Annotated in this window: 61 protein-coding genes and 1 pseudogene (1 of these 62 only partly in view); 49 read left to right on the top strand and 13 right to left on the bottom strand. The window is 49.7% G+C overall.

Annotation, left to right across the window (positions count from 1 at the left end; genetic code table 11):
* From AC0MA3_RS23710 to AC0MA3_RS23685, 6 genes and pseudogenes are all read left to right on the top strand, one after another.
* A protein-coding gene (locus AC0MA3_RS23710; RefSeq protein ID WP_474658052.1) for a hypothetical protein crosses the window boundary here: on the top strand, nt 1-406 show its end. It extends 614 nt beyond the left edge of the window; 406 of the gene's 1,020 nt are visible here — the last part of the coding sequence; its start codon lies off the left edge, out of view; it ends in the stop codon at nt 404-406.
* 265 nt (nt 407-671) lie between these two features.
* Nucleotides 672-1,448 (top strand): sensor histidine kinase, encoded by a 777-nt coding sequence (locus AC0MA3_RS23705; RefSeq protein WP_474658051.1) that lies wholly within the window; start codon nt 672-674, stop codon nt 1,446-1,448.
* Nucleotides 1,445-2,110, top strand: a complete 666-nt coding sequence (locus AC0MA3_RS23700; RefSeq protein WP_474658050.1) for a response regulator — start codon at nt 1,445-1,447, stop codon at nt 2,108-2,110. Before AC0MA3_RS23705 ends, AC0MA3_RS23700 begins: the two co-directional genes overlap by 4 nt.
* Nucleotides 2,111-2,125: 15 nt before the next feature.
* Nucleotides 2,126-2,785: a YcnI family copper-binding membrane protein gene (locus AC0MA3_RS23695; RefSeq protein ID WP_474658049.1), complete on the top strand. Its 660-nt coding sequence runs from the start codon at nt 2,126-2,128 to the stop codon at nt 2,783-2,785.
* A gap of 435 nt (nt 2,786-3,220) precedes the next feature.
* Nucleotides 3,221-6,055 (top strand): annotated as a pseudogene (locus AC0MA3_RS23690) (X2-like carbohydrate binding domain-containing protein); the annotation flags it as partial.
* Between the two features lie 30 nt (nt 6,056-6,085).
* Nucleotides 6,086-6,838 carry a X2-like carbohydrate binding domain-containing protein gene (locus tag AC0MA3_RS23685; RefSeq protein WP_474658067.1) on the top strand — a complete coding sequence of 251 codons (753 nt, stop codon included), beginning with the start codon at nt 6,086-6,088 and terminating at the stop codon, nt 6,836-6,838.
* 160 nt (nt 6,839-6,998) lie between these two features.
* Here the strand turns inward: AC0MA3_RS23685 and AC0MA3_RS23680 are convergent, their stop codons facing one another.
* On the bottom strand, nt 6,999-7,739 hold the full coding sequence (locus AC0MA3_RS23680) for an SDR family NAD(P)-dependent oxidoreductase (RefSeq protein WP_474658048.1): 741 nt from the start codon (nt 7,737-7,739) through the stop codon (nt 6,999-7,001).
* Nucleotides 7,740-7,908: 169 nt separating this feature from the next.
* Between AC0MA3_RS23680 and AC0MA3_RS23675 the strand changes: the two genes are divergently transcribed.
* The 3 genes from AC0MA3_RS23675 to AC0MA3_RS23665 all read left to right on the top strand — a co-directional run bounded on the left by AC0MA3_RS23675 (nt 7,909) and on the right by AC0MA3_RS23665 (nt 12,419).
* Nucleotides 7,909-8,796: a LysR family transcriptional regulator gene (locus AC0MA3_RS23675; protein WP_474658066.1), complete on the top strand. Its 888-nt coding sequence runs from the start codon at nt 7,909-7,911 to the stop codon at nt 8,794-8,796.
* Nucleotides 8,797-9,352: 556 nt separating this feature from the next.
* The gene (locus tag AC0MA3_RS23670; RefSeq protein WP_474658047.1) at nt 9,353-9,976 is read left to right on the top strand and encodes a hypothetical protein; all 624 of its coding nucleotides are present in this window, start codon (nt 9,353-9,355) and stop codon (nt 9,974-9,976) included.
* 253 nt (nt 9,977-10,229) lie between these two features.
* Nucleotides 10,230-12,419, top strand: a complete 2,190-nt coding sequence (locus AC0MA3_RS23665) for an alpha-galactosidase (protein WP_474658046.1) — start codon at nt 10,230-10,232, stop codon at nt 12,417-12,419.
* An 83-nt stretch (nt 12,420-12,502) separates the two neighbouring features.
* On the opposite strand, the gene AC0MA3_RS23660 is transcribed toward AC0MA3_RS23665, so the two are convergent.
* Nucleotides 12,503-13,123 carry a nitroreductase family protein gene (locus AC0MA3_RS23660; RefSeq protein ID WP_474658045.1) on the bottom strand — a complete coding sequence of 207 codons (621 nt, stop codon included), beginning with the start codon at nt 13,121-13,123 and terminating at the stop codon, nt 12,503-12,505.
* 332 nt (nt 13,124-13,455) lie between these two features.
* Here AC0MA3_RS23660 and AC0MA3_RS23655 point away from each other — a divergent pair, with 332 nt between their 5' ends.
* The 17 genes from AC0MA3_RS23655 to AC0MA3_RS23575 all read left to right on the top strand — a co-directional run bounded on the left by AC0MA3_RS23655 (nt 13,456) and on the right by AC0MA3_RS23575 (nt 26,029).
* Nucleotides 13,456-13,863 (top strand): helical membrane plugin domain-containing protein, encoded by a 408-nt coding sequence (locus AC0MA3_RS23655; protein WP_474658044.1) that lies wholly within the window; start codon nt 13,456-13,458, stop codon nt 13,861-13,863.
* Nucleotides 13,864-13,881: 18 nt separating this feature from the next.
* The gene (locus tag AC0MA3_RS23650; RefSeq protein WP_474658043.1) at nt 13,882-15,060 is read left to right on the top strand and encodes an NAD(P)/FAD-dependent oxidoreductase; all 1,179 of its coding nucleotides are present in this window, start codon (nt 13,882-13,884) and stop codon (nt 15,058-15,060) included.
* 260 nt (nt 15,061-15,320) lie between these two features.
* Nucleotides 15,321-15,932, top strand: a complete 612-nt coding sequence (locus tag AC0MA3_RS23645; protein ID WP_474658042.1) for a class I SAM-dependent methyltransferase — start codon at nt 15,321-15,323, stop codon at nt 15,930-15,932.
* 114 nt (nt 15,933-16,046) lie between these two features.
* Nucleotides 16,047-16,676, top strand: coding sequence for an SGNH/GDSL hydrolase family protein (locus AC0MA3_RS23640; protein ID WP_474658041.1), 630 nt, complete (start codon nt 16,047-16,049; stop codon nt 16,674-16,676).
* Nucleotides 16,677-16,983: 307 nt separating this feature from the next.
* On the top strand, nt 16,984-17,700 hold the full coding sequence (bshB2, locus tag AC0MA3_RS23635) for a bacillithiol biosynthesis deacetylase BshB2 (RefSeq protein ID WP_474658040.1): 717 nt from the start codon (nt 16,984-16,986) through the stop codon (nt 17,698-17,700).
* Between the two features lie 80 nt (nt 17,701-17,780).
* Nucleotides 17,781-18,323 (top strand): GNAT family N-acetyltransferase, encoded by a 543-nt coding sequence (locus tag AC0MA3_RS23630; RefSeq protein ID WP_474658039.1) that lies wholly within the window; start codon nt 17,781-17,783, stop codon nt 18,321-18,323.
* A gap of 54 nt (nt 18,324-18,377) precedes the next feature.
* The gene (locus AC0MA3_RS23625; RefSeq protein WP_474658038.1) at nt 18,378-18,893 is read left to right on the top strand and encodes a YhfM domain-containing protein; all 516 of its coding nucleotides are present in this window, start codon (nt 18,378-18,380) and stop codon (nt 18,891-18,893) included.
* Nucleotides 18,894-18,914: 21 nt separating this feature from the next.
* The gene (gene map / locus AC0MA3_RS23620) at nt 18,915-19,661 is read left to right on the top strand and encodes a type I methionyl aminopeptidase (protein ID WP_474658037.1); all 747 of its coding nucleotides are present in this window, start codon (nt 18,915-18,917) and stop codon (nt 19,659-19,661) included.
* 80 nt (nt 19,662-19,741) lie between these two features.
* Entirely contained in the window at nt 19,742-20,557 is an 816-nt protein-coding gene (locus tag AC0MA3_RS23615; RefSeq protein ID WP_474658036.1) for a hypothetical protein, read from the top strand.
* A 52-nt stretch (nt 20,558-20,609) separates the two neighbouring features.
* A complete protein-coding gene (locus AC0MA3_RS23610; RefSeq protein WP_474658035.1) occupies nt 20,610-21,035 on the top strand; it encodes an Rrf2 family transcriptional regulator in 426 nt (141 codons plus the stop codon).
* A gap of 143 nt (nt 21,036-21,178) precedes the next feature.
* A complete protein-coding gene (locus AC0MA3_RS23605) occupies nt 21,179-21,457 on the top strand; it encodes a hypothetical protein (RefSeq protein WP_474658034.1) in 279 nt (92 codons plus the stop codon).
* Nucleotides 21,458-21,884: 427 nt separating this feature from the next.
* Nucleotides 21,885-22,058 (top strand): hypothetical protein, encoded by a 174-nt coding sequence (locus AC0MA3_RS23600; RefSeq protein ID WP_474658033.1) that lies wholly within the window; start codon nt 21,885-21,887, stop codon nt 22,056-22,058.
* Nucleotides 22,059-22,097: 39 nt separating this feature from the next.
* Nucleotides 22,098-22,649 (top strand): O-acetyl-ADP-ribose deacetylase, encoded by a 552-nt coding sequence (locus AC0MA3_RS23595; RefSeq protein ID WP_474658032.1) that lies wholly within the window; start codon nt 22,098-22,100, stop codon nt 22,647-22,649.
* 117 nt (nt 22,650-22,766) lie between these two features.
* Nucleotides 22,767-23,138 (top strand): helix-turn-helix domain-containing protein, encoded by a 372-nt coding sequence (locus tag AC0MA3_RS23590; RefSeq protein ID WP_474658031.1) that lies wholly within the window; start codon nt 22,767-22,769, stop codon nt 23,136-23,138.
* Nucleotides 23,139-23,234: 96 nt separating this feature from the next.
* Nucleotides 23,235-23,966 carry a metallophosphoesterase family protein gene (locus AC0MA3_RS23585; protein WP_474658030.1) on the top strand — a complete coding sequence of 244 codons (732 nt, stop codon included), beginning with the start codon at nt 23,235-23,237 and terminating at the stop codon, nt 23,964-23,966.
* A gap of 245 nt (nt 23,967-24,211) precedes the next feature.
* Nucleotides 24,212-25,078 (top strand): VOC family protein, encoded by an 867-nt coding sequence (locus AC0MA3_RS23580; protein ID WP_474658029.1) that lies wholly within the window; start codon nt 24,212-24,214, stop codon nt 25,076-25,078.
* Nucleotides 25,079-25,153: 75 nt separating this feature from the next.
* Nucleotides 25,154-26,029 (top strand): beta-1,6-N-acetylglucosaminyltransferase, encoded by an 876-nt coding sequence (locus tag AC0MA3_RS23575; RefSeq protein WP_474658028.1) that lies wholly within the window; start codon nt 25,154-25,156, stop codon nt 26,027-26,029.
* A 123-nt stretch (nt 26,030-26,152) separates the two neighbouring features.
* On the opposite strand, the gene AC0MA3_RS23570 is transcribed toward AC0MA3_RS23575, so the two are convergent.
* Entirely contained in the window at nt 26,153-26,914 is a 762-nt protein-coding gene (locus tag AC0MA3_RS23570) for an MBL fold metallo-hydrolase (protein WP_474658027.1), read from the bottom strand.
* A 231-nt stretch (nt 26,915-27,145) separates the two neighbouring features.
* On the opposite strand from AC0MA3_RS23570, the gene AC0MA3_RS23565 reads away from it, so the two are divergent.
* From AC0MA3_RS23565 to AC0MA3_RS23555, 3 genes are read left to right on the top strand one after another with little or no spacing between them, the layout of a single operon-like run.
* Nucleotides 27,146-27,349, top strand: a complete 204-nt coding sequence (locus AC0MA3_RS23565; RefSeq protein WP_379153394.1) for a helix-turn-helix transcriptional regulator — start codon at nt 27,146-27,148, stop codon at nt 27,347-27,349.
* A gap of 57 nt (nt 27,350-27,406) precedes the next feature.
* Entirely contained in the window at nt 27,407-29,428 is a 2,022-nt protein-coding gene (locus tag AC0MA3_RS23560; RefSeq protein ID WP_474658026.1) for a Na+/H+ antiporter, read from the top strand.
* Between the two features lie 2 nt (nt 29,429-29,430).
* Nucleotides 29,431-29,940 carry a GNAT family N-acetyltransferase gene (locus tag AC0MA3_RS23555; protein WP_379153390.1) on the top strand — a complete coding sequence of 170 codons (510 nt, stop codon included), beginning with the start codon at nt 29,431-29,433 and terminating at the stop codon, nt 29,938-29,940.
* 142 nt (nt 29,941-30,082) lie between these two features.
* On the opposite strand, the gene AC0MA3_RS23550 is transcribed toward AC0MA3_RS23555, so the two are convergent.
* Nucleotides 30,083-30,514 carry a threonine/serine exporter family protein gene (locus tag AC0MA3_RS23550; RefSeq protein WP_474658025.1) on the bottom strand — a complete coding sequence of 144 codons (432 nt, stop codon included), beginning with the start codon at nt 30,512-30,514 and terminating at the stop codon, nt 30,083-30,085.
* A 45-nt stretch (nt 30,515-30,559) separates the two neighbouring features.
* Nucleotides 30,560-31,327, bottom strand: coding sequence for a threonine/serine exporter family protein (locus AC0MA3_RS23545; RefSeq protein ID WP_474658024.1), 768 nt, complete (start codon nt 31,325-31,327; stop codon nt 30,560-30,562).
* 216 nt (nt 31,328-31,543) lie between these two features.
* On the opposite strand from AC0MA3_RS23545, the gene AC0MA3_RS23540 reads away from it, so the two are divergent.
* The 5 genes from AC0MA3_RS23540 to AC0MA3_RS23520 all read left to right on the top strand — a co-directional run bounded on the left by AC0MA3_RS23540 (nt 31,544) and on the right by AC0MA3_RS23520 (nt 37,879).
* A complete protein-coding gene (locus tag AC0MA3_RS23540) occupies nt 31,544-33,643 on the top strand; it encodes a chemotaxis protein CheW (protein WP_474658023.1) in 2,100 nt (699 codons plus the stop codon).
* A gap of 95 nt (nt 33,644-33,738) precedes the next feature.
* The gene (locus tag AC0MA3_RS23535; protein WP_474658022.1) at nt 33,739-34,227 is read left to right on the top strand and encodes a chemotaxis protein CheW; all 489 of its coding nucleotides are present in this window, start codon (nt 33,739-33,741) and stop codon (nt 34,225-34,227) included.
* 26 nt (nt 34,228-34,253) lie between these two features.
* Nucleotides 34,254-35,990 carry a methyl-accepting chemotaxis protein gene (locus tag AC0MA3_RS23530; RefSeq protein ID WP_474658021.1) on the top strand — a complete coding sequence of 579 codons (1,737 nt, stop codon included), beginning with the start codon at nt 34,254-34,256 and terminating at the stop codon, nt 35,988-35,990.
* A complete protein-coding gene (locus AC0MA3_RS23525; RefSeq protein ID WP_474658020.1) occupies nt 35,987-36,799 on the top strand; it encodes a CheR family methyltransferase in 813 nt (270 codons plus the stop codon). Before AC0MA3_RS23530 ends, AC0MA3_RS23525 begins: the two co-directional genes overlap by 4 nt.
* 30 nt (nt 36,800-36,829) lie before the next feature.
* Complete coding sequence (locus AC0MA3_RS23520; protein ID WP_379153376.1) at nt 36,830-37,879, top strand: protein-glutamate methylesterase/protein-glutamine glutaminase; 1,050 nt, start codon at nt 36,830-36,832, stop codon at nt 37,877-37,879.
* A gap of 110 nt (nt 37,880-37,989) precedes the next feature.
* On the opposite strand, the gene AC0MA3_RS23515 is transcribed toward AC0MA3_RS23520, so the two are convergent.
* Together AC0MA3_RS23515 and AC0MA3_RS23510 are read right to left on the bottom strand one after the other, a co-directional pair.
* Nucleotides 37,990-38,583, bottom strand: a complete 594-nt coding sequence (locus tag AC0MA3_RS23515; protein ID WP_379153374.1) for a YitT family protein — start codon at nt 38,581-38,583, stop codon at nt 37,990-37,992.
* 118 nt (nt 38,584-38,701) lie between these two features.
* The gene (locus AC0MA3_RS23510) at nt 38,702-39,220 is read right to left on the bottom strand and encodes a DUF3231 family protein (RefSeq protein WP_474658019.1); all 519 of its coding nucleotides are present in this window, start codon (nt 39,218-39,220) and stop codon (nt 38,702-38,704) included.
* Nucleotides 39,221-39,350: 130 nt separating this feature from the next.
* Here AC0MA3_RS23510 and AC0MA3_RS23505 point away from each other — a divergent pair, with 130 nt between their 5' ends.
* A complete protein-coding gene (locus tag AC0MA3_RS23505; RefSeq protein ID WP_379153370.1) occupies nt 39,351-39,563 on the top strand; it encodes a hypothetical protein in 213 nt (70 codons plus the stop codon).
* Nucleotides 39,564-39,593: 30 nt separating this feature from the next.
* Here AC0MA3_RS23505 and AC0MA3_RS23500 read toward each other — a convergent pair whose 3' ends face one another.
* Nucleotides 39,594-40,466 carry a helix-turn-helix transcriptional regulator gene (locus tag AC0MA3_RS23500; RefSeq protein WP_474658018.1) on the bottom strand — a complete coding sequence of 291 codons (873 nt, stop codon included), beginning with the start codon at nt 40,464-40,466 and terminating at the stop codon, nt 39,594-39,596.
* Nucleotides 40,467-40,626: 160 nt separating this feature from the next.
* Here AC0MA3_RS23500 and AC0MA3_RS23495 point away from each other — a divergent pair, with 160 nt between their 5' ends.
* The 6 genes from AC0MA3_RS23495 to AC0MA3_RS23470 all read left to right on the top strand — a co-directional run bounded on the left by AC0MA3_RS23495 (nt 40,627) and on the right by AC0MA3_RS23470 (nt 45,365).
* Nucleotides 40,627-42,594: a glycoside hydrolase family 127 protein gene (locus AC0MA3_RS23495; protein WP_474658017.1), complete on the top strand. Its 1,968-nt coding sequence runs from the start codon at nt 40,627-40,629 to the stop codon at nt 42,592-42,594.
* 250 nt (nt 42,595-42,844) lie between these two features.
* Nucleotides 42,845-43,150 carry a PadR family transcriptional regulator gene (locus AC0MA3_RS23490; RefSeq protein ID WP_474658065.1) on the top strand — a complete coding sequence of 102 codons (306 nt, stop codon included), beginning with the start codon at nt 42,845-42,847 and terminating at the stop codon, nt 43,148-43,150.
* Nucleotides 43,150-43,497 carry a DUF1048 domain-containing protein gene (locus AC0MA3_RS23485; RefSeq protein WP_474658016.1) on the top strand — a complete coding sequence of 116 codons (348 nt, stop codon included), beginning with the start codon at nt 43,150-43,152 and terminating at the stop codon, nt 43,495-43,497. Before AC0MA3_RS23490 ends, AC0MA3_RS23485 begins: the two co-directional genes overlap by 1 nt.
* 12 nt (nt 43,498-43,509) lie before the next feature.
* Complete coding sequence (locus tag AC0MA3_RS23480) at nt 43,510-43,827, top strand: DUF1048 domain-containing protein (RefSeq protein ID WP_474658015.1); 318 nt, start codon at nt 43,510-43,512, stop codon at nt 43,825-43,827.
* Nucleotides 43,828-43,842: 15 nt separating this feature from the next.
* Nucleotides 43,843-44,601 (top strand): ABC transporter ATP-binding protein, encoded by a 759-nt coding sequence (locus tag AC0MA3_RS23475; RefSeq protein ID WP_474658014.1) that lies wholly within the window; start codon nt 43,843-43,845, stop codon nt 44,599-44,601.
* Nucleotides 44,602-44,603: 2 nt separating this feature from the next.
* Entirely contained in the window at nt 44,604-45,365 is a 762-nt protein-coding gene (locus tag AC0MA3_RS23470; RefSeq protein WP_474658013.1) for an ABC transporter permease, read from the top strand.
* Between the two features lie 130 nt (nt 45,366-45,495).
* Here AC0MA3_RS23470 and AC0MA3_RS23465 read toward each other — a convergent pair whose 3' ends face one another.
* The 4 genes from AC0MA3_RS23465 to AC0MA3_RS23450 all read right to left on the bottom strand — a co-directional run bounded on the left by AC0MA3_RS23465 (nt 45,496) and on the right by AC0MA3_RS23450 (nt 49,845).
* On the bottom strand, nt 45,496-47,931 hold the full coding sequence (locus tag AC0MA3_RS23465) for a glycoside hydrolase family 94 protein (RefSeq protein WP_474658012.1): 2,436 nt from the start codon (nt 47,929-47,931) through the stop codon (nt 45,496-45,498).
* A 106-nt stretch (nt 47,932-48,037) separates the two neighbouring features.
* The gene (locus tag AC0MA3_RS23460) at nt 48,038-49,093 is read right to left on the bottom strand and encodes a LacI family DNA-binding transcriptional regulator (protein ID WP_474658011.1); all 1,056 of its coding nucleotides are present in this window, start codon (nt 49,091-49,093) and stop codon (nt 48,038-48,040) included.
* 231 nt (nt 49,094-49,324) lie between these two features.
* Nucleotides 49,325-49,519 carry a hypothetical protein gene (locus AC0MA3_RS23455; protein WP_474658010.1) on the bottom strand — a complete coding sequence of 65 codons (195 nt, stop codon included), beginning with the start codon at nt 49,517-49,519 and terminating at the stop codon, nt 49,325-49,327.
* A 140-nt stretch (nt 49,520-49,659) separates the two neighbouring features.
* Complete coding sequence (locus tag AC0MA3_RS23450; RefSeq protein WP_379153350.1) at nt 49,660-49,845, bottom strand: hypothetical protein; 186 nt, start codon at nt 49,843-49,845, stop codon at nt 49,660-49,662.
* 210 nt (nt 49,846-50,055) lie between these two features.
* Here AC0MA3_RS23450 and AC0MA3_RS23445 point away from each other — a divergent pair, with 210 nt between their 5' ends.
* Both AC0MA3_RS23445 and AC0MA3_RS23440 read left to right on the top strand, forming a co-directional pair.
* Nucleotides 50,056-50,169: a YjcZ family sporulation protein gene (locus AC0MA3_RS23445; RefSeq protein WP_379153348.1), complete on the top strand. Its 114-nt coding sequence runs from the start codon at nt 50,056-50,058 to the stop codon at nt 50,167-50,169.
* A gap of 359 nt (nt 50,170-50,528) precedes the next feature.
* Nucleotides 50,529-51,200 carry a stalk domain-containing protein gene (locus AC0MA3_RS23440; protein WP_379153346.1) on the top strand — a complete coding sequence of 224 codons (672 nt, stop codon included), beginning with the start codon at nt 50,529-50,531 and terminating at the stop codon, nt 51,198-51,200.
* On the opposite strand, the gene AC0MA3_RS23435 is transcribed toward AC0MA3_RS23440, so the two are convergent.
* A complete protein-coding gene (locus tag AC0MA3_RS23435; protein WP_474658009.1) occupies nt 51,181-52,548 on the bottom strand; it encodes an MATE family efflux transporter in 1,368 nt (455 codons plus the stop codon). The two genes, AC0MA3_RS23440 and AC0MA3_RS23435, sit on opposite strands and share 20 nt — an antisense overlap.
* A gap of 251 nt (nt 52,549-52,799) precedes the next feature.
* Between AC0MA3_RS23435 and AC0MA3_RS23430 the strand changes: the two genes are divergently transcribed.
* From AC0MA3_RS23430 to AC0MA3_RS23405, 6 genes are all read left to right on the top strand, one after another.
* On the top strand, nt 52,800-52,997 hold the full coding sequence (locus AC0MA3_RS23430) for a hypothetical protein (protein WP_474658008.1): 198 nt from the start codon (nt 52,800-52,802) through the stop codon (nt 52,995-52,997).
* Nucleotides 52,990-54,252, top strand: coding sequence for a DNA polymerase IV (locus tag AC0MA3_RS23425; protein ID WP_474658007.1), 1,263 nt, complete (start codon nt 52,990-52,992; stop codon nt 54,250-54,252). Before AC0MA3_RS23430 ends, AC0MA3_RS23425 begins: the two co-directional genes overlap by 8 nt.
* A complete protein-coding gene (locus tag AC0MA3_RS23420) occupies nt 54,249-54,722 on the top strand; it encodes a YhjD family protein (RefSeq protein WP_474658006.1) in 474 nt (157 codons plus the stop codon). Before AC0MA3_RS23425 ends, AC0MA3_RS23420 begins: the two co-directional genes overlap by 4 nt.
* A gap of 90 nt (nt 54,723-54,812) precedes the next feature.
* Nucleotides 54,813-55,367, top strand: a complete 555-nt coding sequence (locus AC0MA3_RS23415; protein WP_474658005.1) for a hypothetical protein — start codon at nt 54,813-54,815, stop codon at nt 55,365-55,367.
* 75 nt (nt 55,368-55,442) lie between these two features.
* On the top strand, nt 55,443-55,817 hold the full coding sequence (locus AC0MA3_RS23410; RefSeq protein ID WP_474658004.1) for a hypothetical protein: 375 nt from the start codon (nt 55,443-55,445) through the stop codon (nt 55,815-55,817).
* Between the two features lie 158 nt (nt 55,818-55,975).
* Nucleotides 55,976-56,152: a hypothetical protein gene (locus AC0MA3_RS23405; protein ID WP_474658003.1), complete on the top strand. Its 177-nt coding sequence runs from the start codon at nt 55,976-55,978 to the stop codon at nt 56,150-56,152.
* The last annotated feature ends 299 nt before the right edge of the window (nt 56,153-56,451 follow it).

The raw sequence follows: 56,451 nt of genomic DNA, 5'->3' as shown, positions 1-56,451 counted from the left end.
GCGGACGGCAATCTTTGCGCTTAAGCAGCGGGAAATTCAATCGATCTGGAAACTGGCAGACCTGGCAGACCCGACCGGTGAGCTCCATTTGTATCTGGTTCAGTTCGCGAGACAGGATAAGAATATGCTGTTTAGTCTGGTTCTGCAAAAGAATACCGAGCTCAGCTTCACGGACTATCCTGCTGTCATCCAGGACAATGAATATTCAGTCTGGCGCGTCGATGACGGGGGCGAAATCCTACCGGAGATGTTCTCACTGCTCTTTGCGGCAAGGACTGCAACCGGTGTAGCGCTTGGTATCAACTGGTGGGGTGCGGAAGGTGTGAATTCGTTTTTCCTTCTTCAGCAGGGGGCATATATGAAGGAAATGGATATCCGCTATAGCCGATACACCTCACCTTTGTAGAGTGGTGGTTGGACAGTGTCCGTCTGAATGAATGGATAATATACGGAATGAACGGATGTGGTGCGAGCCGCATCTGTTTTTGCGAAATTTTAAAATACTTATTTTTGTAACATTTATAACCGCGTTATAGCCCTAAAGAGTCATGCCCGGGTTAGCGGGAGAATGCTAATGTAATCCTAAGATTGGGGAGGCGACAGTAACGTATACAAGAATTAAACTGCTTATTCTGCTGCTTCCAACCGTTATGGTGGGCATCTGGGAGATTGTGCGCCATCAGTTCCTGATGCCTTATCTCTCCATGAACATGGGCAATTACTTAACACCGGTGCTTGTGTTCCTGTTCAGTATAATTCTGCTGGTACCGCTGTTCTCTCTGATGGAAAAGAATGCCCGGGAACTGGAGCAGGAACGTGTGCTGAAGACGGCAATGGAGGCCCGGGAGGCGCTGGCGAGAGAGCTTCATGACGGGATGGCCCAGTCCTTATTTTTGCTGTCGGTACGGATTGACCGTCTGGAACAGAAGCAGGAGCGGGGCGAGATGAACGGAGAATCGATCAGGCAGCTCAAAAAAACCGTACATGAGGTCAACCGTTATGTCCGGCAGGCTATATCGAATCTGAAGGTTCCGGTTGCGGGCCCGCAGGCATCTCTGCTCATGTTGTCTGTCCAGGGGCAGCTGGCACAGATTGCGGATGAGGTGTCGGTTGAGGTAGCCTTGGACTGGAATCTGCGGGAGGACATCTTCAGTGCTGCTGAACAAGTTGAGCTGCTCGCCTGCATCCGTGAGGCAATGGTTAATGTACGCAAACATACCCGCGCGGGCAAGGTTGCGATTTCTGGACGGGAAGATGGGCGGGGCTGGCGGGTTGGAGTCTCTGATGACGGTGCCGGAATCCGGCACGAGGACCCTTTTGCCGTCAACGGAAGTTATGGTCTGCAGATCATGAAAGAACGTGTTGAGAGCATGGGATGGACGCTTACACTGAAGTCGGGAGAATCCGGAACCACTATAGAGATCGCGAAAGGAGGAGACTCTTTATGAATCGCCACCGGGTGCTTGTAGTGGATGATCATGCTCATGCCCGCGAGGCGATGTGCGAGATTATGGCGATGGATGAGCGTTTTGAGATTATTGGTGCGGTGGGGAGCGGTGCTGAAGCTATAGAGTGGACAAGTCAGTGGATGCCTGATTTGATTCTGATCGACATTCAGATGCCGGAAATGGATGGCTTGGAGACTACACGGCGGATCAAACAGGAATACCCCTATGTCAAAATCGTAATCGTAACCGTTTCCGACGAAATCTCCTATTTATTCGAGGCGCTGAAGCAGGGGGCACAAGGGTATCTGCTGAAAAATCTGGCTCCGTCCACATGGATTGAATATCTGCTCGCCATTGTCAGTGAGGAGGTTCCGCTGAGCCGGGAGCTGGCTTTTCAGATTCTGAAGGAATTTGCGGTCACATCCGTTAAGGAAGAGGGGCAAGCATTAACGGCACGGGAGAGGGAAATACTGGGCTGTGTATCCTCCGGTTCCACCAATAAGGAAATTGCGGCAACGCTCGGCATATCGGAGCATACGGTCAAAAACCATCTCAAAAACATCCTCCAGAAGCTGCAGCTGCAGAACCGAACACAGCTGACACGGTATGCCCTGGAGCAGGGAATCGCTCCGCGAGAACGGGACTTTCCCAAGAAAAAATAGAGGAGGACGTTTCAATTGAATAGGCTTTTTCGTAAAATAATGATCCTGGCCGCACCATCGGCCGCAGCTCTAATGTTGTTAACAGCAGTGGCCAGTGCGCATGTGACTGTGGCACCTACAGAATCAACCATCGGTGCTTGGGAGACATATACCCTGAAAGTGCCGTCCGAAAAAGATGCTGCGACCGTGCAGATCGACCTGCGCATTCCCGAAGGGGCAGAATTCAAACAGTACGAGCCTGTACCAGGTTGGAAAGTGGCGATTGACGGCAATAAAATTAGCTGGACATCGACTGGAGCAGGGATAGAGGCCGGGCAGTTCCAACGTTTTTACTTCACGGCCAAAAATCCGGATACTGCGGGTGAAATCGCCTGGGATGCCTACCAGCATTATGCCGACGGCAGTCTGGTTCAATGGTCCGGTGATGAAGGAGCCGATACTCCTCATGCCATCACCGAGATTGTACAAGCAGCGTCAGGGAGCAGCGGCCACTCTCACAGCTCGGCGGATATGAGCGCGGGTGCCCAAGATTCGATGAGCATGGACGAACACAATGCGATAATGGGAGAACTTGACACCAAAGCAGACGTTTCTCCACTGCTGTACATTACGATGGGCATTTCTCTGCTGTCATTTTTGCTGGCGTCCATTGGGCTGCTGCGTAGAAGGGGATAGAACATATCCGATGCAGGACGTAAAAGCCCAGCAATGCTGCTAATAATGCTATCCCTCTGCTGTGATGCTGTATTCACAGCAAGGAATAGTTTTTTTTATGTGATTATCCTCCGTCTAAACACAGGCAGAAGAAACATTTTATACTTAATATGTAATTTATAGTGTGAAAATGGTACGTAAACAGGCGACCATTTTCCCGCAAAATCAACCATTTTCCATATCATATTATAATATTTTCCAATTATAATGTAAGCGTTACCATATGTACAAGCTGCTGTTTGCCGGATTAGATCGGGGATCAGGAAGGAGGGGCAAGAAGACGGGAAAAGCCCAAGAACCACAAGGAATGGACTGGGAACAATTAAATCATAGGAGGCGTAAATCGTGACACGTAAACGTATCCGAAAACTGGGTCTGGTTGTACTGCTGGCCGCTATGACAAGCTCGTTATTCACCGCCTTTCCAGCGATTACCCGAGCAGCGGCAAGCGAAGCCTACAACTGGAAGAGTGTCGTCACCGGCGCAGGCGGAGGTTTTGTGCCCGGCATTATTTTTAATCAGAGTGAACCGAATTTAATCTATGCACGCACTGATATCGGCGGTGCCTACCGCTGGAATCAAACCACTGGCAGTTGGGTATCCATCAGCGATGCGGTAGGCTGGGTAGACTGGAACAAGAACGGTGTAGATGCACTCGCTACAGACCCCATTAATCCGGACAAGGTATATATGGCTACAGGAACCTATACCAACAGCTGGGATGATAACGGGCAGATTATGCGCTCCAGCGACCGGGGGAATACCTGGCAGTCTACTCCGCTGCCGTTCAAGGTTGGGGGCAATATGCCCGGCCGGTCTGCAGGGGAGCGCCTGGTCATTGACCCTAACAAGAACAACATTCTCTTTTTTGGAGCGCGAAGCGGCAATGGCTTATGGAAAAGTGCAGACTCGGGTGTTACCTGGTCGAAGGTAAGCTCCTTCCCGAATGTGGGCACCTATATTCAGAATCCGACGCTTGAATACGGTAATGACCTGGTCGGATTGTCGTGGATTACTTTTGATAAAAGCACCGGCACGCTAGGCAACGCCACACAAACAATCTATGTGGGTGTTGCGGATACCGCTAGCAGTGTCTACCGCAGTACTAACGGCGGAGCAACGTGGACGGCAGTTCCCGGACAGCCAACCGGCCTCCTGCCTCATCATGGGGTGCTGTCTTCTAATGGAGAACTTTACATCACCTACAGTAATGGTGTTGGCCCTTATGATGGAAGCAAGGGCGAAGTATGGAAGCTGAATACGGCAAGCGGAGCCTGGACCAACATCAGCCCGAGCACCGGAACGGATAACTGGTACGGCTTCGGCGGACTGGCCGTGGATGCCCAGCACCCGGATACCGTGATGGTATCGAGTCTGAATGCCTGGTGGCCGGACGAAGTGATCTTCCGCAGTACGAACGGCGGTGCCACTTGGAGCCGGATCTGGGACTGGGGCAGCTATCCTGAACGAAGCTACAAATTTGCCATGGACATCACCGCAGCGCCTTGGCTCAATCATGGAATCACTAACTCCACTTCACTGGATCCGTCTCCAAAACTGGGCTGGATGATGGGTGATCTGGAGATCGATCCGTTCAACTCCAACCGCATGATGTACGGCACAGGAGCGACGATCTATGGAACGAACAATCTGACCTCATGGGATACCGGTGGTACAGTAAATATTTCTGTGATGGCCAAAGGAGTAGAAGAAACGGCTGTTCTTGGCCTGATCAGCCCTCCTTCGGGAACCGCCCACCTGATTACAGCACTTGGGGACGTCTCCGGCTTCCGGTATGAAGATGTCACCCAGGCACCCGCCAAGTTCCAGACCAGCCCGTCCTGGGCAACAACAACAGGCATTGATTATGCGGAACTGAATCCTGCCTATGTTGTGCGTGTAGGAGGTGCTGATAAGGAGAAGACCCCGAGTATGAAATCGATCGGAATCTCCAATGACGGCGGCGTGAACTGGTATATGCCGAATGGCGAACCTTCGAACGGAACCAAGACTACCGCAGGACAAGGACAGGTTGCGGTATCGGCTAATGGCAATTCTATCCTGTGGAGCACTTCGGATATTGGAGTCTATTATTCCAAAACCACGGGCAACTCCTGGACTGCAAGCACCGGGGTTCCGGCAGGCGCCAAAGTGGCATCCGACCGGGTGAACCCTAACAAATTCTATGCTTTCTATGCCGGAACCTTCTATATCAGCACAGACGGTGGAGCTACCTTCACTGCCTCTGCGGCCTCGGGTTTGCCGACCAATAATGTAGGAGATCTGCAGCCGAATCAGGCGCAGGTCAGCATGAAAGCTGTGCCGGGTATCGAGGGCGACATCTGGTTTGCTGGCGGCAACGCAGTTGAGGGCAAATATGGCTTATGGCACTCTACCAATTCCGGGACAAGCTTCACCAAGCTAACTAACGTTGAGGAAAGCGATCTGATCGGCTTCGGAATGGCTGCTCCGGGCCAGAGTTATATGGCACTTTATACTGTAGCCAAAATCGATGGGGTCAGAGGTGTCTTCCGTTCTGATGATGCAGGCGCATCATGGGTTCGGATCAATGATGACGCCCATCAATATGCCAAAATCAACATGGCAATTACCGGAGACCCGCGGGTATATGGCCGTGTCTATCTCGGGACGAACGGAAGAGGCACACTCTATGCAGATCCGGTCAATCCTCCTGCCGCCGGCGCGTCGATTACACCAACGGCTGTCAGCTTCGATAAGAAGACTGCAAACCAGGCAGATCTCACAGTGACTCTGACACTGAATGGTGCTTCACTTAGCTCCATTAAGAACGGTTCGGCAACACTTACAGCTGGAACGGATTACAGCGTAAGCGGATCCGTTGTAACGATTAAGAAAGCTTATTTGGCAGCCCAGACAGTAGGCACTACCCAGCTATCTTTTAATTTCAGTGCGGGTGCTGCAAAAACACTGACCATAGCAGTTGTTGATACAACTGGGACAGCGAATTCCGCGATTACACCAGTCACAGCCAGCTTTGACAAGAAGACAGCGAATCAGGCAGATATTCCAGTAACGCTGACTCTGAATGGCAATACCCTCAGTTCGATCAAGAACGGTGCGGCTACCCTGTTGGCGGGTACGGATTATACGCTCAGCGGGACAACCGTAACGATCAAGAAAGAGTACCTGACGGCGCAGGCAGTGGGCATTACTACGCTAACCTTCAGCTTCAGCGCCGGAGCAGCGCAATCCCTGGCAGTCACTATTGGGGATACAACCGTGGCAGCCAATTCAGCCATTGCTCCGGGGAGCGCCAGCTTTGATAAGAAAACTGTGAATCAGGCAGATGTTCCAGTAACGCTGACTCTGAATGGCAATACCCTCAGCTCAATCAAGAACGGTGCGGTTACCCTGGTGTCCGGTACGGATTATACGCTGAGCGGGACAACCGTTACGATCAAGAAAGAGTACCTGGCGGCGCAGGGGGTAGGCACCACTACGCTAACCTTCAGCTTCAGCGCCGGAGCAGCGCAATCACTGGCAGTAAGTATTGTGGATACAACCGCCGCACCGGTTGGTGCACTTAAATTGCAGATGTTTAACGGTACAACAGCAGCAACGGTTCAATCCATTAATCCAAAGTTTAAGCTGGTCAATACAGGGACAAGCAGCATTTCGCTGGCAGACGTGAAATTAAGATACTACTACACCATTGACGGTGAACAAACTCAGAACTTCTTCTGTGACTGGTCTCAGGTCGGCAGTGCGAATGTTACAGGCAGCTTTGTCAAAATGCCGTCTGACAAGACTGGCGCAGATTATTACCTTGAGATTGGATTTACCAGTGCAGCTGGATCTTTGGCGGCTGGAGCAAGCGTTGACATCCAGATGCGGGCTGCGAAGTCGAACTGGAGCACCTACACGCAGACAGGAGACTTCTCCTTCAATGGGGCAGATACCAACTATGTAGACTGGATGAAAGCTCCGGTGTATCTTTCCGGAAATCTGGTATGGGGGAATGAACCTTCCTAACTTACCCGCATACCTGGATTAGAAGAACTTAACAGGGTTGTTGCAGAACATGAGCAGAGCAGTGATCATTCCTTTATTGGAGGATCACTGCTCTGCGTTTTTGTTGATGATAACGGGAAACCCGCTTTAGAGCTATAGGTTCGTTATTACGCTTGGGCCATTATAATGTCTGTCCGCTATCCGCCGTAATGATCTGGCCGGTCATTGCTTCCTGCTCCAGAGTGGAACAGATGAGGCGGGCTATATCCACCGGTTCAGCAATCCGCTGGAGCAGCAGATTCGGCGCAAGCTGGCGCATTTGTTCTTCCCGTCCCGTCCACCATCGCGTGGCGACTGCACCCGGTGCTACACAGTTGACCCGAATATGGGGAGAGAGTGCGCGGGCTAGGGATCGGGTTAATCCATGAACGGCCGCCTTGGATACAGCATAGGGAAGGGAGGAGCCAGTTCCTGTATTCCCGGCTATACTGCCAAGGTTAACAATAGCTCCTTGCTTGCTCTTGTTCATATGTGCCGCTGCTGCTCTTGCGCAGAAGAACATACCCTTGACGTTGACAGTGTACAGTTCATCCCATACCGCATCTGTAGCCGATTCAAGATCATCCATAGGAATATGTCTGGTGATGCTCGCATTATTCACGAGCAGGTCGATGGTACCGAAGGTTCCGGAGATCCTCTCAACCATATTTCTTACCTCCGCATCCCGCCCTACATCCGCTTGAACCGCAAGGGCCCGTCCGCCTTGATCAATGATCTGCTGAACTGTATCCATCGCTTCTGCTTCAGACCGTGAATAATTAACAGCGACTGTGGCTCCGCGTGCAGCCAGTTCGAGGCTAGTCGCCCGGCCAATCCCCGTTCCTCCACCTGTGACTAGTGCAACCTTTCCTGCTAATTCCATAAGTATCCACTCCTTGATGTTGTTTTTATCCTTATTTACAGTGTATACAACGCGCTGGATTTTGTATAATTGAATGAATTGAAGAAAGAATTCAATTTTGTTGAAGTGAATGTGAATGTGAGTGTAAGTATGAGTAAAGTGTATTCTGAGGTGGAGGGAGTGAAGGATGCTGGATCTGAAAACATTAAAAACCTTTCATGCCATCGTTCAGACCGGGAGCTTCAACCGGGCAGCAGAGGAACTGAACTATGCCCAATCTACGGTCACGATGCAAATTCAGAAGCTGGAATCTGATCTGGGAGTTATATTGCTGGAACGGGGCAAAGGGATCACATTAACCGAAGCCGGACGGTTATTCCATGAACAGAGCTTCAGAATTGTGAAGGATATGGAACGGCTGCAGAGCAGCATTGCAGATTTGAAGTCTGGTGAAGCGGGGAGTGTCCGCATCGGCGCGTCTGATCCGACAGCAAGCTACCGTCTGCCTGTCATCCTGAAGAAATTTATGACGCTATTTCCCAAAGTAGAGCTGTCCGTGGATATCGCGGGTTCAGGTGCGCTTTGTGAGCGGCTCCTGCACGGGGAATTGGATGTTGTACTCTGCTCCGCTCCGGAGCTGGGGAAGGAATTGCATTTTGAACCGATGTTTACAGAGGGATTTGTGCTGTTAATGCCGGAAGGCCATCCACTTGCATCTGAGCCTGTCATTACTGCAGATCATCTGCGCGGTCACTGCTTGCTGATTACTGCACCCGGTTGTCCTTACCGCAAAAAACTGGAGAGTGTGCTGAAGGAGTCTGCCGGACCGCCGCTGAGTACAATGGAAATCGGCAGCATGTCTGCACTGAAGTTCTATGTGCAGAGCGGCCTCGGAATTGCGCTTGTGCCTGAGGTTACGCTTGACCCGGTTCCTGCCGGAACTGTATTCCGGAGGCTGGAGGGCAAAGCTGTTGATATGACCTGCGGCATCATTTGCCGGATTGTGGATTACCCCTTGAAACCGGTCGTCCGCAGCATCTACGATTTCATCAGACAGGAGCTGGCTGCCCCTTTATGACCGGAACACGCATAAACCCCTATTGTTGATTTGCATCAACAATAGGGGTTTATGGTGTAGATACTATACCCATGTTTTTCTCAGACTCCTTATCCTATCCTTGTACTCAGCCGGGTAGAAATCGTCCGAGGCGGCACTAAATTTGCCCATCCTGTTTATGATTCTTCTCTAATTCATCCGCTGGTTAACGATTGGTCTCATGGTTCAATGTTTGAGCTATAAGAAGCTCATACCCTTTCGTCCTTGGATGGATTGAAAGTTTCAGCAACAGGATCAAAGATATAGTCTCAATCTCAGGAAGTTCATCTGCTAAAGATTGTTATCGGAGAGAATGTAGCTGCCCTCCGGCTTCTTTTCAGCAGTGTAGGTTTCCTTGAGTTGATAACTGAATTATACCCCCATTTCCCGGATTCGTAAAAAGGTGAATACTTTAAATTTGGGGCTGTTTTGAAAAACAATCCAATGTAAGCGCTCTTATTCTCCATTTTCCTTAGTTTATTGAGGTATAATTACTTACACAGAACCTTGAAGACCGTTAAGGGAAGGATGACAACCGATGAAGCTATATCAGATGAAGACAGAGCCGCTGGGTGTGGAGCGGGTGAAGGAGTTTTTGCAGGATAATTATGTATGTATCGGCTATATAGGTGTGGGGGACCTGGAGAATGCAGGCAAGGAGGAGATGCGTAGTCGTCTGATGCTTGCCGGGACTCCTGAAGGAACTGAACTGGACACTGCGCTGAATAATCTTCTGATATTCGTTCATGGTATGCAGGATGGAGATTATGTGCTGATAGCGGATGAAGAATGGGCGTATTTGGGTGATCTGGGTGATTATTTTTATGCGGATTCTTTTGATTCGGCAGAAGATGGGCGGTGCCACAGACGGGGAGTAACCTGGCTCAAAAGCGTTCCTGTTGCAATGCTTCATCACGCGCTGAGAGAGTGGTTAATGGAGAATGCGGTTGTCTCGCAATACACAGGGCCGTTGCCTGGTGCCAGACTTGATCTATGGATCACAGAGTCAACCATAGAAAGCCAGGCCAGCGAGAAAACAGATGGAAACGTGGACGGGGAAATGCTTGCCGAAGCGCTCGCTGTATTAAAGGCCGCACTGCAGAGTGAGGATGCGGAGCGGAGGGAACGGGCGGCTATCGCCATTCTGCAGTATGCAAAATGACCGCTGGCATTAATGAAATCGAAACGATTTCATAGTATACTAAGATAGCGCTAACAAAATTTAACCTTTGCTTGCGGAATAAGCCCGTTTCATTGAAGTTACATATGGATTTTGCTAACAAAAATGAAATTTATGCTTATTTAATGAGTTTTTTGCGGGGATGAAACACTAACAAATCCAGACGGGCGGATGCTTCCGGGTGCAAGTTGGAACAATTACTGCGAAGCTTCGCCCACAATTTTAGGAGGATCAAATGGGAATTCAGTATCATTCAGAAGATCGTATATTTCACATTCAGAGCCGTGCAACCAGCTATGTTATCCAGCTGCTTCCGACAGGAGTCCCAGCTCATGTCTATTGGGGCAGAGCCATTCGGCCAACCGCATTGTCTTCTATTCTCCAGCGGACGGAGCGTTGCTCTTTCTCACCTAGCCCCTACCCTGAGGATATGTCCATCTCCTATGATACGATTTCGCAGGAATATCCTTCGTATGGTGTCGGGGATTTCCGCCATCCTGCCTACCAGATTCAGGCACCTGGCGGAACGACGGCCTCCGAGGCCGTATATGATACCCATCGGATCTACAGCGGCAAACCCGCACTTGAAGGCCTCCCGGCGACTTATGCCGAGCATGAGGATGAAGCGGAGACTCTGGAGCTTGAACTGCTTGATACCCTAGCCGGGCTGCGGATCATACTCAGTTACACTGTATTTAATGAATTGAATGCGATTACGCGATCTGTTCGTTTTGTGAATGAAGGTGCAGGGGAGCTGAAGCTGCTGCGCGGACTCAGTATGAGTGTAGACTTGCGGGATTCCAGCTATGATCTGCTGCACTTGTCAGGCTCATGGGCAAGAGAACGTTATGTAGAACGCAGGCCGCTTGCATCAGGGATGCAAGGCGTAGAGAGCCGCAGAGGGGCAAGCAGCCATGCCCATAACCCGTTCATAGCCCTTCTATCAAAGGGGGCAGACGAAGATCATGGGGAGGTATATGGCGTCAGCTTGGTTTATAGCGGCAGTTTTACCGCTCAGGTTGAGGTTGAGCCGTATCAGACAACCCGCTTGTCGATGGGCATCAATCCCTTTGATTTCAACTGGTTGCTTGAGCCGGGAGAATCCTTCCAGACCCCGGAGGCAGTGCTTGTCTTCTCTGCTGCCGGCCTTGGCGCGATGTCCAGAACCTATCACAAGCTGTACCGTACGCGGCTGGCCCGCGGTACCTTCCGTGACCGTACACGTCCTGTGCTTGTGAATAACTGGGAGGCTACCTATTTTGATTTCACTGCCGATAAGATTGAAAATATCGCCCGGGCCGGTAGCGAGCTCGGCATGGAGCTGTTCGTCCTGGATGACGGCTGGTTCGGCCACCGGGACGATGACCGGAGCTCACTTGGAGACTGGGTGGTTGATCCGAACAAGCTGCCTGAAGGATTAGAGGACCTCGCCCGGCGGGTGAACCAGCTTGACATGCAGTTTGGCCTGTGGTTTGAACCGGAGATGATCTCGCCGGACAGTGAACTGTACCGACAGCATCCAGACTGGTGCCTCCATGTGCAGGGCCGCCGCAGAACGCTGGCCCGTACGCAGCTGGTGCTGGACTTCTCACGCGAGGAGGTCTGCCAGGCGATCGGTGACCGGATCGCGGCCGTTCTGCGGTCAGCACCGATCACCTATGTCAAATGGGATATGAACCGTAATATGACAGAGATCGGATCTGCACAGCTGCCACCGGAGAGACAAAGAGAAACGGCACACCGTTATATGCTTGGTCTATATGGTGTGCTTGAGCGGATCACTTCGGAATTCCCGAATGTGCTGTTCGAGAGCTGCTCCGGAGGCGGGGGACGCTTTGATCCCGGAATGCTCTTTTATATGCCTCAGACCTGGACGAGTGACAACACCGATGCCATCAGCCGGCTCAAAATCCAGTACGGCACAAGTATCGTCTATCCGCTGAGCGCCATGGGCAGCCATGTGTCGGCGGTTCCGAACCATCAGGTGCAGCGTAACACATCCCTCGAACTCCGTGGACATGTGGCCATGTCGGGTAATTTCGGCTATGAGCTGGATTTGACGAAGTTCACAGAGGAAGAAAAAGCAGCGGTAAAAGCTCAGGTGGCGCTCTACAAAGAACTGCGTACGCTTGTCCAGTTTGGAGAGCAGTACCGGCTTCGTAGTCCTTTTGAAGGGAATGAGACGGCGTGGCTGATTGCGGCGGAGGATCAGTCGGAAGCTGTGGTCGTCTATGTCCGCACCTTGGCTGAGCCCAATGATAAGCTATACCACTTGCGTCTTAAGGGTCTTGATCCGGCTGCAGATTATGAATGGCTGGAAGGCGGAGGCGTATATGGGGGCGACCATCTGATGTATGCGGGATTGCCGCTGCCTGCGTTACACGGTGATTTTCAAAGTGTCCTGTGGCGCTTCCGCAGAGTGTAGAGCTTGGGGATTGCCGCAGTGTTATGTTTAAGCAAAAAGAGCCATCCGGGTTGCCCGGATGGCTCTTTTTGGGTACGTCTTGTTTACTCAAAAAACTCAACGAACTCATTAACCGGCTTACGGTAGCCGCGGGGTCTGATCTTGTGCTTATTGTCTTTGCCGATGGTAATCATCATGACCGGCACCATATGATCCGGTAAATTCAGAGTCGCCTTGAGGGCTTCAGGATCAAAACCAATCATCGGGCAGGTATCCCAGCCCTTATCCTTGGCGATCAGCATGAACTGCATCGCTGACAGGGAGGCATTGCGGATCGCTTCATCGCGCTGAAAAGCATCATTTCCAATGTAGGAGCCATTGATGGCTTCGATGGTTCCGTCATATTCTTCCTCGCTCATCGCTCCCAGCATTTTTAGGCCGCTATAAATTTCCGGTGCCTGCAGATACGCATTCTTGTCTCCGAGTACAACGATGACGGCGGATGCTGTATGGATTTTGTACTGGCCATAGGCGGCTTCGCGGACTTTTTCTTTCAAGTCTTCATCAGCGACTACTTTATAATGGGCGTGCTGCAGATTATAGGCTGAAGGGGCTAGACGGGCCAGCGAGAACATTTCCTCCAGTTCACTCTTAGAAATCTTGATGCCCTCTACGAAGTTGTTTGCTGATCTGCGTGCTTGAACCAATTCTGAAAAAGTGCCCATGTTCATTCCTCCATTGTGTATGTAGTAGTTAATAATTATAAATAGCTAATATTAATAAATATACTTACTATTTGTTACTTACTAAACATACCATGGTATTTTCCCTTCGTCAATGACTAAATGTAATACGGTACTAAATTTTTTTATGAAATAGAGGGAATTATCGAAATCCGAAGAATAGAAGTGATTTTAATCACAAAATGGGGCTATTCCGGCAAAAAGATTGTGACATTTATTACATGAGGAATGTTATAATAATCACATTGATTATGAGTTGTATCATTTCGTCCCATTTCTATATGAAATAAAGCTAATGTAAAGGAGCGCTCATTATGTCAGAAACCATTACGCAATCAAAAATTAATGAAGAACTTATGGATCAGCTCTTGAAGCCTGAGGTGCAGGAGTCCTTAACCACACTGGTGGAGCAGCTTCCCCAGATTACGCAGCTGATTGGTGCTTTATCCAAGTCGCTTGATTTTGTGCAGGCTGTTGCATCCGATGATGTGCTGAAGAATGATACAGTGGGTGCTATCAAAGAGCTTGCTGAGCCGGTAGTAGATACGGTAAAAACGATGGCAGCTACTGTGATCGAGGCCAAGGATCGTGCCAATGAGAGCAGTGAAACGATCAGCCTGTTCGGTATGATGCGTATGATTAAAGATCCGCAGATGCAAAAAATGCTTCGTTTCATGAATGCTTATCTGCAGGTCAGCGGCGAACGTAATCCACATCAATAAGGACGGAGGAAAATTATTATGTCAAAACATATCGTGATTCTCGGTGCAGGCTATGGCGGTCTCCTGAGTGCTATTAACGTGCGTAAATATATGAGTAAGGCAGAAGCCAAAATTACAGTTGTCAATCAGTATCCGACACACCAGATTATTACCGAGCTCCATCGTCTGGCTGCAGGGAGTGCATCGGAACAAGCTGTAGCCATGCCGCTCACCAAGCTTTTTGCCGGAAAAGACATTGATCTTAAAATAGCCAAGGTGAAGTCATTCTCCGTCGATAACAAGCAGGTGCAGCTGTCTGATGGTACAGCACTCACCTATGACGCGCTTGTTGTTGCACTTGGCAGCACTACTGCATATTTCGGCATCCCAGGGCTGGAAGAGTACAGCATGGTGCTGAAATCCGCTGCTGACGCGATCAAAATTCATTCCCATATTGAAGACCGTATTCGTGAATACTCCAAAACGAAGAATCCTGCCGATGCGGCAATTCTGATTGGAGGCGGCGGGCTGACCGGTGTCGAGCTAGTGGGCGAGATTGCTGATGTGCTGCCGAAGCTGACCAAACGGTATGGGGTAAATCCTCACGATATCAAGCTGATGCTGGTAGAAGCCGGACCCAAAATCCTTCCGGTATTGCCGGATCATTTGATTGAACGTGCGGTAACAAGTCTGACTGCTCGTGGCGTATCCTTCCTGACGGGTCTTCCTGTAACCAATGTGGCGGGTAATGTGATTGATCTGAAGGATGGACAGCAGATTGTAGCCAATACCTTTGTGTGGACCGGTGGAGTTCAGGGCAACCCTCTTGTTGGGGAATCCGGTCTTGAAGTGAACCGCGGCCGTGCCACAGTCAATGACTTCCTTCAATCGACCTCACATCCGGATGTTTTTGTGGCAGGGGACAGCGCCGTTGTGTTCGCAGCAGATGGACGTCCATATCCGCCGACCGCACAAATCGCCTGGCAGATGGGCGAGCTGATCGGCTACAATCTGTATGCTTACCTGAATAACTCCGCATCTGAAACGTTCAGCCCGATCAACTCAGGTACCCTAGCCAGCCTGGGACGCAAAGACGGAGTGGCGATTATTGGCGCCAGCAATACTCCGCTCAAAGGCTTGCCTGCAACCCTTATGAAGGAAGCGAGCAATATCCGTTATTTGTCTCACATTAAGGGATTGTTCAGCCTGGCATACTAATATTCTTTTTATGACTTTATTGAAAGTCTTTGATGACCTTCAAGCCGATCCCGTTCCTTATGCTATATAAGGAACGGGTGGGTTTGGAGGTTTTTTTTGCTGTGGAACAGGATTGGATAATGGTGAAAATTTACATAGTAAATAGTTGGAAGCTGCCTTATGCTGGGTGAATCGGGGACTGAAACCTAAAGGCAAGGAGCTTCAGGAAGCTCTGCCTGCCGCCAAGGTGAAGTTGAATAAGCTATGAAGGGGAAGATACAATGAATGAAATATTTAAGCAAATACCATTATATAGATTTGTAATGTACTGTAATGACACTACTATGGATAAGACAGTATTAGATTGTGGTGCAGGCGGAGATTGTCCGCCTCTCAGCTTATTTTCAGATTATGGATACTTAACACATGGGATAGAATTTAATACGAAGCAATTAGAAGAAGCTAATCAATATGCAATCAGGAAAAGTCAGCATTTGAATATTGAGCAAGGAGATATGAGACAATTAAAGTTTGATGACGAATCATTCAGCTTTGTATATTCTTACAATTCCGTATTTCATATGATGAAGACAGATGTTGTGAAATCTATGAATGAAATGATACGCGTTCTAAAGCCAAAGGGCCTGCTTTTTGCAAACTTTCTTACCACAAAAGATTTTCGTTGCGGGACAGGTGGAGCATTAGGTGAGCATCAATATGAGCAGATGGAAGATGATCATCTTGTAATCCATTCTTATTATGAAGAAGATGAACCAGATGTGTATTTTGAGAACATGGAAATATTGTATAAAGAAAGCAGGGTATTAGAAAGAATCTTTGAAGGTCAAAAAATCAGACAAGGATTCGTTGATTACATTGTGAAGAAAAAATAGCGGGATTGGACAACCATACTCTCTTCCGTTCATGCAGAATGTTATCATTCAAATCCATTTGCTATAATAACTATGTTTATACTAAAAGTAATGTTTCATAGGAGGTTTTTCAGTATGGAATTTCAAGAAAATGATATCATTTTATTCCAGGGTGACAGTATTACAGATTGGGGACGCAACTATGAAGATCCGTCCTCGCTCGGTGTGGGCTATGCACTGATGGTAGCCGCACGGCTTGGACTGCTATATCCTGAGAAGAAGCTGACCTTCATCAACCGCGGAATCAGCGGCAACCGTGCGGTTGATCTGCAGAAACGCTGGGACAAGGATTGTCTTGAGCTGAAGCCGAATGTAGTCTCAATCTATATCGGTATTAATGACACCTGGCGCTGGTTTGATTCCGGTGAGGAAACTTCGGCTGCACAGTTCGAGGCCATCTACCGTGATCTGATCGATCGCACCCTGGCAGCTACAAATGCCAAGCTGGTACTGGTTGAGCCTTTTGTGCTGCCGGTTCCTGAAGACCGCAAAGGCTGGCGCCAGGATCTGGACCCGAAAATCCATGTGGTGCGTGAACTGGCCCGTGAGTATGGTGCTTCCCTGGTTCCGCTCGATGGATTGTTCGCCGCTGCATCCGTGAAGGCAGAATCTGCGTTCTGGGCACCGGATGGCGTTCATCCTTCGCCGGCCGGACATGCGCTCATTACCGATGCCTGGCTGAGAGCAGTAGGAGCCATAAGCTAATTTAGCGGGCAGTCTGTTCTCGATTTACATATTCGTCCGCCAATTCCTTAGGCCGATCCGTTGAAATATAGCGGACCGGTCTTTTGTTTAGCTCAAGTGCTGAAGCCCGGCTCGTTCAGCTCTCTGAATATTTTAGCGGCATCTATGGTTTTGACAGCAGGCTTAGGGAATGAGAGAATTTGAGATACAGAATAAATAGACCATTCCGGGAGAGTGAAGAGTATCAGTATTCTCTTATGAAATTACGGGGTGAATTAAAAGCTGCGGTATGAGAAACAGTTCCAGGAACACGGAGGATTAAGAAATCATGAATTTTGAACAAATTGAACATCAGAAGATCTTAGTTGTGCTTCCCCATCCCGATGATGAAGCGTACTTTATATCAGGAACATTGGCTAAGTATATAGAAGAAGGTGCTCAGGTTACATATGCTTGTCTGACACTTGGGGAGATGGGGCGCAATATGGGGGTGCCGTTATTCGCGAACCGGGTCACCTTGCCGGCGATCCGCAAGAAGGAACTCTCGGCGTCATGTCAGGCAATTGGCATCCAAGACTTAAGAATGCTCGGCTTCCATGATAAAATGATTGAGTTCGAAGACCCGGAGCTGCTGGGTGGTCAGATTATGTCGCTGCTCCAGGAACTGACTCCGTCGCTCGTAATTACCTTTTATCCAGGGTACAGCGTTCATCCCGATCATGATGCCACCGGAGCCGCTGTCATACGAACGATTGCCCGTCTTCCTGTAACAGAGCGGCCGATTGTTCACTGCGTCGCGTTCTCTAACAATCACGAGAAGATGATTGGGAAAGCGGATGTAACCCTAGACGTAACTTCATTCCTTGCTACGAAAATCGAATCGATTCTATCTCACCGCTCACAGTTCCAGGCGGAAAAGCTTATAGGAAACCGAGATTTGAAGGATGAAGAAATCCGGAAGCGGTTCGGTACTGAACGCTTCTGGACCTACTCGTTGGATGAACTCAGTGGGATTAACCCGTACGAAGAATGTGCGCAAATATAATGGCAGTATTCATTGATCGTGATGGAAACATCAGCGGATCAGGTGAAGTCCCTTACTCTTGTGAATTTGGAGTGATACAGATGATAGAGCAGCAAGTGTATGTCCGGTTCCCCGAGGTTACGGATGCCGGAGAATTGACAGCGATGTACAGACGCAATCGGGAGTTTTTTGAGAAGTATTCGCCAAGTGTTCCTGAGGAGTTCTATTCAGAAGAGTATCAGGCCGAAAAGATTAGTAATTATAAAGAAGATAGAGTAGGGGACCGGAGATATGACTTTGTGATATGCCATAAGGCAGACAACCGGATTATTGGCAACGTAAGTTTATCTTTTGTGGTGCGGGGACCGTTGCAGAGCTGTATGATTGGATACAGCTTAGATAAGGAGTATAACGGTAAAGGTTATATGACGGAAGCTGTGAGACAGGTGGTGCGCTATGCCTTCGACGAATTGAAGTTCCACCGGATCACAGGAGAAGCTTCTCCACGGAATCCCGGATCAATCCGTGTGCTTGAGAATGCCGGTTTCCACAAAGAGGGAATCTCCCAGCGCAACGTGAAGATCAACGGGGTGTGGGAGGATCATCAGGTTCTGGCTATTCTCAATCCTTCGGAGCTTATCTAGACCAAGCTACATCATATTTCGAAAAGAATCTGCAGACATTTGGAGGTGGAACTCATGAAAAGGCTGTTGCTGATGGTGCCGGTTCTGCTGGCTGTTCTGCTGAGCGGCTGCCAGAATGCTTTCGGATTCATCAATGCGAAGTGGATTTCAGAGATTACCCTCGACTTTCAGTCTCAGGACGGCAAAACGCAGGATGGACCCTTCGAGAGCAAGACGTTTACTGATCCTGCTTTTATCAAGTTGATGGCAGATGCGATGAATGGCAGTAAACGGATAAGCGGCGAGCTGGATTATGGTGCCGAGTTCAGAATGAGGCTGACCTACGGGGACGGCTACACAGAGAATTATATTCTGAATCTTGGAGAGGCCAGCGGAAATCGGGGACTGCTGGTGCCCGAGGAGCACAGCGGCAAAGGATATTCTGTTTCTGTCAAGAACGCCGATAAGCTAAGGAAGTTTGTCTATGCCGAAGAGAGCTACGCCACTGACACCGGCTCTGAAGCTGCTGAGGCTTCCGTTACTGTCAATAGGCCGGTAAGAACAAATTCAGATTTCCCAGTAAAAGGATAGAACCGAGAGGAATGTGGGCAGATGACTAGTGATACAGCACAGGATTTGCAAGGACTGAAGACAGTAGGTCAACTAGTAGGTTACACGATAGCAGAAATGAGGAAAAGTGTTGTGCCGGGGATGACAACCGCTGAACTGGATGAAGTGGGGGCAGCAATTTTGAAGCAGTTCGGCGCGAAGTCAGCTCCCAAGATCACCTATAATTTTCCGGGCAGCACCTGCATCAGTATCAATGAAGAGGTGGCTCATGGAATCCCCGGCTCCAGGGTCATCCAAGCAGGCGATCTGATTAATATAGATGTCTCCGCTGAGCTCTATGGTTATTACGGAGACGCCGGGGTATCTTTTCAACTGCCGCCATACAATGAGGAGCTTGTCCATCTGTGCCGCAGCACTGAAGAGACTATGATGTGTGTTATCAATCACCTTAGAGCCGGGATGAAAGTTAACGAGATTGGCCGTGTGATGGAGCTTGAAGCCCGTAAACGCGGATATAAAACCGTGCGAAATCTGTGCAGCCACGGCATTGGCAGGTCTCTGGCTGAGAAGCCTTTTGAGATCCTTCCGTTCTATAATCCGCGGGTAACAACAGTGCTGCAAGAAGGTCAGGTCATCACGATTGAACCTTTTCTCTCCACCGGAGCGGATTTTGTGGAGCAGCAGTCGGACGGCTGGACTCTAAGCGTGAAGGACAGCAGCCGTGTTGCGCAGTATGAGCATACGATCATAGTCACCAAGGGTAAGCCAATTATCCTGACAAGCGCCTGAAAAGGAACAAAGAGATTATCCCTATGATGTCCAGGGAATCATTAGCAGACAATAGAAACGCTGGGAAAAGGGGCTATAAGATGAAGAAAAGTCTAACCCTTTTGGCAACACTGCAGCAGCAGATGGATAATCATGATCTGTGGCCGCTGCTGACGAAGGATATGCTGCAGGAGAGCGGGCTGCCCGGACCGAGGGCTAACCTAGAACTGGCAGGCAGCTTTGCCAGCCTGTATGCCAAACCTGAAGTGACGGAGACTGCCTGGGAGCTGATTTGTGCCTGGGCGCAGATCTCTGAGTCTGAAGCTGCGGTAGGTGATCCGCTCGAGTATCTGCCTTTCTGTGCGGTCTGGGCCTGCGGAGCCCATTATGTCTACGGGAATGCCAGCCGGCGTAGCCAGGCGGAAGGGTTCCTGCGGGCGGCGATGAATGATGCCAGATGGAGGCAGCGTGAAGCGGCGGCTATGGGGCTGCAATCCCTGGGCGAATATGACTTTACACTGCTCCAGCAACTGCTAGACGGATGGCGTGAGGGAGCTACGCTGCTGGAGCAGCGGGCTTTCATGGCGGCTCTTGCGCATCCGCCGTTACTGAAGGCGGAGTCCCATGTCCTGTATTGTCTCGAGATGGCAGACGGCATTATGGAGAATATCAGGAGCGGCAATATAAGTTCGGCTGACCCGGAACATTTTCGCGTGTTGTCCAAAGGTCTGGAATATAGTCTGAGTGTATTTACCGCCAGGCTGCCGGAGCCAGGATTTGCTTTGCTGCGTAAATATGCGGAGAGCAGAGATACCCGGCTTAGCAAGATTGTGAAGAGCAACCTGGGCAAAACAAGACTGACCAAGAAATACCCTGCTGAGGTCGCTGAGCTCTTGCAAGTATTGACAACCGGCTAGAATGTAACTATTATAGTTGCATCTATGGGGTAACACACAAGGAGAGATTGTCATGAACATCAGCACCCGGTTTGCGGTGGCTATTCATATTTTGACACTGATTGATAGCAACAAGGAGGGCAAAAGCACCTCGGAATGGATCGCAGGCAGTGTCAACACCAACCCGGTGGTGATCCGGCGGATTACTGGTATGCTGCATAAGGCAGGTCTGGTTGAGGTCCGTCCCGGAGTAGCGGGGGCGAAGCTTACGCGAAGCCCTAGCGAAATTACCTTGCTGCAAATTTATAAAGCAGTAAATGCGGTTGAGGCGGATACTTTGTTCTCCGTGCACGAACATCCCAATCCCAGCTGCCCGGTTGGCAAAAATATTGCCGGAGCTATAGTTCCTGTCTTTTCCCTCGCCCAGCAGGCGATGGAAAATGTACTGCAGGAGGTTACACTGGATCAGATCGTGAATCAGATTCCAGTGGTGTCTTGAAGTCTAGTGGATGTAGCGAAGTTGCAGGGTATCCCATCGTCATGTTGATGACTGCGGGATGCCTTTTTTTGTGCTTGGGCGTGCGGGCCTGGAGTTATAATGGTAAAATTATCCTGACTACAATGGACAGGAGGTATTCGATCTTGCGTAAGAGTAAAGCCCGATATCTTTATATTCTTGCAGGAATATTGATATTCTATGTGGCGTTCTTCCCTTCCTTAAGCCCGGAGCTTGCTGTAAGAAAAAGCCTGCTGTTCAAGCATCCGGTGCTTGCCTTTACAGGAGAAGTCACTGAAGGCCGAATCAAAAACGATCCGTGTTACGGGGATTTATTTGTTGTGCCGCATGCGGATTTGCCTTATGTATATGTGAAAAAGAATAGACTCGGCTGGACGGCCGCATCGGGTGGAAGCGGGCCTTAGGATCAGGAAGGTGATGCTATGTTTAAACAAGCAGCCTGGGCAGAAGAATAAAATTTAAGTAAACATTCAGCAAAGATTTATGTGAATTTAAGGTTTGGGGAGTATAGTGGAGGTCTCCACCCCCCAGTGGATAGATTTTTGCATAGATCCTGTCGTGCCTCGGCAGGATCTTTTATTTTGCCTAACATTGGAATCGACAATTTCAGCAAACCTTTATTTGATCTTCATATGCTTTTAAGCTTCAGGGCTTATAGTAATCCCATGACCCCCTTATAAATAGACCTTGGCCCTGCCGGACGTTGGCGGGGTCACTTTTTTGTGTGTAGAGAGCGTACACAGAAGCTGATGGAGGCTGTCTATTTCTTTACACAATATTCCAAATGAAGTAGACTGACAACATGCATTCTACTTGAGGGAGAGGATTGTGTTGATTTTTGCACTCGGTTTATGGTTCATTGGTCTGGTAGTCCTCATGATTGTAATCAGAAAGGCAGTAGACGGATCCCGGACATCAGACAAGCTGGATCTATTGATCGAAGAAATACGGCTGCTGCGCAAAGACATCAGGGAGAACAAGCATATTATTGATAAGCGGATGTAACGCGGGAGCGATATATTTTGTCTATAGGAGAGATACATCATGAAGGTGTTCCAGATCGGAGACACACGGCTCAAAGTTATTAAGGGAGATATCACCAAATGTCAGGCTGACATTATTGTAAATGCGGCCAATACTAGTCTTCTGGGCGGCGGCGGCGTGGATGGTGCTATTCATAGAGCCGGAGGCCAGGCTATTCTTGCTGAATGTATAGAGATCAGGAATAAGCAAGGCGGTTGTGCGGTAGGGGAAGCGGTCTATACAACAGCCGGCAGACTTCCTGCCCGTTATGTGATTCATACCGTAGGGCCGGTGTGGAATGAGGGTGAGCGCGACGAACGTCAGCTGCTGGCGAACTGCTACCTGAACACCATGGAGTTGGCGCATACCCTGAAGGGCCGAAGCATTGCTTTTCCGAATATTAGTACAGGGATCTATCGTTTTCCCAAAGAACAGGCTGCGGATATTGCTCTCCAGGCTGTTGCCGGTTTTCTTCAGCAGCACATGGGTATCTTGGAAGAGATCATTTTTGTTTGTTTTGACGATGAGAATTATAATTTATACCTGGATAGACTGCAAGCGAATGCCAACTAGGAGGATTCTGGCAAGGATCTTTTATCATAAGCCCCAAAAAGGAATGAATGGTATGAAGGGAAATATTAAGACTGCTGGCTTATGGAATACAGCGATACTTAAAGCAAGGAGATGCTTATGAAAAATCAATTACAGCTATTAGCGGCTAGCTTGATTCTGGGATTATCAATTATTATTGGCTGTGTAATTATTAGCAGTGACCGGCCGGCAAATAGCGGGCAGAAGGCTGACGCCCAAGACATGGATAACAAGCTCCTGCTGACGCTTCAGGAGACCGCAACCCTGCTGGGTATCAGCGAAGATCAGGTGATGAATATCATGAAGGCGGAAAACTCCCTTTTGAGAAATGATGGAGCTTTTGGCGGTATGAAGCTTCAGTATATCAAGGTGGATGACCAGTTTCTATTCAGTAAGACAGGGCTGCTGGAATGGATTCAAGCCGCAATCTCTGAAAAAAGAGTCTACATCGGCCCTAAAATGGTTAATTAAACAAATAGATATTACATCCTTTATAGATTGAACCAAGTCCCGAAATGAAAAAATCACAAGTTGAGTTTATACAGTACAGCAATGGAGGGTACATACGTGGAGAGAATCGCCATTATTTCTGATATTCATGGCAACGTAACCGCGCTGGAGGCCGTCTTGGCGGACATTCAGCAGCGCAGGATCAGCCGGATCTTCTGTCTGGGGGATCTGGTGGGCAAAGGGCCCAATTCGGATCTGGCGGTTGACCTGATCCGATTGCATTGTGAGAAAGTGGTCAGAGGCAACTGGGATGAATATATCGCATATGAAAGTGAGCTAGAGGCGATACAGTGGCACCAGGCTCTCCTGGGGACCGAACGAAGGGCGTATCTGAGCAAGCTGCCGTTCTCCATTGAATTCTGGATGAGCGGTAAATATATCCGCCTGTTCCATGCTTCGCCGCGGAGCGTGAATGAGCGTATCCAGCCCTGGGACGATCTGGTGCTGCGCTTGTCCTTGTTTGAACCTTCAGAGCTGTGCGCTGAACGGCTGACTGCGGATGTGGCCGGCTATGGAGATATCCACGGGGTATATCTTCAGCATCCGGAAGGAAAAACATTGTTCAATGTAGGGAGTGTCGGCAATCCTCTGGATATCACACAGGCTTCGTATACCATCTTGGAAGGGGACTATGGCAGCCGTGATCAGGCACCGCTCAATTTACAGTTCGTAAGAGTTCCTTATGATATCGAGCAGGCTGTACAGCAGGCCTTAGATTCGAAGATGCCTCATTTGGAGCCGTATATTCGGGAGCTTAGAACGGCAGAGTACCGGGGTAAAAGCGTTTGAACAGAAGCTGGCAGCGGCTAAAATTTGAATTCTGTCCTGTAACGATTGGGCCTGACCGCGATTGTGGTCGGGTTTTTCTTTTTTTCGGAAAGTAATTGACAAACTTATAGAATGCTACTAAACTAAAGTTAGTTAATATGTAACAGAAACTGTTACAGCCTTGAATGGGTGTATTGGAACTTGTTAAGACTAACTGCAATCGCAGAATTTGGATAATATCTTAGTTAAATTCAGGAGGGGTTTATATGACAACAGCAGCAACATTGCCGCAAACTTTGGAAATTGGACTTGTACAGATTCGGGTAAGTAACTTGGAGCGTTCGCTTGATTTTTATCAAAATGTGGTTGGACTGAAGGTTCTGCGCCAGAGCGGGCGTGAAGCCGAAATGACAGCAGATGGTCATAGCGTACTCCTTATTCTGCGGGAGATTGAGAATGCGCGGGTACTCCGGCGGAATTCAGTCGCAGGGCTGTATCACTTCGCGATTCTTGTGCCGGACCGTCCGAGCCTGGGGCTGGTGCTTCGCAATCTGATTGATTCGGATATCCAAGTCGGACAGGGCGATCATCTCGTCAGTGAGGCCCTGTATATTGAGGATCCGGATCATAACGGAATTGAGATCTATCGCGACCGGCCGAAGGACACCTGGAAGTATGAGGCGAACGGGCACGTTGTTATGACTACAGATCCGGTGGATGTGGACGGTCTGCTGGCTGCTTCTGAGGGTCTGGAATGGACCGGATTGCCTGTGGGCACCGTGATCGGGCATGTTCACTTCCATGTGGGTGATCTTGGCGAAGCCAAGAGATTCTATGTCGATACGCTGGGCTTCGAGCAGATGGCTGAGTACGGTGATGCGGCGATGTTCATCTCGGCCGGCGGGTACCATCATCACATGGGACTGAATGTCTGGGCAGGTCAAGGTGCTCCGGCAGCACCGGCCGATGCGGCGGGCATTGACTATTTTACCCTGCTGTTGCCAAGTGTTCACGAACGTGATGCCGTAGAAGGACGGGTGCGTTCCGCGGGATACAGAGTGGATGTAACGGACGGCATAGTAACAGTTACCGACCCTTGGAACATAGGGATTAAGCTGCTGGTAAAGCAGTAAAATAAAGCAAAACTTGTTCATCTCCGCTCATTCCCCTATAATATGTGGAAATCAATGAGCGAAAGGATGAATGTTTTGAAACATTTCAAAATGGCATATGTGGTCCTTTGTCATAAGAACCCGGAGCAGATCAACCTGCTGCTGGAAGCTTTAACGGATGAGCATGTGGAATTTTTTCTCCATGTGGACCGGAAAAGCGGGATTGAGGCGCAGATTATCCACCGGAAAGACATTCATTTCGTACAGCAGCCGGTGGATGTGCAATGGGGGCATTACGGTCAGATTGAGTGCATCCTCAAATGTTTTGAGCTGATCAAGGAGAAGGGACACTTCGATTATATTCATATTATAAGCGGACAGGATCTACCGCTGGTTCCGAACCGGACAATCGTTGACTTTTTTCAGGAAAATCAGGGTAAAGAATTCGTCAAACATCTGCAGCTGCCGAATGAAGCGGAGATGTGGGGCTGTATGTACAGAGTGTCCGTGTATTATCCGAGATTCCTCGTCTCACGCGCCAAAACCGTCTCTGAGATCCGCAACCGCTACATCAATCTGGTGATGTCGGTGCCGGTGCTGAAGCGCAGCCTGAAGAATCTGCCGGGTACTTTATATAAGGGCTCGAACTGGATGTCGATTACCGGAGCGTGTATGGAGTACATTTTGGAGTATATCCGCAATAATCCCGGGTACGTCCGTTTGTTTAAAAACTCTTTTTGCGGAGACGAAATCTTTTTTCATTCGATTATCTTGAACAGCAGCTTTAAGCAGCAGGTTGTGAATGAGATCAAACGCTATACCGATTGGGACACGGGCCCGGAATTCCCGAGAACACTCAGGGCAGAGGATTATGAACGGATCCGGCAAAAGGGAACGGAATGCTTTTGGGGCCGCAAGTTTGATCTGGATGTGGACCGTGAGATCGTTCAGGATATCCTCCAGCTGGCTTGACAGACGAACTATAGTAGGGCTGAAGCAGGACAGATGTTAAAATAAAGCAGGAGTCAGACCGGTGATACGGTCCAGCTCCTGCTTGTTATGTTTACCGTGACAACCCAACCTGTGAGCAGCTTATTAATGTGTTCCCTGAGCCTGAGCCAGTTCTTCAATCCGCCGGTTCACATCGCCGCGATAGAGACCCCCGTGATAGCAGATCACCTGGTCAATCTCGAAGTCCGCGAATTTGTGAAGAGACTGGAGCGCTGTTACCATATCGGGAGTAGCCGTGGCATCGGGTCCGCAGAGCTGGCCGTCACGCACGGTCAATGCATCGGCTGCGATCAGCGTGCGGCTGGTGTGATGATACAGGCTCAGATGGCCAGGGCTGTGGCCGGGAGTATGAATAATGGTAATTCCGCCTCCGATGGGCAGATACTCGCCACCTGTAAGCGTCTGGTCAACTCGACCTTTGGGTGGGTGAGCCAACACGTGGAGGAAAGCGCGCTTCCACTCCTCCGGTACAGACGGCGGAAGCATGGCTTCGGCGGCAGCCAGTGCGTCAGGAGTATGCTTCAGCAGCATCTTGTCGCCTTCGATATAAGGCCGCTCGATTTCATGTGCGAGTACAGTTATCGTGGATTGGCTCTGTTCCAGGAGAGCCGGAAGGCTTCCGATATGATCGATATCCTGATGAGTAATCAGTATGGTACGAACATGGCTCAAGGGTACGGAGGCCTCGGCTGCAGCTTGCTTGAACTTTTGCTCTGCTCCCGGTACTCCTGTATCGATCAGTACAGCTCCTTCTTCGTCCCAGATCAAGGCAGGGTAGAACGTGTCTATTCCGCCCATCACGGGTACGGAAATCTCCAGCATTTCAATTCCTTTGGCGATATGCATAATATCCCTCCATTACACTAGATAAGAATGTGCCTGCAGGCTAATGCATATCATACTGAAACTCCAAACTGTTTTCAATCGAAAAATATTATATTATAACACAAATAAATATTTTTGTCAATCGTGTAAACGATGAACATTTTCAGGTTTTTGTAAAGCTTACTTTACATTTTGCGCTCAGGATGATATTCTCTTTGTAAAGCTAACTTTACATGACCGGGAGGAACAGCGATGAAGAACAAGCTTGAGACAATCCGGAAACAGCAGGGCATTAATCAGGAAGAGCTCGCAGAAGCCTTGGAGGTATCGAGACAGACGATCTGCTCTCTGGAGAACGGAAGGTACAATCCGTCGATCATTCTGGCTTTCAAACTGTCGAGATACTTCAAGCTCAGCATTGAGGATATTTTTGAATATGAAGAAGAGGACGGATAGGCGGGTTAGGAGAATGGAAGCGAGTTTCATGATTATACATCGGGGGAGTTGAGAGATTTGGAGACATTTCTTGCTGTACTGTTAATGCTGGGACTGATCGCGGTCTCCAATATCGTGAACCGGTTCATTCCGTTTGTGCCGGTTCCCCTGATTCAGATTGCGCTGGGAGTTATTGCGGCCGCTTTTCCGATGGGAATTCATATTTCGTTTGAGCCGGAGCTGTTTTTTGTGCTGTTTATTGCCCCGCTGCTGTTCAATGACGGTCGGCGGACGCCACGCGACGAGCTGTGGAACCTAAGGGCGCCGATCCTGCTGCTGTCGCTTGGACTGGTCTTTGCAACAGTCTTTGTCGCCGGATATGCCATCCACTGGATGATTCCGTCCATACCGCTGGCTGCTTCCTTTGCGCTGGCCGCCATCCTCTCGCCTACCGATGCTGTGGCAGTCAGCGCGCTGGCCGGAAAGGTGCATCTGCCGAAGAGTATCCACCGCATCCTTGAAGGAGAGTCGCTGATGAATGACGCATCCGGGCTGGTTGCTTTTAAGTTTGCCATTGCTGCGGCGGTTACCGGGATGTTCTCCCTGCCCAAGGCGACGATAAGCTTTGTGTTTATTGCTGCTGGGGGATTGCTGCTGGGAGCGCTGCTGTCATTTGTGCTCATCCGGCTTAGTGTATTTATCCGCCGCTTCGGCATGGAAGATGTCACCATTCATGTGCTGCTGCAGATTCTCACACCTTTTATTATTTATCTGGTGAGTGAAGAGATCGGCGTGTCGGGGATCCTTGCCGTAGTGGCAGGCGGCGTGATGTATGCTATAGAGAAGGATCGGGCTGTATCACCGCAATATAAGCTCCAGCTTGTATCTGCCAGCACGTGGTCAGTGCTGCTGATGGTTCTGAATGGCCTGGTCTTCCTGATGCTGGGCGTATCGGTTCCGGACGTCGTTCAAGTGATTTACAATGACAATACCTTGAACAACTTTATCGTGGCCGGTTATGTACTGGCGATCACAGCGCTTTTGATTGTACTGCGGTTTCTGTGGGTGTATGCATACTCCTTGTTCGAGAGCCGAAGGCTAAGAACCCCCCGCTCACCGCTGAAGTCGCAGCTCATAACATCGATTTCGGGTGTGCGGGGTGCGGTAACGCTGGCGGGTGCCTTCTCAATTCCGCTGGTTCTTGGGGATGGTTCACCGTTCCCGCAGCGGGACCTCATTATCGCTCTTGCGGCAGGTGTCATTCTCGTCTCGCTGCTCATAGCAAGCATCTTTTTGCCGCTGCTTGCGGACGGGGAAGACCCGGTTGTGGTGGAGAGTGTGCCGGTCAATTCTGAGCTGACGGCAAGGTCGGTAGTGATTGATGCTGGAATGAGCATGCTTCGAAGCCTGGTCTCAGAGAATCCGCTGCCCGGGAATCAGCCGGTCATGCTGGAATTCACGGACAAGATTGACAAGCTGTGCGCTCCGAAAACGGGCGATGATCCGGAAGCGGAACGCTTCCGGCAGCTGGGGGTCCAGGCTAAGCGGAATGCTATTGCTGCAGAGCGTACGGAACTCCGCCGGATGCTCGAGAACGGCTCCGTCGCGGCTCCCGTAGCAGCGAAGATGGAAGAGCTGCTGGATCATAAGGAAGCCTTGATGTGCAAGCGGCTAGACACGCAGATCAAATTTTCGCTCACTGAAATTCAGCGCCTGTTCTCGGGATTATTCTCCGGGCGGCTGAACGGCGATGAAGGACGGCTGGCAGCGCAGAATGCCGAGAGTGCCCGTATGGCCAAAATTTCAATGTGCCAGGCTGCCATTTCTGCCGTCAACGCCGGAATGAGTGAAGAGAACCGTCTGCCTTCACAGAAGGTTATTGACAAGTATGAGCAGATGGAGTCCCGCCTTATCGAGGGAGACGGCTGGATCAAGGATGGCGTCGTGGATGACCAGAAGCTTGAGCTGAAGCTGCAGGCGATTCAGGAACAGCGGAATACGGTGCAGCAAATGTATCAGAATGGGGCGATCAACCTGAAGATCGCTGGTAAGCTACGCAAATTTGTAGATCAATTGGAAACAGCGATCTGGGAGGATTAGTCATGGGGGAAACAGCAGCACGCGGTTTGTCTTTTACGGAGATTAGGGAAGAGCATCTGGCGGAAGTAGTAGATATCTATAATTATTATGTACTGAATACTACGGTTTCTTTTCATACCGCGCCGCTGGACTCAGCTTCCATGCGTGAGTCGGTGCTAAGCGGTGATCCGCGCTTCAAGTCCTACGCCATTCTACAGGACGGTGAAATGCAGGGCTATGTTCTGATTGCCAGACATAAGAACAAGCAGGCCTACGATACCTCTGGTGAGATCAGCATCTATCTGAGACCCGGCAGCGGCGGACAGGGACTGGGCGGCAAAGCGCTAAGCTTCATTGAGGAACGGGCGTCCGAGCTTGGTTTTCATGTGCTGGTGGCAACCGTATGCTCCGATAATGAACCTAGCCGCCGGCTGTTCACCAGACACGGATATGAGCAAAGCGCGCTGTTCAAAGAGATCGGCAACAAATTCGGCCAATGGCTGGACATTGCAAGCTATCAAAAAATAATCTGACCAGGGAACCGGGGGCGTAGTTACGGCTCTCTCCCTCTGGCATATAAAAAAGCTGCTCCTACTAGTCATCTTCATGACATTGTGGAGCAGCTTTTTTATGTTTATGGTGACGAGCCATATTGCAGGTTCCTTGTCGAACGGCTTATGAGCTGCCGACATGTTTCCGCCGGAACATCTGTCCAAGCACTTCGCTGAGTACAAGTCCGGTTGCTATTGCTCCAGAAAGGAGCAGAGCCTGGACAGCAAACTGGATGGCCAGATTATTATCGTTCTCGACGAACTTGCGCATGGCATCATAAGCCAGACCGCCAGGGACGAGCGGGATAATGCCGCCGACACTGAAGATAATGACCGGCATTTTGTAAATGCGGGCAAAGATCTGACTGATCACCCCGACCACTACTGTAGCTGCGAAGGTGGCTACCACGGTGTCCCATCTTTCATCGAGCTGCAGATACAGCATCCAGCCCACCATTCCGGCAAAACCGCATTGTACCAATGCACGGACTGGTGCATTGAACAGAATGCAGAAGGTGGCAGCGGCAATAAAGCTGGTTATCAATTGCAAAATCATGAACAGTTAACCTCTTTCACGTGTGAAGTACATGAATTGTATGTTTCAAAAAAGTGACAGCACAAGCCCGATGCCTGTCCCGATTGCAAACGCCGTCAGGAATGCATCGGCTCCCTTGGAGAGGCCGGAGACCAAGTGTCCGGCCATCAGATCACGGACGGCATTGGTAATGAGTAGTCCCGGCACCAGCGGCATGACTGAACCGATAATGATCTTATCCATTTCCTGACCTACGCCGAGCTTCACGGACAGGAAGGCGAGCAGTCCCATCAGGAACGAGGCAGTGAATTCCGCGAAGAAACGGATCTGGAACAGCCGGTGAAGGTATGTCGCTGCGGCGAATCCCAGCCCGGACACTACTATAGCTGGCAGGGCATCCCACAGGCTGCCTTTGAACATTACAGTGAAGCACGCTCCGGTCAAGGCGGCGGCGACAATCTGCAGCCAGACCGGATAAGCGTGGGCTGCATCGTCCACCACACTTAGCCGGTCGCGGGCTTCACTTGCGGTAAGCTGGCGTTCACTCAGGCGCCGCGAGATGTCGTTGACCTCGGACACCTTTTGCAGATCTGTGGTCCGCTCCGCAATACGGAACAGCTTCACCGGTTCCGTCCGGCTGGTGGTGAACATAATGACGGTTGGCGTTACATAGCTGTGCGCTCCCGGAAAACCGAGCGATGCCGCCATACGGCTCATAGTGTCCTCCACGCGGTAGGTTTCCGCGCCGCTTTGCAGCATGATTTTACCGGCGAGCAGGCACAGGTCGATAATATCATGCGCGGAAGTGTTGCTGTTGTTGCTTGTACTATCCAACTTCGTTCGATCCTCCCCTGGAGTGTTATATATCCGATTGTCGCTTCAATTTCTCAAAAGATCAACCTTTATTCATAATGTTCGCTTAAATAATCAAAATTTATCAAAATTTTAAATTAGATATTCATTTTTTATTTCCATCTTACGATATAAAAATGGAGAAATCTCACATAACACTACAACGCTTCCCATTTGATGGGCCGAAAGGAGAACATAATGTCAGGCTCTTTTCCGGAGGAATCACTGCTTGATCTATTTATTTTCGAGACCCTGCAATCGCTGCAGCAGCTGGAAGACTCTATTCTTGCCAGTGAGCAGCATGAAACTCTTCAACCTGAGGATATTAATCTAATCTTCCGGATAATGCATACGGTTAAAGGCTCGGCTGCCGTGATGGGATTTACGAATATTTCTTCCCTGGCACATGTAATGGAGGATTTGTTTTTTTATCTGCGCGACCATCCTCATACGCCTTATAATGCCTCTGAGCTGTCGGATCTCATTCTGCAAGGTGTTGATTTTACCAAGCTGGAGACGATCAAGATCAAGAACGGAGATCACGCAGATGGAGACTGCGCCCTGCTGGCTGAAGAACTGAAGGCTTATTTGCAATTTCTTAAGAACGGGTCTACGGGAATACGGGAAGAAATAGGACAGAACACTGATGTCGGATTGCCGGGAGCTAATATGGCTACAGAGGCATCCGTACATTACAGAGCGGTTTTGCGTTTTGAAGAGACTTGTCAACTGGAGAATATCCGCGCATTCACAGTGATTCATCAGCTTGGCGAAGCATGGGACTGCAGTTGTACCTACTTGCCTGAGGATATTATAGAGAATCCCGACAGTGCCGAGGTCATCCGCCGGGATGGATTTGTAATTGTACTGCACACAGCGGAATCTGAAGACACAGTTGCAGCCTTTTTGCGGAATGCTCCCTATGTTAGGGAAGTCGAAATAGAACGGCTTGGAGCGGAAGATACAGCTGTTGCTATCCCGGCTCCACCAGATGCTTCTGAGGAAGTGCCTCAGGCTACGGAGCTGCCGGATGCTGATCTGAAGCTCTTAACTGTACCGGGCCGGGAGAAGAAACCTAAAGAGGGCAACTCGCCACCCTCATCCCAGCAGACCATGATTAACGTGAATGTGGCCAAAATGGATAAGCTGATGGATTTGATCGGTGAGCTGGTCATTGCAGAGGCCATGGTAACGCAGAATCCCGATCTTGCCGGTCTAGGCGGATCGCTGGGCAATTTCAATAAAGCGGCCAGACAGCTGCGTAAGATTTCGGCAGAAATGCAGGATGTGGTCATGTCACTGCGCATGGTGCCACTAGCTGCTACGTTTCATAAAATGGGACGGATCGTAAGAGATATGACCCGGAAGCTGGAGAAGGAGGCTAACCTTGTTATTCTTGGCGAAGAGACGGAGGTTGATAAGAATATTATCGAACATCTGTCTGATCCGCTGATGCATCTGGTGCGCAATGCGCTGGATCATGGGATTGAGATGCCTGAGGAGCGCCTGGCTGCAGGCAAACCGCGAAGTGGAACGGTAACACTGGAAGCGAGGCACTCCGGGGGAGATGTAATGGTGATGATCCGGGATGACGGCAAAGGGCTGCATCGGGACAAGATTGTTGCCCGGGCTCTGGAGAACGGGCTATTGACCCGGGATGAACACGAAATGAGTGACAAAGAGATATTCAAGCTGATTTTTCATCCGGGGTTCTCGACCAAGGACAGCATCAGCGAATTCAGCGGGCGGGGAGTAGGTATGGATGTGGTTGTCAAGGATCTGGAGAAAGTCGGGGGTACCGCTTCCGTAGACAGCATTCCGGGTTCAGGCTCCATAATCACTTTGAGAATTCCGCTAACACTGGCAATTATCGATGGAATGAATGTAGGTGTTGGACAATCAAGGTTTACGCTCCCGACCGCATCGATCATTCGTTCTTTCAGGGCGAATGCCAAAGACTTGCTGAATGATCCGGATGGGCAGGAGTGGATCATAGTGCGCGGCAACTGCTATCCGGTATTTCGCCTGCATCATCTCACGGGTGCTCCACAGCACAACTGTCCCATAGATGAAGGGATTCTCATCATGGTAGAGGACGAGGGGCGCAGTCTATGCCTGCTTGCGGACGAGCTGCTCGGCCAGCAGCAGGTAGTAGTAAAGGCGCTCCCGGATTATATTTTGAGCAGCGCGGGGAGTAAGCATTTTGTTGGTTGTACGCTGCTGGGCGACGGGAGCATCAGTCTGATTCTAGACGTTGTCCGTCTGGCTTCTTCGATGAATGCCGTGGCGGCTCTCTAAGGGCTGCCGGGCGGTAAGTATGCTCTCCGGTATGTCAGCCTGTATGAATATAAGTAATTTATTGTATTAGTAAAATCTGCTTAGGAGGTGTTCCTGTGTCTGGACACAATGCATACGAAGAGGCGCTGGAGGAGGATACCCTGCGGGACAAATATTTGATTTTTTCACTCGGCAGCCAATTTTACGGGATTGAGATTCAGTATGTGACCGAAATCATCGGGATTCATCCGATTGCCGCCATTCCGGAGCTGCCGGAATATATCAAAGGTATTATCAATTTGCGCGGCAAGATCATTCCTGTGATGGATGTAAGAATGCGCTTTCGCATGGAGCCGCAAACGTATAATGACCGTACCTGCATCATTGTCATCGATATTATGAACGAGGTATTGGGGTTGATCGTGGAGAGTGTATCGGAGGTGCTGCCTATCCTGCCGGAGGAGATTGTACCGGCACCGGATTCACCGGGGGGCGGAGGATTTGTAACACGTATAGGGAAAACCGGACATGGAGTGAAATTGCTGGTGGATTGCACCAGGCTGCTCCGGGACGCTGAAGTAGAACTGCCGGGAATTGCACTCTAGCCGAGAAGAATAAGGAGAAGATAACGATGAAATGGTTCAACAACATGAAATTAAGCACCAAGCTGATCTCTTCGTTTATTATTGTTGCAATTATGGCTGGTATCGTAGGCGTTGTGGGGGTAGTGAACCTGAAACGGATCGACCGCAATTATACGGATTTGTATGCGAATTACGGGATAGGTGTGGGGGATATAGGGAAGTCGGGCATTGAATTTCACAAGATCCGCGCGCTTACCCGCGATGTGCTGATTAACCATAGCTCTCAGAACAAAGCAGAGATTATTCAGAAAATCAAAACGCTGGATACACAGCTTACGGCCAGCCTTGATGACTTTGGCGTAAGTATCCAGTCGCAGGAAACCCGTAATATTTTTAACAATCTAAAAACTGTCATTAACGAGTATGATGCTGTACGTGATAAGGCCATTGAAATCTCTGAAACCTCTGGACGGGAAGAGGCACTCACTTACTTTTATAAGGAGAGTTCTTCCATTGTCGCGCAGGCCAATGAACATATCGACGATCTGTTCGCCAGTAAAGAGACCAACGGCAAGATCAAATCGGAAGTGTACTCCAAGGGAGCCGCACGGACCATCCTGGTGTTAATGATCGTTGTAGCCGGGGCTATGGTGTTGGCGGTGCTCCTGGGTATTGTCCTTTCCCGTATGATCAGCAAGCCTGTAGTCAATCTGGTGTATGCTGCGGATCGGATTGCAGATGGTGATCTGAATGTGGAGATACAGGGGGAAGCCTCTGACGAAATTGGAAAGTTGTCCCAATCCTTCCGGCGAATGTCCTGCACGCTTAATGAGGTGATGGGCAGTATTCAAGGGGCGGCCGAGCAGGTGGCTTCGGGTTCAAAGCAAATGTCGGAGTCCAGCATGGCGCTTTCGCAAGGTGCAACAGAGCAGGCTAGCTCCATTGAAGAATTGACTGCGTCTATCGAGGAAATCGCGGCACAGACTTCACGGAACGCCCATAGTGCGGAGCAGGCAAACAGGCTGGCCCAAGGGGCTATGAACAATGCCGTAGAAGGTAATACGCAAATGCAGGATATGCTGGTGGCGATGGAGCAGATCAACGATGCCTCGGACAGTATCTCCAAAATTATTAAAGTCATTGATGAAATTGCCTTTCAGACGAATATTCTTGCACTGAACGCTGCGGTTGAGGCAGCCCGGGCAGGCCAGCATGGCAAGGGTTTTGCGGTGGTAGCCGAGGAAGTGCGCAATCTGGCAGCACGTTCAGCAGGGGCAGCCAAAGAAACTACGGCTATGATCGAGAGCTCTATGAAAAAGGTGGAGGGCGGTACCAAAATCGCTGCTGCGACGGCTTCCGCCTTGGAGCAGATTGTCGGCGACGTCTCCAAGGTTGCTGAGATTATCTCGGAGATTACAGCGGCATCCACAGAACAGGCTGCAGGCATCAGCCAGATTAATCAGGGAGTAATGCAGCTCTCGCAGGTGGTTCAGACGAACTCTGCCACCTCAGAGGAGACTGCGGCAGCCAGTGAAGAGCTGGCCGGACAGGCGGAACTGATGCGGGACCAAGTATCAAGGTTCAAGCTGAAGCAGCAACCGCAGAATACTTTTGCGGGAATGGAGGATTTGAACCCTGAAGTTCTGCGGATGCTGGAGCAGATGTCGCGGAACAAATTGAGCGGCCCGAAAGCGTCAGCGTCTTCATGGGTGAAAGAAAGTACGCCTGCAGCTCCCGTTACGATTGCCCTCAGTGATAACGAGTTCGGCAAATACAGCCTATGATTCCTATGACAGACCGGGAATTTGCCGAGCTCGCGGACTTTATTAAAGCCCGTGCCGGCATTCATCTCAAAGCGGAGAAACGGGCGATGATGTCGGGCAGACTTCAGCAAATGGTGCAGGCTAAGGGGATGGCCAGCTTCGGCGAATATTACAGCTTTCTGCGAACAGAGGGAAGCGCCACCGAGCTTGCGCTGCTTGTGGACAAGATCAGTACAAACCATACTTTTTTTATGCGGGAGAGCGAGCATTTTTCTTATTTCCAGCATCATGTCCTTCCAGAGGTGATGAAGCGGGAGAACGAAAGGGATCTGCGGGTATGGAGTGCAGGCTGCTCCAGCGGAGAAGAGCCGTACACGCTATCCATGATCATCGATGAAGCATTCGGGGGAGGCAAATTCGGCTGGGATACTCAACTGCTCGCCACAGATATCAGCAGTGCCGTGCTGGAAAAGGCGCGCAGAGGGACTTATGGGGCATCAGCCATGAAGGAGCTTCCCGGGAACTGGAGAAAAAAGTACTTTGAACCTTCGGCAGAAGGCACGTACTCTGTGAAGCCTTATCTCCGGAGTCAGGTACTGTTCCGCAGATTTAATCTTATGGAGGAGCGTTTTCCGTTCACCAGGCGGTTTCATGCCATTTTTTGCCGCAACGTGATGATTTATTTCGATCATGCTACCCGCTATAAGCTGGTACGCAAATTCTATGAATGGACCGAACCCGGCGGCTATCTCTTTATTGGCCATTCGGAGTCACTTGACCGCGGGCTTACGGATTACTGTTATATCATGCCTGCTGTCTACCGCAAATAACAGCCCGGCTGCAGGGAAGGAAAGATTCTAATGAAGAATACCCGAAGCATACGGGTACTGGTGGTGGATGATTCTGTATTGTTCCGGGAAGTGATATCCCGGGGGATTTCTACCGATCCGCGCATCGAAGTGGCGGCGAAGGCGGGAGACCCGTTTGAAGCAAGAGACGAGCTCTTGCGTGTACGGCCGGATGTGATGATCTGCGATGTACAGATGCCGAAGATGAACGGTATTGAGTTCATCCGCCGCCTTCTGCCGCAATATGTGATTCCGGTTATCGTCGTAAGCGGGGTGACGGAAGCTGTGTTTGAGGCCTTAAGCGCCGGAGCAGTTGACTTTGAAGCGAAGCCGGATATGAATTCACCGGGCAGTGTGCAGCATTTCCTGGAACAATTGATCATCAAGATCAAGAATGCTGCCCAAGCGAAAATTCTGGCTCCGGCGCAGCCTGCTCTGCCTGGAGGACCAGGATATTGGTCCCGTACGGGAACCACCGGCACGGGTCATGCCCTTAAGGAGCAACTGATTGTTATCGGAGCTTCTACCGGCGGGACAGAGGCGATTGCCAGTGTGCTTAATGTGCTGCCGCCGGATATGCCGGGAATCGTAGTCGTACAGCATATCCCGCCTGTATTCTCGCGTATGTTCTCCGACCGTTTGAATCTCAGTTCGGCGCTCACGGTCAAAGAGGCCGAGGATGGTGATCTCGTTGCACCCGGTAAGGTACTGGTGGCTCCCGGAGATAAGCAGGTAGGCCTGCGGCGGATTGGGGGGCAGTATCGGCTGGATTGTGCCGCTGGAGCGAAAGTGAATGGTCATTGCCCATCCGTCGATGTGCTCTTTGAATCGGCGGCAAAAGCGGCTGGCGCACAGACTATCGGCGTACTGCTGACCGGGATGGGTTATGACGGGGCGAAGGGGCTCCTCGCCCTGCGCCGCAAAGGTGCACGTACGATCGGGCAGGATGAAGCCTCGTCTGTAGTCTACGGCATGCCGAAGGCAGCTTATGAGATGGGTGCTGTAGAGAAGCAGGCAGCCCTCTCTGCAATCCCCCGGCTGCTGCTGTCTATGCTGCAATAGAGTTTTTACTTGTAATGCCCGCCAACCCGCCGGTCTGATACTCAATCTGCCCGGCAGGTTGGCGGATTTTTTGACTTTGCGCAGGACCTTTGGCATTATATTTATTTCCATTATCCTTCTTCAAGAGTACATAGACCGGTTGCCACTCCGCCGGAGAGAATGGTTAGAATGGAATGAAAAAAGGTTTCCTTGGAGATCAGCAGGCCGCCAGCACCAATGATCAGCACATCCGTCAGAAAAATAATGATGCCTACATTAATCGGTATGTAGCGCTGAATGAATTTGGCCAGCAGATCCGTACCGCCTGTGCTTGCTTGGAACCGCAGCATAAGCCCAAGACCGCTGCCCATCAGGAAGCCGCCGATAATCGCACTGGAGATCGAACCAAGCTCTATATAATAGAGAAAGTAGTATTGAAGCGGTCCCAGAAGCTCGATCAGGAAGGAGGACACCATGAGCCCGAGCACACTGCTGTAAAAGATATCCCGCTCTTTAAGCCAGGCAAGCCAAAAGACCGGGAGACTGCATAAGATGATGGCAAGTCCGATTTTTGTACCGGAAATATAATTAATAATTAGGGCGATGCCGATAATTCCCCCATCAAGTATTTTGTAGGGAACGAGAAAAAAGTTCGTGCCTGCGGCAATCAGCAAGCTGGATAACAGGATAATGATGATTTTGGGCAAATATCGCATACTCAACATCTCCAGATCTTAAGGCATGTCTTTAGAGAGAACATGTCTTAATGAATATGCGCATCAATGGTAAAAAATAGCTAAAAAGCAAAAAATCCTGCTTGCGCAGGATCACTAGGTGTTAATCTTAGGCATGAACCGGTTCCCGCTTCTTCAGTTCCAGCGGAGGGGGGACGAGCCAGCCTTTTTCCTTATTGAGCTTCAGTAGAGCCAGGCCGAGTGCAGCCATTTGTGCATGAATCTTCATGAACATCATACCGATATCTTCCCGGATGGACATGCCCATGATTTGACTGCATACGACGAGACTGAGTGAGACACCGCTTGAGAGGGCGGCAGCGATTTCCTGATCCGAGAACCGGGCTCCGGCCGGAATATCCTCCAGCTTGACAGAGGGGCGGTCCGGCAGAGACGGGGGAGGTGTAAACCCGTTCTCCTTCAGCAGCCTGTCGCAATCCTTGATTTCATGCTGAGCCTGATCCATAAGATCATCAATGATCTTTTTCAGATCGTGATCCCCGGCATGATAATGATAAGCCTGATAGGCAGACATGGCCATTTTGGCCGCAGCCGAGAACTCCCAGAGATTGAAAATTTCGCCGTAATGCAAAGGCTCGTCTTTAGGATTACCGTTAAGAACTCCCATGATTACATACCCCTCTACAATAAGATTAGGAACGTAATTTAGCATGTCCGGCGGCAGAGGTTTTATTCGGGTAGACGAAGCCTAATGACAAGCATACTTGAAATTTACCCACAGGGCAGGAGTGATACGAATGAGCTTTATCTATAAAGTGCTGGTGAGCGATATGGAACTGCTGGCAGCCGCTCTGTCGGAGATCAATGTAATGGTAGCCGTAAAAGGCGGTGCGGGAATTGTAGAGCCCGGGGGGCCGATCAGAGCCTATACCTCCCACTCCGTCCGGATCCGGGGATTGTCCTATAACCGGGAGCTGCATGAATTCCGGGTCAGCGGAGAGAGGAGCTAAGGCTGCCCCGGAATAAGCCGTGACACGGAGTTAGCGGGAATAGCGTTTGCGGAAGCGCAGCGGTGATATGCCAACCTTATGTGCGAAACGCCGTGAGAAATAGGCAGTACTCTCAAACCCTGTTCGTTCGGCAATGCCGGCGATGGGAATTTCCGTCTTAAGCAGCAGCAGTTTGGCTTGCTCCAGCCGGTAATCTGTTAAATATTCCATGGGAGTCAGGCCGTAGACCCGCTTCATACAGCGGGCCAGATAGTTATAGTGGAAATGCAGCGCGTCCGCCAGGCTGCTATTGGTCAGCGGTTCTGTATAGTGATTGCGCAGATAGGTTTCCGTCTGCTCTGCAATCTCTGCAGCAGGGCTCCCCTCTGCATGGTGTTGTGCGAGATCCAGCATTCGCAGGATATCCTCGAAGATCCGCTGCTGCTGCCATACTGCGCTGGAACGTCTCCCCTGGTTCAGCTGCAGCAGCAGCTCAGCCTGACCGCTCCGCGCTAAAGGACCAGGCAACGGACCGAACTGCGGCACACGAATGGTATAGGGGTAGGTGAGGAACTGCTGGAAATGATGCTCCCGGCTGGCATATACCGGCTCGCCCTCGGCCTCCATCCACTCACCTACGGTGTGGAAATGCACCCATACAAAGGAGGTTGTCTCCTCACAGGGCTTAACCGAATAATGATAGCGGTCGGGCAGCAGGAGAAGAGTATGCCCAGCCGGCACTGCCCACTGTTTGTGCTCCTCCCCAATGAACAGACATCCCTGTTCAACAATCAGCAGATCGAATTTTCCCATGCGGCTGCGGCTGGGATGCTGATCTCCCGGCTGATACAAAGTACGGTCGCCTTCCAGAAAATATGGGAACGGCGGTGCCGCCAGATGGATATAAGATGGATTAAAGATCATATTCTGCTCCTTATTAATAGGTTATCTGCGCTAACGCACTGATATAATCCGAGTGTGAAATAGTACAAAAACAGGGTTGCTTCTGATCCTGTTTTTTATTTATTTTACCGTCTATAATGGCAATTAGCGAGAAGGAAATAAACACAGAGGAGTAGTGGAAATGAACAAAATATCCGTAATTCATCAAGCAGCAGACAAACTGTCCGTAACCATTCAGGATGAATTCTGGGGGCGCTATATCCGTCTGGTACAGGATGTGGTCATTCCCTATCAATATGAAGCGCTGCATGACCGTGTGCCGGATGCGGAGCCGAGCCATGCGATTGCCAATTTTGAAATTGCCGCCGGGAGAAAAGAAGGCCAGTACCACGGCTGGGTGTTCCAGGATAGCGATGTCGCCAAGTGGCTGGAGGCGGTAGGTTACTCGCTTAGTCTAAAACGTGACCCGGAACTGGAGTCCCGGGCTGACGCGGTCATTGACCTGATTGCTGAAGCGCAGCAGCCGGATGGTTACCTGAACACTTATTTTACCATTAAGGAGCCTGGCAAACGCTGGACCAACCTGCAGGATTGTCATGAGCTGTACTGCGCAGGACATTTTATTGAAGCTGCAGTTGCTTATTATGAAGCGACGGGCAAAGACAAGCTGCTGCATATCATGCGCCGGATGGCCGATTATATTGATTCCGTATTTGGACCGGAGGACGGCAAGCTGAAGGGGTATGACGGACATCAGGAAATCGAGCTTGCACTGGTGAAGCTGTACCGGTTGACAGGTGAGGAGAAGTACCTGAAGCTTAGCAGCTTTTTTATCGATCAGAGAGGGCAAGAGCCGAATTTCCTGCGGCAGGAATGGGAAGGCCGTGGCCGGGTTACACATTGGAGCGGAACGCAGACAGACAGTATAGATCCGGCCTATAATCAAGCCCATCTACCGGTGAGGGAGCAAAGTGAGGCAGTGGGGCATTCGGTCCGGGCGGTCTATATGTATACGGCGATGGCAGATCTTGCGGCGATTACCGGGGATGAAGCCTTACGCAATGCCTGTGTAAGATTATGGGATAACATGACGGGCAAGCAGATGTATATTACCGGAGGTATCGGTTCCACGCACAAGGGTGAGGCCTTCACTTTCAATTACGACCTGCCTAATGACACGGGATATGCGGAGACTTGCGCTTCGATCGGCCTGATCTTTTTTGCCCGGCGGATGCTGGAACTGGAGCCGGATGCGCGCTATGCGGATGTGATGGAGCGGGCGCTCTATAATAACGTTCTTGGCTCTATGGCACAGGACGGTAAACACTATTTCTATGTGAATCCGCTGGAGGTATGGCCTCAGGCCTGCACCTGCAATCCGGATAAGCACCATGTAAAATCCGAGCGCCAGGGCTGGTTCGGCTGCGCCTGCTGCCCTCCGAATGTGGCACGGCTGCTGACCTCGCTGAATCAGTATATCTATACGGTTCATGGCGATACGCTGTATACCAACCTATACATTGGCAGTGAATTGAAGACCACACTGGGCGGGACAGAAGTAGTGGTCAGTCAGCAGAGCAGCTATCCCTTGGAAGGGACAGTTATGCTGAAGGTAAATCCAGCTCAGTCGGGAGAGTTCGGTATCTCCCTGCGTATTCCTTCCTGGAGCAGCGATGTGGAAATCCGGGTCGGCGGTGAGAAACTGAGTCTGGACGAGAATGAAACCCAGGGATACTGCGTGATCCGCAGAGTCTGGAATGCCGGGGATATCATCGAGTTGAAGCTGCCTATGGAAGCGCACCGGGTCTATGCCCATCCTGAGCTGCGAGCCGATGCAGGGAAGACAGCCATCCAGCGGGGACCGCTGGTCTATTGCCTGGAAGAGTCCGATAATGGAGCGCCTCTGAGCTCGATAGCGATAGATGAATCGGCATCGTTCACGGAGCACTTTGAAGATTCACTGTTGGGCGGTGCAGTAGTGGTAAAAGCCCAAGGCAGCCGGATAGAACAGGCAGGCTGGCGCGGAGGCTTATATAGCAAAGCTAAGGCACCAATGACACCCGCCGAGATCACAGCCATTCCCTATTATCTGTGGGGCAACCGCGGCAGCGGCGAGATGAAGGTATGGATCCCGGAGAGCAAGGCGTAAGCTGCAGCGGCATTTCCTGAACCGTGTGCAAGCGGACTATTCTTATGTAATCTCAACCACCCGGTTGTACCGCTGAGCAGCGGACGAACGGGTGGTTTTTGTGCTTGGCGATATGCTACAGGGGCCAAAGTCAGTGAAAATGATATTGACAAAGCGACTACTGCGTGTTACTTTATAGCAGTAGTAAGTGATACTGCATACCAGTCATACAGAATAGTGAGGAGCGATTGTGCTGGATAACATAACAGAAATGCTCAAAGGCGCGCTTGAGGGCTGTGTACTTGAAATTATAGGCCGCAAAGAAACCTACGGATACGAAATTACGCGGCAGCTGAACGCCCTCGGCTTCACAGATGTTGTAGAAGGGACGGTGTACACGATCCTGATCCGGCTTGAAAAAAATAAGCTGGTGGAGATCACCAAGAAACCCTCCGACATGGGACCGCCGCGAAAGTTTTTCGCGATTAACGATGCAGGGCGCGAGGAGCTGCAGAAGTTCTGGGAAAAGTGGGAGTTCGTATCCTCAAAAATCAACGAGTTAAAGGAGAGGGAATAATGAATTTTTGGGAAAAAATCACCGGCAGCGACATGACTAAGGAAATGAAAGCTTTTGAATCTCGAGCCAAGAAGCTGCCTGCGGATTATCAAGCGGCATGGACACAAATTAACGGCAATCTTTGGCCGCACTCCGATTTCACCGGTCGCAATCTTATGCCCATTCTTGATGGTGTGCTTGGCCTGCTTGAGGAGACGGCGGCGGATGGTCAGAGTGTCCAAGAGGTATTAGGTGACGATATCAAAGGATTCTGTTCAGCGCTGGCCGGCGAAGAAGGGGCAAAGTCTTATCGCGACAGATGGCGTCAGCAGCTCAACAATAATATCGCTAAAAAATTAGGTAAATAGGAGGAGGATAAAATGAATATACGAGATATTATCGAAGGCAAAAAAGAGTGGCGCGCACACGTGGCGCGTGTCCAGGCGCTCCCGCAGGATTATCAGATTGTTTATAAAGAGATTCAAAAATATCTCTTCAAGGTCGGCCCTGTCGAGCTTACCGAGGGGACGGGGTTACTCTCGGGGATTGTCGATCTTTTTGAAGAGGGAGCGGCTAGGGGGAAAGGTGTGCTGGAAGTGACGGGCAGTGACGTAGCAGCTTTCTGCGATGACTTAATCAAAGATTCAAAAACTTACGCGGACATCTATCAGGAATCTCTTGAACATAAAAAAAAGTAACAGGAGGGAAGCGGGATGGATAAAGCAATTGAAGTGAAAGGTCTCCGAAAATCTTATAAGAACACTGAAGTCCTAAAAGGCGTCGATTTTGAAGTGAAGCGGGGTGAGATTTTCGCCCTGCTGGGCTCTAACGGCGCGGGCAAGACGACAATTGTTAGAATTCTCACTACGCTGCTCAAACAGGATAGCGGAACTGCCGCCGTAAACGGATTCGACATTGCAGCCCAGCCCGACCATGTGCGGCAATCGCTCAGTCTGACCGGGCAATTTGCCGCCGTGGACGAGATTTTAACCGGTCGGGAAAATCTGGTTATGATTGCGAAGCTGCGGCATCTTGAGCATCCGCGTCAAATTGCGGACGATCTGCTGGAACGCTTCGGCTTAACGGATGCTGCCAACCGTAAGGCGTCCACTTATTCGGGCGGTATGCGCCGCAGGCTCGACATTGCTATGAGCCTGATCGGAAAACCGCAGCTCATTTTCCTCGACGAGCCGACCACAGGGCTTGATCCCGAGGCACGCATGGAGGCCTGGAAGATTGTCAAGGAGCTCTCGAACGGTGGTACGACGGTATTCCTGACTACTCAGTATTTGGATGAGGCTGAACAGCTTGCGGATCGGATTGCCATTTTGCATGAGGGCAGGATTATTGCGGGTGGCACGCTTGAAGAACTGAAGAAGCTATTCCCGCCCGCAAAGGTGGAGTATGTGGAAAAACAACCTTCATTGGAGGAGATCTTCCTCGCAATCATCGGTAAAAAGGAGGATAAGTAACCATGAATAAATATTTTTTCAGCGACATGAGCGTTATGCTTGGGCGTTCCATGCGTCACATTTTCCGCAGCATGGACACCATCATCACGGTCTGCATTACTCCGATTGCGATGATGTTGTTGTTTGTCTATGTGTTTGGCGGGGCCATCCGCATCGGTGCGGATAACTATGTGAACTACCTGTTGCCTGGTATTCTGCTGATTGCGATTGCGAGCGGTATATCCTATACGGCTTACCGCCTGTTTATGGATAAGCAACGGGGCATCATTGAGCGGTTCCACTCCATGCCGATTGCGCGTTCCGCCGTGCTGTGGGGGCATGTGCTGACCTCGCTGGTATCCAACGTCATTTCACTTATCGTCATCATTCTTGTAGCGCTCATGATGGGCTTCCGCTCGTCGGCAGGGGTCCTGCCATGGCTCGCTGTAACCGGTATACTCGTGCTGTTTACGCTGGCTTTAACCTGGGTTGCGGCGATTGCCGGATTGTCCGGAAAAACAGTGGAAGGGGCAAGCGCATTTTCCTATCCGCTTATCTTCCTCCCGTTTATCAGCTCGGCCTTTGTGCCGACCGATTCGATGCCGAAAGGAGTTCGCGCTTTTGCCGATAACCAGCCGGTAACTTCAATCGTGGAATCCATACGTGCGCTGCTTTCAGGTCAGCCTGTGGGGAATGAGATATGGATCGCGCTTTCGTGGTGTGCCGGAATTACGATCATAGCCTATATCTTTGCGATGCGCGCATTCAAACGGAAAGCGGCTTAAGCTTCACCAGTATTGCGCGCTATGAAGTCATAATCCGCAATAAACAACGGGCCCCCTCCTTTTACAAGGAGAAGGCCCGTGCTTTACTTTATTAAAGGATACGATGTATCCGTGCAGCAGAAAATCCGGATTAGCCCAGCTCTACAACAACGTGATGCACAGCGCCGTCGCCGACAGGGGCGATGATGTTGCCTTCAACAGCAGCGCCGTCGAGGGTGAGGCTTGCTACGCCTTTGGAGACATGGTTCGGATTCTTGATCTGAATCACATAAGTATCTCCACGGAAGACGCGGGTGATTTCGAAGCCATCCCATTCAGCAGGGATACAAGGATCTACTTTCAGACCAGCGAAATCAGCCTGGATACCGAGAATGGACTGTGTAATCGCTACATAGTTCCATGCAGCAGTACCCGTCAGCCAGGAGTTCTTCGCTTCCCCGTGACGTACAGCATCTTTACCAGCGATCATCTGCGAGTACACATAAGGTTCCATGCGGTGAACTTCGCTGATGTCTTCCAGATAAGCCGGAGCGATTTTCTTATAGATATCAAAAGCTCTGTCGCCATGGCCCAGCACGGTTTCAGCAATCATGATCCAAGGGTTGTTGTGGCAGAAAATACCGGCATTTTCCTTGTAGCCCGGAGGGTACGTAGAAATTTCACCCAGGTTCAAGTAGTACTTGGAGTACGGAGGCTGCTGCAATACGATACCGTAATCTGTATCCAGACGTTCCTGTACGGAAGTCAGCGCACGGGCGGCTTCGCCGTTCTCCACGCCGATACCCGCCATTACGCACATGCCTTGCGGCTCGATGAAGATTTGGCCTTCTTCGTTCTCTTTGCTGCCGATCTTGTCGCCGTAGTGGTCATAAGCGCGCAGGAACCAGTCGCCGTCAAAGCCGTGGGAGAGAGTGATGGCACTCATGTTCTCGATCTTCGCAACCGCATCTGCAGCTACATCATCCAATCCGCGCATGCGGCAAATTTCAGCATAGTCCGGTCCAACGAAGACGAACAGGCCTGCGATGAACACGGATTCCGCTACGCCGCCAGCGATATTCTCAGTCGTCTGGAACGATTCGCCCGGCTCGGTGGAGAAGCAGTTCAGATTCAGACAGTCATTCCAGTCCGCGCGGCCGATCAGCGGCAAGCCGTGTGGTCCGAGGTTGTTCGTTACATGCTCGAAGGACAGCTTCAAGTGTTCGAACAGGGTAGCTGTGTGGTCAGGGTTGCTGTCAAAAGGAACCTGCTCATCAAGGATCGAATAATCCCCGGTTTCCTTAATGTAAGCAGCCGTTCCCGAGATCAGCCATAGCGGATCATCATTGAAGCCGGAGCCGACTTCGTTGTTGCCCTTTTTGGTGAGCGGTTGGTACTGGTGATACGCGCTGCCGTCAGGGAATTGAGTTGCGGCGATATCAAGAATACGCTCTCTGGCGCGTTCTGGAATCTGGTGAACGAAGCCGAGCAAGTCCTGGTTGGAGTCGCGGAAGCCCATACCGCGACCAATGCCGGATTCGAAGTAGGAAGCGGAACGGGACATGTTGAAGGTAACCATACATTGGTACGGATTCCAGATGTTAACCATGCGGTTCAGCTTGTCGTCACTGCTCTGAATCTGATATTTGGACAGCAGGTTATCCCAGTGTGCAGCCAGAACAGCCAGGGCGGCATCTACTTGAGCATCTGTAGCAAATTGCTCAATTACAGCCAGAGCCGGTTTCTTGTTGATGACGTTCAGAGATTCCCATTTCTCATCTTCAGGGTTCTCGATATAACCGAGTACAAAGATGAAGCTTTGTTCTTCGCCTGGTTCCAGCGTGATGTTCAGGGCATGGGAGCCGATTGGCGACCAGCCGCTGGCCACGGAGTTGGTGGCTTCACCAGCAGCGACTGCCTGCGGAGCGTCCAGACCGTTGTACATACCCACGAAGGATTCGCGGTCTGTATCGAAGCCGGCAATTTCTTTATTTACAGAGTAGAAAGCGTAGTGGTTTCTGCGCTCACGGTATTCGGTTTTGTGATAGATTACGGAATCCTTCACTTCAACTTCGCCGGTGCTGAGGTTGCGCTGGAAGTTGGTCATATCATCATTGGCATTCCACAGACAGAATTCAGCAAAAGAGAACAGCTTCACGGATTTCTTCGCGGAGCCAGTGTTCTTAACAACCAGACGATGCACTTCGGCATTGTGGCCCATCGGTACAAAAGCGAGCTGGTTCACGGAAATACCGTTACGTTCGCCTGTAATGGATGTGTAGCCCAGACCGTGGCGGCACTCATAGAAATCGAGGTCGCGTTTTACAGGCATCCAGCCCGGGGTCCAGAAATCACCGTCATCATACAGATAGTAGTAGCGTCCGCCTGTATCCAGCGGAATATTGTTATACCGGTAACGGGTAAGTCTTCTCATCCGCGCATCGCGGTAGAAGGTGTAACCGCCGGCAGTATTGGAGATCAGGCCGAAAAATTGCTCGTTGCCGAGGTAGTTAATCCATGGGTAAGGCGTTTTGGGAGTGTTGATTACATACTCTTTGCGAGTGTCGTCAAAAGTTCCGAATTTCATGAGAGAGTAGTCTCCTTTCAATTGTGAACGCGCGTTTACAAGACTGAGAAAAAATCCCCCGGGGGAAAGGGAGTTTCTCGAAAGATAAGGATTAGCAATGATTGCTTTACTTCTTCGGCGGCTGGCAGGAGTCTCTTTCGACCAGCCGCGCCGGGAAGCTGATGGTACTGAAGGTCGGCTGGCGGGAATCGCACAGCTCGATCACTTTCTCAACCGCAGCCTTGGACATTTCGTAGATCGGCAGACGGACGGAGGTCAGCTTAGGATGAATGCGTGAAGCCAGCTGCACATCATCGAATCCGGCGATGGAGATATCCTCCGGGACGGAAATGCCATGTTCAGAGAACGCTTCCATCGCTGAGATAGCCATGTCGTCATTGGAGGAGAAGAAGGCGGTCGGCAGAGATCCACCGGAAGCAAGCAGCTTCTTGACCTCTTCATAGGCGGTTTCTTTGAGAAAATCACCCTTTAGGACAAATTTCTCATTCAGCGCCAATCCATGCTTCTTCAGCGTATCCTCGTAAGCCATGTAGCGTTCCCGTCCGGAGTAGGTGTTCATCCGTCCGCAGATCATGCCGATTTCTTCATGCCCCAGGTTGATCAGATACTCAATAGCTTCGACTGTACCCTCATAGTCCTTGGAATTTACGATAGCCAGATGGTTGCGGTCCAGATGCTCTGACATAATCTCGGAAATGTCGTAATCGATCAGCACGAGCGGGAATTCGAGGCTAACCATCTCCCGTACGATATCAATATCCTTCTGGGTGCCGACGATAATGCCGCCGTCAATCCGTTTCTGCAGGAAGGCCTGCTTCACCTTCAGGAAATCGTCCGGAGAATATACAGTGTGTATCAGCACATAACAGCCGCGGGCATTCGAGGTGTCGACAACGGCATCCACGAAAGGCGCGAAGTAATTGTTCTGATAGATCCGGGTCGTATTCTCTTTCTCATTCATGCTGATAGCGAAAAGTCCGATTGTGTCGGTCTTCTTACCGGCCAGAGCCCGGGCGAAGCTGTTCGGCTCATACTGATGCTGCTCAATCACCTTCAGCACCTTGGCCCGGGTCTCCTCAGGGACGTTGGAATAGTTGTTGATCACGCGGGAAACCGTGCTTCGGGATACCCCGGCGAGCTTGGCTATATCTTCGCTGCGCATAGTGTCCCCCTTTTTATAAACGCGCGTTTATGAACCCATTGTAAGATATATTTCTGCAGAAATCAATCACCATAGCCAAGAAATTTTCTTGCCAATCTTCTGCGATTTATTATCATTGCCGGTAATGCATACTATCATTTCACATTAAGGGGGGATGGATTAGGAGAAGAGTCAGTGCTGTCCTTTGTTCACCATGGGCCGGATGCCTGATCTGCTCCAGGAGGCAGTAGATTAGAATTTTTCGGGGTTTTCAATTGCTATGGAAGCCACTTCACCACATTGTTTGCAAAAGGTGAAAATCACTGGAGAGCCAAATGAAAAAGGTTTGCCGATGGGTCTTACGTTGGCATCACTGCTTTTCATGACTCCTTTTGTGAACTGGCTGCCTCCGCATGCGGGGCAGATCCTCTTTTCCTGCTGCACCATTACCGCCTCCGTTTAAATATTCTGAATAATGTAGCGGATGACAAAAAAGGCGATAATCAACAAAGAAGCCAGACCGAGCAAAAATGAGACGATTGTTTGATCTGAATGTTTGGATTTACTCATGAATTTCACCTCAGGGGTTACAGCCTTACGAAACGTTTTATAGTCCAGTAGGGGAGTTTAAGCCGCCCCTCATTTGTTATGATCTCCAACACATCGGAAGCCGGATCAATTTCACATTTTCCGGTATAGATTTCTCCGCTCACCAGAAGGACACGCTGACACATGCTGGCAACGAGGGCAAGCTGAATATCTTTTTTCTTCATTGATGTCTCACTTCCCTTACTTCTATCTCACAACTCTATGTACTAATTACTTAAACCACCTTGGCAATCCTTAACAGTTATTAAGGTTACATCTTTGTTATTATTTGAAATCATCAATCGCGGAAGCAAGTTCTTGCAGTTATGCCCAAGCACATGGGGGCGCTTCGCATATTCTAAGCTGTACTCTACATTAAGGAGGAATTACACATAATGGGTGAAAATGTTGGCGGATACGGTGGCGGATATGGCGCATTTACCTCTACCAGTGCAATCCTGGTTTTGTTTATTTTGTTGGTAATCATCTCGAGAACTATTCTGCTGTAAGCATCTGCACTGCAACGACAGGTACCCTCCGTCAGCCCTAGGCTGGCGGATTTTTTGGTTGGCCTGATGAGGAGATCATCCCATAATAGCCTATTGTGGTAATTGTTCGTATACAGTACAAGGAATCACCTTCGTCTCTTGGCCCCTATCAAACCACCGGCAACGATAATTCCTATAATCAAAAAAGCCCAGTAAAAGACACCCATCACTATCTACCTCCAGATTGATCGTACCATATATTGGGTTTTATTACAGCCGAGAAAAGGGGAGACCCGGAAAATATTGCATACGATGGGAAGATTCATTATACTCCAATAGAGATATTAAAATTTGAAATAACGGAAAGGGGTTTTGATGAATTGAAAAAGAAGTTGACGGCCGCGCTGACTGTTTTTGCTGTGCTTGGAGGCATGGGGACGGGTGTATACGCCGGTGCTAACCTGCAAGAGATCAAAGCTTTCCTCAATCCCGGAATCAAATTTAAGGTCGATGGCCAGCCTGTCCAGCTTAAGAACAGCAGCGGTGCAGTCGTAGCTCCAATAAGTTATAAGAATACAACGTACTTACCTGTGAGAGCGGTGTCTGACCTGCTGGGGGTTACCGTTAATTTTGATGCTGCAGCCAACACCATATTGTTAGGCGAACAAACGGAGGGTGTATCTATTGCCGCCGGATTTGATTCATCCTATCATACGAAAGATCCGGACAAAACGGTGTATAAAGACAAAGATTATAAAGATGTCCATTTTGATAACGGTAATGGAACCCGGGGCTCTTCCTTCATGCTCTACCCTGATAAAAAATATCAAAAGCTGTATCTCCAGGTTGCAGCTATAGGCGATGATATTAAAGACTTCTCCATTATCGACAGTGATACCGACACGGTGCTTAAGAAACAGAACATTACGGCCCAGGAGGGACTCATAACGATAGAAGTGAACATTGCGGGAGTAAGTAAACTTTATGTAACCGGAGATGTTAAAGACGGCTCCTCCGTATTTATTCCATTGACTACTTCATACTACAAATAAATTTAGCTGTCATTATAAAATGAATGTTACACAACCTCTGTACCCTGCCAGAATTGGCAGGGTATTTGATGTGGGGGTTATTAAGCTTGGTCTTGGCCCGCATGCATATGTCTTCTGAATCTAATACATACACACCCACGACTCGAATCAGCCACATCCCGATTGTTGTACTATACATGGGGCTTTTGGTGTCCCCAGCACCCTGTAACGCTCCGGCTAGTACAAGCCCGATAGCAAGAAATGGCTGGGCAAAAGCATCTATTCGAAGGGCTGTCGTGACCATATGAATGATGTCTTTATCTTTAGTAAACCAGCCGGCCGCAAGCGGCGAGAAGAAAAAGAGAAGTATACCGACAGCTCCCATGAATACTACAGCGATCCATGCAGTGAGCATGCCATATTGGTAAGCATCCCGTTTCCGCTCCGCACCCAGATGCTGGCCTACTAAGGTTGTTGCTGCAATGGCAAGACCGTATCCGGGCATGTAGGAGAACACTTCGATATTTCCTGCCAGAACATGGGCCGCATACACATCGGTTCCCAGACGGACGATCAGACCAAAGTATAAGACCTGACCAAAACGCATGATTAACCTTTCTGCTGCAGCAGGACCGGAAAGCTTTAACAACGGGATGGTAAACCCGCTTCCATAACTTTTCCAGATAGAAAATGAAAGCTTGGACTTACGAATATAAAGGTACAACGCTATAGTACCGATAACCCGCACGATTGATGTTGCCCAGGCCGCGCCAGCGATTCCCCATCCGTTCCAATCCCGTAGACCAAAAATGAGCACATAATCCAGCACAATATGAATAAGATTAATCCAAATGCCGACCTTCATCGGTGTCTTGGTATTGCCCGCCGCACGAAGAATGCTTCCAAATATGGTCATAAGGGCCAGGAAAACAGAAGGTACAGCTACGATCCGGAAATATACAACTCCTTGCTGTATGACATTTGCTTCGGCTCCCATTAGACGCAATAACGGTTCCGCGAAGAAGAGAGTAGCAAGACCGAACAGGATGCCTGCAATAGCAGAAATCCATGCGGACTGCCGGGCGATTGCTTTTGCTTGGTCGATGTGGCCCGCACCAACGCTTCTGGCAATCAATGAGGAAGTTCCCACTCCAATAGCCATGAAAACAGCAATATAGACCGCCACAATGGCATTGGACACACCAACAGCGGCAACGTCATCCAAACCAAGCTTCGCAACAAAAAGAGTGTCTACAAACCCTACAATCGTCTGCAGGAAGTTCTCGATCATGGCAGGTACAGCAAGTGCTAAGATTATTTTTATTTTTTGTTTATACTCGGTGTCTTTGATGATCACTGCTTCCGGCATAATAATTCTCCTGTAGATTTGGATTTATTCGAGTTAATTATATCCCCCCCCCGGGGGGTTGAAACCAAGAGGGATTTACGCGGCTTTCAGCCGAATCCCCATTCACCCCTTTTAAGAAAGCCGCCGGCCTATGACCATGATAGTTAGGTGATTGCTGTAAATTAGGAACGTTTGTTCTATTTTACCATTGCTTAAAAATCTGTATGGCGGTTATAATACAAACAAATGTTCCTGTTTTGGAGGCGGATCTTATGCAGATTCGAGACGGTCAAATTATTGAAATTGTATATATGGATAAGTCGGGGAAAATATCTCAGCGGAAAATCGAGGTTGTGGGAATCAGGGACGGGCGGCTTCGGGCCCATTGTCTTACTGCCGGAGCACCCCGCGTATTTATCATAGCCAATATCCTGGCCTGGCAGCCGGTAGAGGAGAAGCGCTATGCCTAAGAACCGCGTTATTTTACTGTCCGACTGCCAGTCCTTTTATGCCAGCGTCGAAAAAGCAGCCCATCCCGAATACCGGGATAAACCTGTTGCAATAGGAGACCCTACCCGTATGAACGGCATTGTGCTGGCAGCCTGCCCCATTGCCAAAGCTCAGGGAGTAACGACGGCATCGCGGGTGGGGGAAGCTATGACCAAATGCCCCGGGCTGACCGTCATACGCCCCCGCATGGGAACTTACATTAAAGTCTCGCTGTTGATATCAGAAATCTATCGGACATATACCGATTTGGTGGAACCCTATAGCATCGACGAGCAGTTCCTGGATGTCACAGGCTCCATCGCTTATTTTGGGGGATCGCTGCAAAATATGATTCGAAAAATCCAGCACCATGTTCTGCTGTCGACAGGGGTCTGGACCCGGGTAGGCATCGGGTCAACTAAAGTTATGGCCAAAATGGCGACAGATAACTATGCCAAAAAGATGAAAGACGGGATATATGAGCTTACCTTTGACCAATTAGAGTCCACGCTGTGGAAACTGCCGGTCCAGGATATGTTTATGGTGGCGTCCAGGATGACCAGGAATTTTTGGCGCATGGGTATATCTACCATCGGGGACATAGCCCGCATGGAGCTACCGGAGTTCAAGCAGCGAATGCGGATTACTATGGGCAAACAAAGTGATATCCAGGCGGAATATTATTGGCAAACGGCACGTGGACTTGATCCTAGCCCTGTGGTTACAGGGATACGCCATCAGATTAAGTCAGTAGGGCACGGCAAGGCTTTGCGCTGGAATTTATACACCCGGCTTACGGATATCGAAGTGGTGCTGCTTGAACTCGTCATTGAGGTGTGCCAGCGGGCACGGCGGTATCGTTACATGGGGGCTGTGGTCTCTGTTTCAGTCTTGGAGACGGATGGAGAGCACTCGCACGCTTACGAGCGTCAGATGACATTGCCCGAGCCTTCATCATTGACGCATGAAGTCGCAGCAGCAGCGCTAAAATTGTTCGTGGACCATTGGTCGGGGCTGCCTGTAGGACGTCTAGCCGTAACTTTGTCCCGACTCTCGGACGACGGTGTAATCCAGCTTACACTGTTCGATGACCGGGTCCGCTCTTACAATAAAGAACGGGCCATCGACGGAATTAAAGCCCGGTATGGTAATCAGGCCCTCATCAGGGCTTCCTCATTACTTGAATCCGGAGTTGCCCTGGAGAGAGCTGAACAGATTGGAGGGCATTATAAATGAGCAAGCTTGAAGGCAATGAACGCTGGAAAACAAAGATGATTATGACGGAGCATGTGGAGCAGTACGAGGAGCAGCAGCGTAGTCCCGGAGATAAAATGATCACGATCGAAGAGCGGACGATGGTGCGTGACCTTATTTTGCTTCCTTACATAGATACAATGGTTGGCAAGAGCCTGAAGGAGATCGAGCACTCCAGCAATATCCTCAAGCGCGTCTATTTGATGGCTGCGCAAGCCATTCAACGGCGGGTCATGCAGGATACCTACCAGTTGCAAAAAGAGCTCAAGCAGCGCAATATCAGGATAATGGTGGATGAACAGGAGGAATTCTTGCTGTATTACAAAATTTTTTGCCGGGGATATCAGGAACGCTTTGGCCTGACTCGTGATGTGATGCGCACAGAGATAAGCTTAAGGTTGACCAGGTATACAGCCGAGATTGGGGCGGTGCTAAAAGATTATTTGAAATAAATAAAATGCTATGATGACTTGTGATGAATAGAGGATCGAATTGCATTTTTCGAGAATTTATATTTATGCTCTTCCACGAGAGGAATGGTTTTGTTCAAAATATACATAGATAGAAAAAGGGGGGAAGAGAGATTAATGAGGAGGCTTACCAATTTAGGGATTATTTTTGGGGTATTGTTTTTAATACTTACTGGATGTGGCAACGTAGTCAAAGGCGGCGAGAAAACAGCCGAGCAATACGTTGAACAGCAAGGTTATAAAGTCACTTCTCGAAAAGGCGAGGTTCAAAAGTATATTTTAGACAAAAGCAAACTTTACGGAAGTACCGAAACAGTGCCGTACCAGCAAAGCTGGGGTGTCCAATACGTACAGCCTGATAAGTATTTTGGCAAAGAAATAACTGTATATGAATTCACGGTGAAAAATCATCCGTTAGAAAAAATATATAATATTGAAACTAACGTTTTTATCATGATTAGCGAAGGTAAAGTAATAGGCGGGACCTCATTCCCTGTTCAAGGAAAAGAGTTATTAATGGGAGCACCTTATTCATTTGACGGGAAAACATTAGAGGAAGTAACTGGAATGAGTTTTAAAGAATGGTCCGAGAATTGGAAAAAGAAATACGGAAAAACAAACGTTTAGTACAGTGTATTTGGCTTATACCATTCTTTGAAGTTAGTAATAGACTATATCATCCTAAGAAAAGGAGTGATATAGATGGCAAACAGTGATGTACGTCTTACCCTCTGGTCTGGAACCAATTTTACCGCTCGCAGAATTATCTTCAGACGTGGAGGCGTTGCGGTTCGTGATCTTAGAGCGTTTCGGTTTAACAACGTTCTCTCGAGTTTCCGGCTCAGAAATGTTGTGCAGAGCTCTCAAATAACACTTGTATTGTTCTCAGGCATTAATTTTCAGGGGTCCTTCCGTGTATTCCGCGGCAGCCAAAGCGTAGCGAACTTGGGTAATTTCAACTTTAACAACGTCACATCCTCGTTTATTCTGGTAGGACGCAACCTTACCAACTCGGAAATTTCCTTCATTCAAAGCACGGGTAGAGCGCCTCAAGACGTCCTGAGAATAAGACAGTAGTAATTAATTTGAAAAGCCGACCCATCCACGATGGGCGGCTTTTTTATAGAGGTAGAAGACTATAGCACCCGGCAAGCTGTAATATACATAATGTTCCAATTTTATTATAATAGGTTTAAGTGCCAATATTAAGGAATTCAATCCTTGGAGGGAATCCTATGAATGATCATGATCCAGAGAAAAAGGTACACGAGCTTGAAGAACGAATTACGAGACTAGAGCAATCATCTGCTATTGGTCCCCGGAAAATTGTATGGACTATACTGAGCATTATAATTGGAATTTTTGTTATTCTTACAGTAATTGGGGTTCTTCAATTTGTATCGAGTGGTTAGGATGTGAGGATTGGAACGCTACTACAAAGTTGGTCATAAACGTTTTCTGTCCATAAAAAGCAAAAAAAGCCTTATAGAATAAGGCTTTCTCTGTATAGGACGGATGGGGTTCGAACCCATGACCCCTACCCTGTCAAATGTGTGTACCCTATAATTACTAGTATCAATTAGTTCATTTAGTATCATATAGCCCCATTCTATAGGGATTCCATGAAATGAAAATTGGGTCTGTCAATAATTTTGTGTAAACTCTTTGAAGCATAGTTTCCCCCGAGGGGGAAGTCGCGATTTTAACGCAA

It is taken from the genome of Paenibacillus sp. LS-5, from assembly GCF_056121505.1.
Note: the sequence above shows the minus strand (reverse complement) of the source record. Positions and strands in the feature narration are given on the sequence as shown.

Coding starts and splice junctions, on each gene's coding strand:
- AC0MA3_RS23700 (WP_474658050.1), top strand. CDS start 1,445: ATGAATCGCCACCGGGTGCTTGTAGTGGATGATCATGCTCATGCCCGC.
- AC0MA3_RS23680 (WP_474658048.1), bottom strand. CDS start 7,739: ATGGAATTAGCAGGAAAGGTTGCACTAGTCACAGGTGGAGGAACGGGG.
- AC0MA3_RS23670 (WP_474658047.1), top strand. CDS start 9,353: ATGAAGCTATATCAGATGAAGACAGAGCCGCTGGGTGTGGAGCGGGTG.
- AC0MA3_RS23665 (WP_474658046.1), top strand. CDS start 10,230: ATGGGAATTCAGTATCATTCAGAAGATCGTATATTTCACATTCAGAGC.
- AC0MA3_RS23660 (WP_474658045.1), bottom strand. CDS start 13,123: ATGGGCACTTTTTCAGAATTGGTTCAAGCACGCAGATCAGCAAACAAC.
- AC0MA3_RS23655 (WP_474658044.1), top strand. CDS start 13,456: ATGTCAGAAACCATTACGCAATCAAAAATTAATGAAGAACTTATGGAT.
- AC0MA3_RS23650 (WP_474658043.1), top strand. CDS start 13,882: ATGTCAAAACATATCGTGATTCTCGGTGCAGGCTATGGCGGTCTCCTG.
- AC0MA3_RS23645 (WP_474658042.1), top strand. CDS start 15,321: ATGAATGAAATATTTAAGCAAATACCATTATATAGATTTGTAATGTAC.
- AC0MA3_RS23640 (WP_474658041.1), top strand. CDS start 16,047: ATGGAATTTCAAGAAAATGATATCATTTTATTCCAGGGTGACAGTATT.
- bshB2 (WP_474658040.1), top strand. CDS start 16,984: ATGAATTTTGAACAAATTGAACATCAGAAGATCTTAGTTGTGCTTCCC.
- AC0MA3_RS23630 (WP_474658039.1), top strand. CDS start 17,781: ATGATAGAGCAGCAAGTGTATGTCCGGTTCCCCGAGGTTACGGATGCC.
- AC0MA3_RS23625 (WP_474658038.1), top strand. CDS start 18,378: ATGAAAAGGCTGTTGCTGATGGTGCCGGTTCTGCTGGCTGTTCTGCTG.
- map (WP_474658037.1), top strand. CDS start 18,915: ATGACTAGTGATACAGCACAGGATTTGCAAGGACTGAAGACAGTAGGT.
- AC0MA3_RS23615 (WP_474658036.1), top strand. CDS start 19,742: ATGAAGAAAAGTCTAACCCTTTTGGCAACACTGCAGCAGCAGATGGAT.
- AC0MA3_RS23610 (WP_474658035.1), top strand. CDS start 20,610: ATGAACATCAGCACCCGGTTTGCGGTGGCTATTCATATTTTGACACTG.
- AC0MA3_RS23595 (WP_474658032.1), top strand. CDS start 22,098: ATGAAGGTGTTCCAGATCGGAGACACACGGCTCAAAGTTATTAAGGGA.
- AC0MA3_RS23590 (WP_474658031.1), top strand. CDS start 22,767: ATGAAAAATCAATTACAGCTATTAGCGGCTAGCTTGATTCTGGGATTA.
- AC0MA3_RS23580 (WP_474658029.1), top strand. CDS start 24,212: ATGACAACAGCAGCAACATTGCCGCAAACTTTGGAAATTGGACTTGTA.
- AC0MA3_RS23570 (WP_474658027.1), bottom strand. CDS start 26,914: ATGCATATCGCCAAAGGAATTGAAATGCTGGAGATTTCCGTACCCGTG.
- AC0MA3_RS23565 (WP_379153394.1), top strand. CDS start 27,146: ATGAAGAACAAGCTTGAGACAATCCGGAAACAGCAGGGCATTAATCAG.
- AC0MA3_RS23555 (WP_379153390.1), top strand. CDS start 29,431: ATGGGGGAAACAGCAGCACGCGGTTTGTCTTTTACGGAGATTAGGGAA.
- AC0MA3_RS23550 (WP_474658025.1), bottom strand. CDS start 30,514: ATGATTTTGCAATTGATAACCAGCTTTATTGCCGCTGCCACCTTCTGC.
- AC0MA3_RS23540 (WP_474658023.1), top strand. CDS start 31,544: ATGTCAGGCTCTTTTCCGGAGGAATCACTGCTTGATCTATTTATTTTC.
- AC0MA3_RS23530 (WP_474658021.1), top strand. CDS start 34,254: ATGAAATGGTTCAACAACATGAAATTAAGCACCAAGCTGATCTCTTCG.
- AC0MA3_RS23525 (WP_474658020.1), top strand. CDS start 35,987: ATGATTCCTATGACAGACCGGGAATTTGCCGAGCTCGCGGACTTTATT.
- AC0MA3_RS23520 (WP_379153376.1), top strand. CDS start 36,830: ATGAAGAATACCCGAAGCATACGGGTACTGGTGGTGGATGATTCTGTA.
- AC0MA3_RS23515 (WP_379153374.1), bottom strand. CDS start 38,583: ATGTTGAGTATGCGATATTTGCCCAAAATCATCATTATCCTGTTATCC.
- AC0MA3_RS23510 (WP_474658019.1), bottom strand. CDS start 39,220: ATGGGAGTTCTTAACGGTAATCCTAAAGACGAGCCTTTGCATTACGGC.
- AC0MA3_RS23505 (WP_379153370.1), top strand. CDS start 39,351: ATGAGCTTTATCTATAAAGTGCTGGTGAGCGATATGGAACTGCTGGCA.
- AC0MA3_RS23500 (WP_474658018.1), bottom strand. CDS start 40,466: ATGATCTTTAATCCATCTTATATCCATCTGGCGGCACCGCCGTTCCCA.
- AC0MA3_RS23495 (WP_474658017.1), top strand. CDS start 40,627: ATGAACAAAATATCCGTAATTCATCAAGCAGCAGACAAACTGTCCGTA.
- AC0MA3_RS23490 (WP_474658065.1), top strand. CDS start 42,845: ATGCTCAAAGGCGCGCTTGAGGGCTGTGTACTTGAAATTATAGGCCGC.
- AC0MA3_RS23485 (WP_474658016.1), top strand. CDS start 43,150: ATGAATTTTTGGGAAAAAATCACCGGCAGCGACATGACTAAGGAAATG.
- AC0MA3_RS23480 (WP_474658015.1), top strand. CDS start 43,510: ATGAATATACGAGATATTATCGAAGGCAAAAAAGAGTGGCGCGCACAC.
- AC0MA3_RS23475 (WP_474658014.1), top strand. CDS start 43,843: ATGGATAAAGCAATTGAAGTGAAAGGTCTCCGAAAATCTTATAAGAAC.
- AC0MA3_RS23470 (WP_474658013.1), top strand. CDS start 44,604: ATGAATAAATATTTTTTCAGCGACATGAGCGTTATGCTTGGGCGTTCC.
- AC0MA3_RS23465 (WP_474658012.1), bottom strand. CDS start 47,931: ATGAAATTCGGAACTTTTGACGACACTCGCAAAGAGTATGTAATCAAC.
- AC0MA3_RS23460 (WP_474658011.1), bottom strand. CDS start 49,093: ATGCGCAGCGAAGATATAGCCAAGCTCGCCGGGGTATCCCGAAGCACG.
- AC0MA3_RS23455 (WP_474658010.1), bottom strand. CDS start 49,519: ATGGTGCAGCAGGAAAAGAGGATCTGCCCCGCATGCGGAGGCAGCCAG.
- AC0MA3_RS23450 (WP_379153350.1), bottom strand. CDS start 49,845: ATGAAGAAAAAAGATATTCAGCTTGCCCTCGTTGCCAGCATGTGTCAG.
- AC0MA3_RS23445 (WP_379153348.1), top strand. CDS start 50,056: ATGGGTGAAAATGTTGGCGGATACGGTGGCGGATATGGCGCATTTACC.
- AC0MA3_RS23435 (WP_474658009.1), bottom strand. CDS start 52,548: ATGCCGGAAGCAGTGATCATCAAAGACACCGAGTATAAACAAAAAATA.
- AC0MA3_RS23430 (WP_474658008.1), top strand. CDS start 52,800: ATGCAGATTCGAGACGGTCAAATTATTGAAATTGTATATATGGATAAG.
- AC0MA3_RS23425 (WP_474658007.1), top strand. CDS start 52,990: ATGCCTAAGAACCGCGTTATTTTACTGTCCGACTGCCAGTCCTTTTAT.
- AC0MA3_RS23420 (WP_474658006.1), top strand. CDS start 54,249: ATGAGCAAGCTTGAAGGCAATGAACGCTGGAAAACAAAGATGATTATG.
- AC0MA3_RS23410 (WP_474658004.1), top strand. CDS start 55,443: ATGGCAAACAGTGATGTACGTCTTACCCTCTGGTCTGGAACCAATTTT.
- AC0MA3_RS23405 (WP_474658003.1), top strand. CDS start 55,976: ATGAATGATCATGATCCAGAGAAAAAGGTACACGAGCTTGAAGAACGA.